Origin of the sequence: Agrobacterium sp. Ap1 (assembly GCF_017313375.1) — a bacterium.
GTDB lineage: Bacteria > Pseudomonadota > Alphaproteobacteria > Rhizobiales > Rhizobiaceae > Neorhizobium > Neorhizobium cellulosilyticum.
The window spans coordinates 506,779-560,311 of sequence record NZ_JAFLMY010000002.1 but is presented as its reverse complement, the minus strand read 5'-3'; the positions used below and the strand labels follow the sequence as shown (position 1 = coordinate 560,311).

The 53,533-nt window shown below is 59.8% G+C and carries 63 protein-coding genes and 1 pseudogene (2 of these 64 running past the window's edge); 24 read left to right on the top strand and 40 right to left on the bottom strand.

Features of this window, described 5'->3' with window-relative positions; all coding sequences use genetic code 11:
- From JZX87_RS06120 to JZX87_RS06110, 3 genes are all read right to left on the bottom strand, one after another.
- On the bottom strand, positions 1 to 99 hold the beginning of the coding sequence (locus JZX87_RS06120) for a hypothetical protein (RefSeq protein WP_148145562.1). It extends 126 nt beyond the left edge of the window; only the first 99 of its 225 coding nucleotides appear in the window; the start codon lies at positions 97 to 99; the stop codon falls past the left edge of the window.
- A gap of 91 nt (positions 100 to 190) precedes the next feature.
- Positions 191 to 1,354: a vWA domain-containing protein gene (locus JZX87_RS06115; protein ID WP_246435914.1), complete on the bottom strand. Its 1,164-nt coding sequence runs from the start codon at positions 1,352 to 1,354 to the stop codon at positions 191 to 193.
- Between the two features lie 179 nt (positions 1,355 to 1,533).
- Positions 1,534 to 1,722 (bottom strand): hypothetical protein, encoded by a 189-nt coding sequence (locus JZX87_RS06110; RefSeq protein WP_206824533.1) that lies wholly within the window; start codon positions 1,720 to 1,722, stop codon positions 1,534 to 1,536.
- Positions 1,723 to 1,883: 161 nt separating this feature from the next.
- Here JZX87_RS06110 and JZX87_RS06105 point away from each other — a divergent pair, with 161 nt between their 5' ends.
- Positions 1,884 to 2,915 (top strand): acyltransferase family protein, encoded by a 1,032-nt coding sequence (locus tag JZX87_RS06105; RefSeq protein ID WP_206824531.1) that lies wholly within the window; start codon positions 1,884 to 1,886, stop codon positions 2,913 to 2,915.
- Positions 2,916 to 3,145: 230 nt separating this feature from the next.
- On the opposite strand, the gene JZX87_RS06100 is transcribed toward JZX87_RS06105, so the two are convergent.
- Positions 3,146 to 4,474 carry an aspartate aminotransferase family protein gene (locus JZX87_RS06100; protein WP_148145566.1) on the bottom strand — a complete coding sequence of 443 codons (1,329 nt, stop codon included), beginning with the start codon at positions 4,472 to 4,474 and terminating at the stop codon, positions 3,146 to 3,148.
- Positions 4,475 to 4,578: 104 nt separating this feature from the next.
- Here JZX87_RS06100 and JZX87_RS06095 point away from each other — a divergent pair, with 104 nt between their 5' ends.
- On the top strand, positions 4,579 to 5,451 hold the full coding sequence (locus JZX87_RS06095) for a LysR family transcriptional regulator (protein WP_206824530.1): 873 nt from the start codon (positions 4,579 to 4,581) through the stop codon (positions 5,449 to 5,451).
- Between the two features lie 4 nt (positions 5,452 to 5,455).
- On the opposite strand, the gene JZX87_RS06090 is transcribed toward JZX87_RS06095, so the two are convergent.
- Together JZX87_RS06090 and JZX87_RS06085 are read right to left on the bottom strand one after the other, a co-directional pair.
- Positions 5,456 to 6,439: a GGDEF domain-containing protein gene (locus JZX87_RS06090; protein WP_502711297.1), complete on the bottom strand. Its 984-nt coding sequence runs from the start codon at positions 6,437 to 6,439 to the stop codon at positions 5,456 to 5,458.
- A gap of 246 nt (positions 6,440 to 6,685) precedes the next feature.
- Complete coding sequence (locus JZX87_RS06085; protein WP_206824529.1) at positions 6,686 to 7,588, bottom strand: LysR family transcriptional regulator; 903 nt, start codon at positions 7,586 to 7,588, stop codon at positions 6,686 to 6,688.
- A 133-nt stretch (positions 7,589 to 7,721) separates the two neighbouring features.
- On the opposite strand from JZX87_RS06085, the gene JZX87_RS06080 reads away from it, so the two are divergent.
- From JZX87_RS06080 to JZX87_RS06070, 3 genes are all read left to right on the top strand, one after another.
- Complete coding sequence (locus JZX87_RS06080; protein ID WP_206824528.1) at positions 7,722 to 8,519, top strand: type 1 glutamine amidotransferase domain-containing protein; 798 nt, start codon at positions 7,722 to 7,724, stop codon at positions 8,517 to 8,519.
- A gap of 169 nt (positions 8,520 to 8,688) precedes the next feature.
- On the top strand, positions 8,689 to 8,994 hold the full coding sequence (locus tag JZX87_RS06075) for a putative quinol monooxygenase (protein ID WP_206824527.1): 306 nt from the start codon (positions 8,689 to 8,691) through the stop codon (positions 8,992 to 8,994).
- A gap of 26 nt (positions 8,995 to 9,020) precedes the next feature.
- A complete protein-coding gene (locus tag JZX87_RS06070; protein WP_206824526.1) occupies positions 9,021 to 10,028 on the top strand; it encodes an aldo/keto reductase in 1,008 nt (335 codons plus the stop codon).
- Positions 10,029 to 10,085: 57 nt separating this feature from the next.
- On the opposite strand, the gene JZX87_RS06065 is transcribed toward JZX87_RS06070, so the two are convergent.
- From JZX87_RS06065 to JZX87_RS06020, 10 genes are all read right to left on the bottom strand, one after another.
- Positions 10,086 to 10,904 carry an ABC transporter permease gene (locus JZX87_RS06065; RefSeq protein WP_206824525.1) on the bottom strand — a complete coding sequence of 273 codons (819 nt, stop codon included), beginning with the start codon at positions 10,902 to 10,904 and terminating at the stop codon, positions 10,086 to 10,088.
- Positions 10,901 to 11,689, bottom strand: a complete 789-nt coding sequence (locus JZX87_RS06060; RefSeq protein ID WP_206824524.1) for an ABC transporter ATP-binding protein — start codon at positions 11,687 to 11,689, stop codon at positions 10,901 to 10,903. Before JZX87_RS06060 ends, JZX87_RS06065 begins: the two co-directional genes overlap by 4 nt.
- A 184-nt stretch (positions 11,690 to 11,873) precedes the next feature.
- On the bottom strand, positions 11,874 to 12,908 hold the full coding sequence (locus JZX87_RS06055; protein WP_206824523.1) for an ABC transporter substrate-binding protein: 1,035 nt from the start codon (positions 12,906 to 12,908) through the stop codon (positions 11,874 to 11,876).
- 375 nt (positions 12,909 to 13,283) lie between these two features.
- Positions 13,284 to 13,493: a hypothetical protein gene (locus tag JZX87_RS06050; RefSeq protein ID WP_183822656.1), complete on the bottom strand. Its 210-nt coding sequence runs from the start codon at positions 13,491 to 13,493 to the stop codon at positions 13,284 to 13,286.
- Positions 13,494 to 13,793: 300 nt separating this feature from the next.
- Positions 13,794 to 14,306, bottom strand: coding sequence for a GNAT family N-acetyltransferase (locus JZX87_RS06045; RefSeq protein ID WP_286194175.1), 513 nt, complete (start codon positions 14,304 to 14,306; stop codon positions 13,794 to 13,796).
- A gap of 286 nt (positions 14,307 to 14,592) precedes the next feature.
- Entirely contained in the window at positions 14,593 to 14,970 is a 378-nt protein-coding gene (locus tag JZX87_RS06040) for a YkgJ family cysteine cluster protein (protein WP_206824517.1), read from the bottom strand.
- Complete coding sequence (locus tag JZX87_RS06035; RefSeq protein WP_148143883.1) at positions 14,967 to 15,281, bottom strand: hypothetical protein; 315 nt, start codon at positions 15,279 to 15,281, stop codon at positions 14,967 to 14,969. Before JZX87_RS06035 ends, JZX87_RS06040 begins: the two co-directional genes overlap by 4 nt.
- 76 nt (positions 15,282 to 15,357) lie before the next feature.
- A complete protein-coding gene (locus JZX87_RS06030; protein ID WP_148143884.1) occupies positions 15,358 to 15,561 on the bottom strand; it encodes a hypothetical protein in 204 nt (67 codons plus the stop codon).
- Positions 15,562 to 15,786: 225 nt separating this feature from the next.
- Positions 15,787 to 15,996, bottom strand: coding sequence for a cold-shock protein (locus JZX87_RS06025; RefSeq protein ID WP_148143885.1), 210 nt, complete (start codon positions 15,994 to 15,996; stop codon positions 15,787 to 15,789).
- Positions 15,997 to 16,494: 498 nt separating this feature from the next.
- Positions 16,495 to 17,154, bottom strand: a complete 660-nt coding sequence (locus JZX87_RS06020; RefSeq protein WP_206824516.1) for a GntR family transcriptional regulator — start codon at positions 17,152 to 17,154, stop codon at positions 16,495 to 16,497.
- A 92-nt stretch (positions 17,155 to 17,246) separates the two neighbouring features.
- On the opposite strand from JZX87_RS06020, the gene JZX87_RS06015 reads away from it, so the two are divergent.
- From JZX87_RS06015 to JZX87_RS06005, 3 genes are read left to right on the top strand one after another with little or no spacing between them, the layout of a single operon-like run.
- Positions 17,247 to 17,876: a TRAP transporter small permease gene (locus JZX87_RS06015; protein ID WP_206824515.1), complete on the top strand. Its 630-nt coding sequence runs from the start codon at positions 17,247 to 17,249 to the stop codon at positions 17,874 to 17,876.
- Positions 17,876 to 19,144 (top strand): TRAP transporter large permease, encoded by a 1,269-nt coding sequence (locus JZX87_RS06010; RefSeq protein ID WP_206824510.1) that lies wholly within the window; start codon positions 17,876 to 17,878, stop codon positions 19,142 to 19,144. The genes JZX87_RS06015 and JZX87_RS06010 overlap by 1 nt, the downstream gene beginning before the upstream one ends.
- A gap of 37 nt (positions 19,145 to 19,181) precedes the next feature.
- On the top strand, positions 19,182 to 20,189 hold the full coding sequence (locus JZX87_RS06005) for a TRAP transporter substrate-binding protein (protein WP_148143889.1): 1,008 nt from the start codon (positions 19,182 to 19,184) through the stop codon (positions 20,187 to 20,189).
- 152 nt (positions 20,190 to 20,341) lie between these two features.
- On the opposite strand, the gene JZX87_RS06000 is transcribed toward JZX87_RS06005, so the two are convergent.
- Positions 20,342 to 21,217 (bottom strand): DMT family transporter, encoded by an 876-nt coding sequence (locus JZX87_RS06000; RefSeq protein ID WP_206824507.1) that lies wholly within the window; start codon positions 21,215 to 21,217, stop codon positions 20,342 to 20,344.
- 206 nt (positions 21,218 to 21,423) lie between these two features.
- On the opposite strand from JZX87_RS06000, the gene JZX87_RS05995 reads away from it, so the two are divergent.
- Positions 21,424 to 22,818 (top strand): aminotransferase-like domain-containing protein, encoded by a 1,395-nt coding sequence (locus tag JZX87_RS05995; protein ID WP_206824505.1) that lies wholly within the window; start codon positions 21,424 to 21,426, stop codon positions 22,816 to 22,818.
- A 3-nt stretch (positions 22,819 to 22,821) separates the two neighbouring features.
- On the opposite strand, the gene JZX87_RS05990 is transcribed toward JZX87_RS05995, so the two are convergent.
- Positions 22,822 to 24,270, bottom strand: a complete 1,449-nt coding sequence (locus JZX87_RS05990; protein ID WP_206824503.1) for an MFS transporter — start codon at positions 24,268 to 24,270, stop codon at positions 22,822 to 22,824.
- Between the two features lie 99 nt (positions 24,271 to 24,369).
- On the opposite strand from JZX87_RS05990, the gene soxR reads away from it, so the two are divergent.
- The 4 genes from soxR to JZX87_RS05970 all read left to right on the top strand — a co-directional run bounded on the left by soxR (position 24,370) and on the right by JZX87_RS05970 (position 27,132).
- Positions 24,370 to 24,840 (top strand): redox-sensitive transcriptional activator SoxR, encoded by a 471-nt coding sequence (gene soxR, locus JZX87_RS05985; protein ID WP_206824500.1) that lies wholly within the window; start codon positions 24,370 to 24,372, stop codon positions 24,838 to 24,840.
- A gap of 170 nt (positions 24,841 to 25,010) precedes the next feature.
- Complete coding sequence (locus JZX87_RS05980; protein ID WP_148143896.1) at positions 25,011 to 25,646, top strand: outer membrane protein; 636 nt, start codon at positions 25,011 to 25,013, stop codon at positions 25,644 to 25,646.
- A 274-nt stretch (positions 25,647 to 25,920) separates the two neighbouring features.
- Entirely contained in the window at positions 25,921 to 26,490 is a 570-nt protein-coding gene (locus JZX87_RS05975; RefSeq protein WP_206824498.1) for a GNAT family N-acetyltransferase, read from the top strand.
- Between the two features lie 30 nt (positions 26,491 to 26,520).
- The gene (locus JZX87_RS05970) at positions 26,521 to 27,132 is read left to right on the top strand and encodes a hypothetical protein (RefSeq protein WP_206824495.1); all 612 of its coding nucleotides are present in this window, start codon (positions 26,521 to 26,523) and stop codon (positions 27,130 to 27,132) included.
- A 53-nt stretch (positions 27,133 to 27,185) separates the two neighbouring features.
- Here JZX87_RS05970 and JZX87_RS05965 read toward each other — a convergent pair whose 3' ends face one another.
- Positions 27,186 to 28,103 (bottom strand): DMT family transporter, encoded by a 918-nt coding sequence (locus JZX87_RS05965; RefSeq protein WP_183824052.1) that lies wholly within the window; start codon positions 28,101 to 28,103, stop codon positions 27,186 to 27,188.
- A gap of 203 nt (positions 28,104 to 28,306) precedes the next feature.
- The gene (locus JZX87_RS05960; protein ID WP_206824493.1) at positions 28,307 to 28,780 is read right to left on the bottom strand and encodes a VOC family protein; all 474 of its coding nucleotides are present in this window, start codon (positions 28,778 to 28,780) and stop codon (positions 28,307 to 28,309) included.
- 193 nt (positions 28,781 to 28,973) lie between these two features.
- On the opposite strand from JZX87_RS05960, the gene JZX87_RS05955 reads away from it, so the two are divergent.
- On the top strand, positions 28,974 to 29,309 hold the full coding sequence (locus tag JZX87_RS05955; RefSeq protein ID WP_206824491.1) for a hypothetical protein: 336 nt from the start codon (positions 28,974 to 28,976) through the stop codon (positions 29,307 to 29,309).
- 23 nt (positions 29,310 to 29,332) lie between these two features.
- On the opposite strand, the gene JZX87_RS05950 is transcribed toward JZX87_RS05955, so the two are convergent.
- From JZX87_RS05950 to JZX87_RS05910, 9 genes are all read right to left on the bottom strand, one after another.
- Positions 29,333 to 29,686 carry a hypothetical protein gene (locus JZX87_RS05950; protein ID WP_206824489.1) on the bottom strand — a complete coding sequence of 118 codons (354 nt, stop codon included), beginning with the start codon at positions 29,684 to 29,686 and terminating at the stop codon, positions 29,333 to 29,335.
- A gap of 92 nt (positions 29,687 to 29,778) precedes the next feature.
- Positions 29,779 to 30,318 carry a GNAT family N-acetyltransferase gene (locus JZX87_RS05945; protein ID WP_206824488.1) on the bottom strand — a complete coding sequence of 180 codons (540 nt, stop codon included), beginning with the start codon at positions 30,316 to 30,318 and terminating at the stop codon, positions 29,779 to 29,781.
- A 72-nt stretch (positions 30,319 to 30,390) separates the two neighbouring features.
- A complete protein-coding gene (locus JZX87_RS05940) occupies positions 30,391 to 30,849 on the bottom strand; it encodes a GNAT family N-acetyltransferase (RefSeq protein WP_206824485.1) in 459 nt (152 codons plus the stop codon).
- 31 nt (positions 30,850 to 30,880) lie between these two features.
- Positions 30,881 to 31,306 carry a nucleoside triphosphatase NudI gene (gene nudI / locus JZX87_RS05935; RefSeq protein WP_206824484.1) on the bottom strand — a complete coding sequence of 142 codons (426 nt, stop codon included), beginning with the start codon at positions 31,304 to 31,306 and terminating at the stop codon, positions 30,881 to 30,883.
- Positions 31,307 to 31,331: 25 nt separating this feature from the next.
- A complete protein-coding gene (locus JZX87_RS05930) occupies positions 31,332 to 31,532 on the bottom strand; it encodes a heavy-metal-associated domain-containing protein (protein WP_206824482.1) in 201 nt (66 codons plus the stop codon).
- 75 nt (positions 31,533 to 31,607) lie between these two features.
- Positions 31,608 to 32,039, bottom strand: a complete 432-nt coding sequence (gene cueR / locus JZX87_RS05925) for a Cu(I)-responsive transcriptional regulator (RefSeq protein ID WP_206824480.1) — start codon at positions 32,037 to 32,039, stop codon at positions 31,608 to 31,610.
- Positions 32,036 to 34,546, bottom strand: coding sequence for a heavy metal translocating P-type ATPase (locus tag JZX87_RS05920; protein ID WP_206824472.1), 2,511 nt, complete (start codon positions 34,544 to 34,546; stop codon positions 32,036 to 32,038). Before JZX87_RS05920 ends, cueR begins: the two co-directional genes overlap by 4 nt.
- Before the next feature lie 106 nt (positions 34,547 to 34,652).
- A complete protein-coding gene (locus JZX87_RS05915; protein ID WP_206824471.1) occupies positions 34,653 to 35,759 on the bottom strand; it encodes a helix-turn-helix transcriptional regulator in 1,107 nt (368 codons plus the stop codon).
- A gap of 158 nt (positions 35,760 to 35,917) precedes the next feature.
- A complete protein-coding gene (locus tag JZX87_RS05910) occupies positions 35,918 to 36,379 on the bottom strand; it encodes a YcgN family cysteine cluster protein (RefSeq protein ID WP_206824468.1) in 462 nt (153 codons plus the stop codon).
- Between the two features lie 193 nt (positions 36,380 to 36,572).
- Here JZX87_RS05910 and JZX87_RS05905 point away from each other — a divergent pair, with 193 nt between their 5' ends.
- The 3 genes from JZX87_RS05905 to JZX87_RS05895 all read left to right on the top strand — a co-directional run bounded on the left by JZX87_RS05905 (position 36,573) and on the right by JZX87_RS05895 (position 40,120).
- The gene (locus JZX87_RS05905) at positions 36,573 to 38,825 is read left to right on the top strand and encodes a transglycosylase domain-containing protein (RefSeq protein ID WP_206824466.1); all 2,253 of its coding nucleotides are present in this window, start codon (positions 36,573 to 36,575) and stop codon (positions 38,823 to 38,825) included.
- Positions 38,826 to 38,928: 103 nt separating this feature from the next.
- Positions 38,929 to 39,516: a DUF1214 domain-containing protein gene (locus JZX87_RS05900; RefSeq protein ID WP_148143911.1), complete on the top strand. Its 588-nt coding sequence runs from the start codon at positions 38,929 to 38,931 to the stop codon at positions 39,514 to 39,516.
- The gene (locus JZX87_RS05895; RefSeq protein WP_183822706.1) at positions 39,509 to 40,120 is read left to right on the top strand and encodes a DUF1254 domain-containing protein; all 612 of its coding nucleotides are present in this window, start codon (positions 39,509 to 39,511) and stop codon (positions 40,118 to 40,120) included. The genes JZX87_RS05900 and JZX87_RS05895 overlap by 8 nt, the downstream gene beginning before the upstream one ends.
- A 129-nt stretch (positions 40,121 to 40,249) precedes the next feature.
- Here the strand turns inward: JZX87_RS05895 and JZX87_RS05890 are convergent, their stop codons facing one another.
- On the bottom strand, positions 40,250 to 40,438 hold the full coding sequence (locus JZX87_RS05890) for a hypothetical protein (RefSeq protein ID WP_206824464.1): 189 nt from the start codon (positions 40,436 to 40,438) through the stop codon (positions 40,250 to 40,252).
- Positions 40,439 to 40,467: 29 nt separating this feature from the next.
- On the opposite strand from JZX87_RS05890, the gene JZX87_RS05885 reads away from it, so the two are divergent.
- Together JZX87_RS05885 and JZX87_RS05880 are read left to right on the top strand one after the other, a co-directional pair.
- On the top strand, positions 40,468 to 40,686 hold the full coding sequence (locus JZX87_RS05885; RefSeq protein WP_206824463.1) for a hypothetical protein: 219 nt from the start codon (positions 40,468 to 40,470) through the stop codon (positions 40,684 to 40,686).
- 420 nt (positions 40,687 to 41,106) lie between these two features.
- Complete coding sequence (locus tag JZX87_RS05880) at positions 41,107 to 42,177, top strand: DUF2336 domain-containing protein (RefSeq protein ID WP_206824461.1); 1,071 nt, start codon at positions 41,107 to 41,109, stop codon at positions 42,175 to 42,177.
- Between the two features lie 3 nt (positions 42,178 to 42,180).
- Here JZX87_RS05880 and JZX87_RS05875 read toward each other — a convergent pair whose 3' ends face one another.
- The gene (locus tag JZX87_RS05875) at positions 42,181 to 42,528 is read right to left on the bottom strand and encodes a DUF1491 family protein (RefSeq protein WP_206824459.1); all 348 of its coding nucleotides are present in this window, start codon (positions 42,526 to 42,528) and stop codon (positions 42,181 to 42,183) included.
- A 91-nt stretch (positions 42,529 to 42,619) separates the two neighbouring features.
- Here JZX87_RS05875 and JZX87_RS32000 point away from each other — a divergent pair.
- A pseudogene (locus tag JZX87_RS32000) lies at positions 42,620 to 42,928 on the top strand (ArsR/SmtB family transcription factor); the annotation flags it as partial.
- 6 nt (positions 42,929 to 42,934) lie between these two features.
- Positions 42,935 to 43,399, top strand: coding sequence for an SRPBCC family protein (locus tag JZX87_RS31995; protein WP_502711301.1), 465 nt, complete (start codon positions 42,935 to 42,937; stop codon positions 43,397 to 43,399).
- A gap of 123 nt (positions 43,400 to 43,522) precedes the next feature.
- Here JZX87_RS31995 and JZX87_RS05865 read toward each other — a convergent pair whose 3' ends face one another.
- Positions 43,523 to 44,746: a peptidoglycan-binding domain-containing protein gene (locus tag JZX87_RS05865; protein WP_206824455.1), complete on the bottom strand. Its 1,224-nt coding sequence runs from the start codon at positions 44,744 to 44,746 to the stop codon at positions 43,523 to 43,525.
- On the bottom strand, positions 44,718 to 46,283 hold the full coding sequence (locus JZX87_RS05860; RefSeq protein ID WP_206824445.1) for a sensor histidine kinase: 1,566 nt from the start codon (positions 46,281 to 46,283) through the stop codon (positions 44,718 to 44,720). Before JZX87_RS05860 ends, JZX87_RS05865 begins: the two co-directional genes overlap by 29 nt.
- A gap of 506 nt (positions 46,284 to 46,789) precedes the next feature.
- Here JZX87_RS05860 and JZX87_RS05855 point away from each other — a divergent pair.
- From JZX87_RS05855 to JZX87_RS05845, 3 genes are all read left to right on the top strand, one after another.
- On the top strand, positions 46,790 to 47,221 hold the full coding sequence (locus JZX87_RS05855) for a DUF5330 domain-containing protein (RefSeq protein WP_148143920.1): 432 nt from the start codon (positions 46,790 to 46,792) through the stop codon (positions 47,219 to 47,221).
- Between the two features lie 260 nt (positions 47,222 to 47,481).
- A complete protein-coding gene (locus JZX87_RS05850; RefSeq protein WP_206824443.1) occupies positions 47,482 to 47,916 on the top strand; it encodes an Imm50 family immunity protein in 435 nt (144 codons plus the stop codon).
- Between the two features lie 163 nt (positions 47,917 to 48,079).
- Complete coding sequence (locus tag JZX87_RS05845) at positions 48,080 to 48,502, top strand: SufE family protein (RefSeq protein WP_148143922.1); 423 nt, start codon at positions 48,080 to 48,082, stop codon at positions 48,500 to 48,502.
- A 5-nt stretch (positions 48,503 to 48,507) separates the two neighbouring features.
- On the opposite strand, the gene JZX87_RS05840 is transcribed toward JZX87_RS05845, so the two are convergent.
- The 7 genes from JZX87_RS05840 to JZX87_RS05805 form a co-directional block, all read right to left on the bottom strand.
- Positions 48,508 to 49,401, bottom strand: a complete 894-nt coding sequence (locus tag JZX87_RS05840; protein WP_286194173.1) for a DUF6456 domain-containing protein — start codon at positions 49,399 to 49,401, stop codon at positions 48,508 to 48,510.
- On the bottom strand, positions 49,394 to 49,855 hold the full coding sequence (locus tag JZX87_RS05835; protein WP_343062385.1) for a helix-turn-helix domain-containing protein: 462 nt from the start codon (positions 49,853 to 49,855) through the stop codon (positions 49,394 to 49,396). The genes JZX87_RS05840 and JZX87_RS05835 overlap by 8 nt, the downstream gene beginning before the upstream one ends.
- A gap of 429 nt (positions 49,856 to 50,284) precedes the next feature.
- Entirely contained in the window at positions 50,285 to 50,716 is a 432-nt protein-coding gene (locus tag JZX87_RS05825; RefSeq protein WP_148143923.1) for a Ros/MucR family transcriptional regulator, read from the bottom strand.
- Between the two features lie 437 nt (positions 50,717 to 51,153).
- Positions 51,154 to 51,495: a monovalent cation/H(+) antiporter subunit G gene (gene mnhG / locus JZX87_RS05820; protein ID WP_148143924.1), complete on the bottom strand. Its 342-nt coding sequence runs from the start codon at positions 51,493 to 51,495 to the stop codon at positions 51,154 to 51,156.
- A complete protein-coding gene (locus JZX87_RS31245; RefSeq protein ID WP_286194194.1) occupies positions 51,492 to 51,974 on the bottom strand; it encodes a cation:proton antiporter in 483 nt (160 codons plus the stop codon). Before JZX87_RS31245 ends, mnhG begins: the two co-directional genes overlap by 4 nt.
- Positions 51,975 to 51,985: 11 nt before the next feature.
- Positions 51,986 to 52,459, bottom strand: a complete 474-nt coding sequence (locus tag JZX87_RS05810) for a Na+/H+ antiporter subunit E (protein ID WP_148143925.1) — start codon at positions 52,457 to 52,459, stop codon at positions 51,986 to 51,988.
- Positions 52,456 to 53,533 carry the 3' portion of a Na+/H+ antiporter subunit D gene (locus tag JZX87_RS05805; RefSeq protein ID WP_206824434.1) on the bottom strand. It continues 494 nt past the right edge of the window, so only the last 1,078 of its 1,572 coding nucleotides appear in the window; its start codon lies off the right edge, out of view — the gene reads right to left on this strand; the stop codon is at positions 52,456 to 52,458. The genes JZX87_RS05810 and JZX87_RS05805 overlap by 4 nt, the downstream gene beginning before the upstream one ends.

Below are 53,533 nucleotides of genomic sequence, written 5' to 3'. Positions count from 1 at the left end.
GAAATTATCGTCGAGCTTGGCAAGCCGCGTTCCGCCGAGCCTGCGATATTCCTCGGCCAGTTCCAGAGCCTGCGTCTTTTCTCCATGTGCCTCAACCATATGCATCCCTTTCCTTTGTGCCTCTGAAGGTTAGAACAGGAAGGTCGCCGTCCGGTTCCCGCGTGACGCGGGAGGAAATGCTAAAGGCAGGCTAGTTGGTCAGTCGGTTCACCGGCTTGATCGCGTTGTCGGCAATCGACTTGAACGATGCAACCAGGGCTTCCATCGTGTTGGGTTCGTAATAGTTGCCAGCGGCAGAGGCGCAGTATTTCAACAGTTCCTGCCCTTTGGGCGGCGCCATGAAGGCGACGGTGTAGATCTTTATTCCGGCCGTCTTTGCGGCCGCGCATCCGTCACGTACGTTCTGGTCCAGCCTCTGGCTCCAGTCCACGCTATTGCCGGTCATATCACCATCGGTCATCAGGATCATGATGCGATCCGATGTCTTGTTGCCTTTCTTGGCCTGCTCGACGCTCTCGGTATCGGTGCCGTAGATGTTGCTCTTGATGTTGGAGGTCGCGGTGGTCACCGCCGCCGTCGCGTCCGTTCCACCAACCGGGTTAAGCGTCATGGCATTGACGTAGTTCCTTGCAGCCGTCGTTCCCCAGGCGACCGCCGACTGGCCCTTGATGCCGTTGGTATAGGAGATCGTGCCGGTGCGGACAAAGCGGGTCTTGGGATCAGATTTGTCGAGGGCGTCAAACATCGTGGCTGCAGCCTGTTTCAGCGCTTCCACCTTGGTCACATAAACAGTCTGCTGGCCGATACAGATGCCGAGCAGGTTGATGACGCATTTCGTGCCCTTCACCGTCGTCGTGTTCTCCGCCATCGAAGCCGATTCATCGAGCAGGATTTCCATCGATATGCCATTGCTTGCCGCAGCCGCTCCGTCAGCACCAGTACCGCTTCCGGTGCCCGATATCGTGTTGCTCGAGGCATTTACGGGATAGGTTCGCCCGGCGAAAAAACTGGTAAGCGGCGTCAGCGGAATATCGGCAGAGGAGGTTACCGAGACCGAATAGCTCTTGGCCCCCGTCGATGCATCCGTGTTGGTGACGATTGCCACCGTCGTCGCGTTCTTGATCGTCGCGGTGTCGGTGGTGTTCATATAATTGGCTAACTGGCCCGCCAGAAAGTCCTTGCCGAGCTTCTGGCCGGCCGCGGTATCGGAACCGTTGGCCATGGCACCTGAAACGGCAAGGGCTGCGGCATCCGTCGCCTCCTGCAACTGGCGTTTCGAAACCATCAGATTGGCGGTGTCGACCGCCAGCCCGGCGCCTCCCAGCAACATGGGCAGGATGAGCGCAGTCATCATCCCGAAGTTGCCAGCCGGGTCGGAAACGATGCTGTGATTGGCTCTATCGAATATTAGCATGACGGCATTTAACGCAAAGAAGCGTTATTCGTGTCGCCATACATTCAAACTTGCTTAATTAAAGATAATCGGAACTCAAGACGTTGTTCTGCAATGGGAATACCGGGCTCCCGGCCACCTCAGGTGAGATAGGGCGCAAGCTCAAGCAGTTGCTTTTCCTGCGTCACGCCGATCCTGTAAAGATAGATGAGATTGGCTGCCAGACGCCGGGGCTCTCCGCCGTCCTCCCAGCCCTCTGCCCGCAACTGGCAATAGACACGCCGGATCATCAGGATATCTCCCGCAGCAATGACGCTTTCGGCCATCATGGCCGCCCTCCTCGAAAGCATGCTGAAACCGGCCCAGCTCACAAGCTGACGCAGCTCAGGGCACCGGCATTAATGCTATAAAAAGGATTTTGTATACTGAACTTGACACTTTCAGCCCGCAAAACAATAAGAATTTATATTATTAATGAAGCGGGTATATTATGCAACAGACACTGCATGCCAACAACATTGGTTTTCTTCGACTGCTGTTTGCTTCTCTCGTAATAGTCTCTCACGCGTCAGAGATCATCGACGGCAATAGATCCCGAGAAATATTGTCTGGCGCGCTTGGAGCGCGGACATTCGCGGAGCTTGCTGTGGACGGGTTCTTTCTTCTTAGCGGTTATCTGATCACTCAGAGTTACGACCGCTCCAGCAACCCAATTTCATTTCTGAAAAAACGCGCTTTCCGTATCTATCCGGGTTATCTGGTCGCGGTCTTTATTTGCCTGGCGCTTGCACCTTTGACAGGCGCTGCAATCGGTTATTACGGGATGGGTGACCTGCTTCGTCTCACCCTGGAAATCGTAACGCTTCACGGCCCCTCGCAACCCGGTTTCATAGGATTACCCTATGAAATCCTGAACGGTTCGCTTTGGACGATCTCTTACGAATTCCGTTGCTACATATTCGCCTTGCTCGTCGGCCTCGTCGGTCTGAGCCGAAAACGCTTTGCCTTTGCTGCGATATCGGCGGCACTGCTCCTCATGACGATGATGCCTTTGGATATCCAGATCCCGAACAGGATCGCATTTTTCACCGGTTATTATTCCGAAAGCGTTCGTCTGTTTGCAAACTTCTCTGTCGGCGCGTGCTTCTATCTGTTCCGCCGGGAAATTCCGTTCACCAATACCCTTGCCATTGCCAGCACCACCGCTCTGGTCGTGATGATGTTCCTTGAGTACTTCGAAATCGCAGCCTTCGCCGTCTTTGGCGGCTATCTGATCTTCTGGTTCTCCTTTGCAGTAAAATCAGAAGCGATATCGCGGATAAACGCTGACGACGACGTTTCCTACGGAGTGTATCTATATGGCTGGCCGATTTCAGGCACCCTTCTCTATTTCGTTGGTATCCAATCGCCAGCGATGATGATCGCGCTGAGCCTGCCCTTGGCCTATATGGCTGGTTATCTCAGCTGGATCCTCGTGGAACAGCCATTCCTCCGCAGGTCACCGAAAACGATAAACACGTGATCGCCTCATCCATCCAGAAGCACGATGGTTGCACTGGGAGGATGCTCAGAACCAAGTAATGGCGAGGGTGGCACTTTGTGTGAAACGCCCCCTTGAGGATGCCGAATAGATTGGGCCCGCGGCTCATCAGCCCTCATGCCGTATCCTGCCGCATGGGCAGGATACGGTCGATATTCGTCATCTGGAGGTTTGCGCCCGGCTGTGTCTCCGAGCGGTCTTCCGTCTATCGGCTATCCTTGAGCCGCCACGATCGCGTCGGCCATGATCTCGACGCCGCGGTCGATCTCGGCGTCCGAAACGGTTAGCGCCGGAGCGATGCGGAAGACGCCGCCCATGCCGGGCAGCTTGACGATGTTCATAGAAAGGCCACGAACCATCGCTTCTTCCATGATCTTCGCGCCAAGCTCGAAACCGGGCGCCTTGGTGTGGCGGTCGGTCACCACTTCCAGCCCGAGCAGAAGACCGCGGCCGCGGACGTCGCCGATGCATTCGAAACGCTGCTGCAGCGCCAACAGCCCGTCCTTCAGGCGTTTGCCGCGCGTTATCGCCTGCTGGACCAGATTGTCACGCGCCATCACATCCAGCACGGTCACACCGACAGCAGCCGGCAGCGGGTCCGATACGTGGGTCGTGTAGAAGAGGAACCCCTTCTCGAATGCTTTCTGCTCCACTTCCGCGCTTGTCATGACAGCGGCAAGCGGAAGGCCGGCGCCGAGCGTCTTCGACAGCGTCATGATATCGGGCGTCACGCCGTCACGCTGGAAGGCGAACATGTTGCCGGTGCGGCCGACGCCGGTCTGTGCCTCGTCGAGGATGAGCAGCATGCCGCGCTCCTCGCACTTCTTCTTCAAGGCCGCGAGATAACCGAGCGGCAGTTCGAGAATGCCGCCGGAAGACAGGATCGGTTCGGCGATGAAGGCGGCGAGATTGCCGGTCGACTGATTGTCGATCAGATGGAACGCATCGTCTAGCTCGGCCTGCCAGTCGTTCGATCCGTCCGGGTTCCTGAAGCGCGGGCGATAGGCATTCGGTGCCGGGATGACGAAGGAGCCGGCCGAGACCGGACCATATCCCTTGCGACCTGCACTGTAGGTGGCGGAAGCCGCAGCTCCGGTCATGCCGTGCCAGCTCTGGGCGAAGGCAACGATTTCGTGCCCGCCGGTCACGAGCTTCGCCATGCGGATGGCCGCCTCGTTGGATTCGGCACCCGTTGTCAGCAACTGGACACGGTCGAGGCCTGGGGCGAGCGCGGCGAGCCTTGCAGCCAGCTCCACCACCGGACGTGACAGCATGCCGGAGAACAGATGCGCGACCGAGGCCATCTGGCGGTTTACCGTCGCCACGATATCCGGGTGGGTGTGGCCGAGCACGGCGCTCATCTGGCCGGAGGTGAAGTCGAGAATTGCGCGGCCATCGGCATCGTAGACGAAGCTACCCTCAGCGCGTTCGATGATGACGTCCTCGAAGGCCGGCCCGTAACGGGTCAGGTGCTTGTCGGCATCGGCCCAGAAGGCCGGATCGTCATTGCGCGACGTGAGGTTTCTGGCGGCGTTTTCCATGACGGTTCCCCATTGTGATTGATTGGCTGGGAGGGTAACAAGCCACTGGCACCTCAGTCCAATTGATAGTATTTTAATCCGATATCCATTTTTCTGATATTGCCATGCTTGATCTCGCGCTTCTGAAAAACTTCGTCGTCGTTGCCCGCACGGGTTCGATCAGCCTTGCCTCCACCCAGGTCGGGCGCACCCAATCCGCACTCAGCATGCAGATGCAGCGGTTGGAGGCCGAGGTCGGTCAGCCGCTTCTGCAGCGCACCGGCGCCGGCATGCGGTTGACTGCGGCAGGCGAGAGACTGCTGGCCCATGCCGAACAGCTGATCTCGCGGCATGACGAGATCCTGGCAGATATGGGCGGACTGGCGCTGAAGGGGGCGGTCAGCCTCGGATGTCCGGAGGACTATTCGATCGCTTTCCTGCCGGAGCTGCTGAAACGCTTTTGCGCTGCCAATCCGCAAGTGGAGCTGAGGCTTGTCTGCGCTCCGACGATCGGGCTTCGGCCTCTCATCCAGCGCCGGCAGATCGACATGGCGCTGGTATCGCTGCCCGATGCGGATGATGCCGCGGTGATCCGGCAGGAGCGCTTCGTCTGGGTGGCGGACAGGCCGGATACGCAGCTGCTGTCCAACGAGATCCTGCCGCTGGCGCTATCGGCACCGACAACACTCGATTACCGCGCCGCCTGTGACGCGATGGAGGCCGTCAACCGCCGTTATCGAGTAGCGTTTGCCAGCGACAGTCTTGCTGGGCTGATCGCGATCACTCGCGCAGGCCATGCGGTCAGTGTACTGACAAAAACGGCGGTGCCGCCTGACCTTCACATCATCGAGCATGGGCTGCCGCGTCTGCCGACGATCGGTATAGCGCTTGAGTTTTCCGAAAGCCGCCCGTCCTCCGCTGCCGCGATGCTGGGAGAGCATATCCGCCGTCACCTGCCATCGCTCAGGGATCCTGCGGCGACGGTGCGGGGTCTTTGATCTTTCACCCCACTCGCGCCGCCGTATCGAGGCTGATCTGGTTGCGACCGCGCATCTTGGCGGCGTAGAGCGCGAGGTCGGCACGGCGATAGAGGTCGTCAGCCTTCTCGTTTCTTTCGGCGCAGGCGATGCCGGCGGAGAACGTGTAGCGAAAACTGACCTGATCCGGCAGAGGCCGAGACAGCCTGACTGCCTCAAGCATGCGCCCGACGATCACCTCGGCATTTTCCGCAGTGGTATTGGGAAGGATGAGAACGAACTCCTCTCCGCCGACACGGCCGAGGACATCCGTCTTGCGGACGTAGCTCTGCAAGGTGGCGGCGAAATCCTTCAGCACCGCATCCCCGACCGAATGGCCGAAACGGTCGTTGATATATTTGAAATTGTCGATGTCGAGCACGGCGATACAGCCTACGGGCCCCCAATGCAGCCCGTTGACGTTACCCTCGTCACGCATAGCGAGAAGATCGTTGAGCTTTGCCATGACGAAACGGCGGCTCGGAATACCGGTCAGTTCGTCGGTATGGGAAGCCTTGATCGCGTCGTCGCGGTCCTGCCACAAGGCACGCTCGTCGGGGCGGATTGAGGTGATGTCGCTCGCCACGCAGAGCATCCAGCCATCATCCTGCGTCGTCTCCGTCATCCACAACCAGCGGCCATCGTGGAGGTCCGTTTCGAAGGCGCGAAAACCTGCCTTGCCGCGCCGGGAGATGGTGGACGCCAGCCATGCCTCGAAATTTTCGACCTTGATGACGGTGCCGCGCCTTGCGTGGAAATTTCGACGCATCAACTCCGACCAGAGCGGATGTTCACCTTCTTCGATGAACCATGCCGCACGAAACGCACGGTTGGCATAACGCAGCCGATCCTGGTCGTCATAGAGCGCCACGCAGACGTCAGCGGCTTCCATCAGCCGGACGGCCTGCAACATCGTTTTGTCGTCGTCCAAGGCCTTCATGCCCTCAGGAATAGTGTAACTGGTCGGCATCGGTATATCCGATACCTATGAAAGATCGGTTATGGCGGGTTCAGCCCCTCATCTCTGCAATCTTTTGGATTATCGTCAGTTTCTGCGGGTCTGCCTAGGGCAGGATATGGCCATATTGCTTTCGCCAAATAACCATTCCGATAGGCAGCCCGGACAGTCACACAGCGACCCTTTCGGACATATGTCGCTTCTCGTTGATATAGATATCCGCAGTGTTCAGAATTCGAATGAAGGCATAGCTGATATTCAGCGCGCCAACTCCCTGGCAACGTCACCGATCAACCCACGCAGCCAGCGATGCGCCGGGTCGTTGCGGTGGCGGACATGCCAGGCCATCTGGACGGGAAAGGTGCCGAGATCGACTGGCGGAGAAAGCACCTTCAGCCGCGGATCGAGCGCAATACGCCGACAGATCAATGCCGGAAGCGTGGTGCAGTAATCAGTGACGGCGACAAGTTCCGGAATGGAGAAGAAATGCGTGACGGACACCGCCACCTCACGCTTCAACCCCTGCCGCTCCAGCGACTGGAACAGGCCGGCACGCAACCGGCCGGGCGGCAGCATGTTGACATGTTTCAGCCGCTCATATTGCTCCTTGGAGATGCTGTCGCCGATATCGGGATGATCGGCACGGACAACGCAGGCAAGTCCATCCTCCATCAGATGCTGGACGACGAGATTATCCGGAGGATCGGTGAGCCTTCCCAGCACCATTGCCGTCGTGCCGGACATCACGCCCGTCTCGGCGATATCGCTGCCGAAGGGAGTGAGCCGCAGCCGGATGCCAGGCGCCACCTGGCGCAGCCGCTCGACGATGGCCGGCACCAGCACGAATTCCACATAATCGTTGGGTGCGATGGTGAACAGCCGCTCGGCAGTCAGCGGGTCAAAGTCCTGCTGGCCGAGTATGACATCATCCAGCTTCGCCAGCGCCTCCACAATCGCAGGGGCGATCTCTTCTGCGAGTTCGGTCGGCCGGATGCCATATCGCTCGCGTACGAAAAGCGGATCGCGAAAGGTCTCGCGCAACCGGTTGAGCGTGTTGGACAGCGCCGGCTGGGTGATGCCGAGGCGTTCAGCGGCGCGGGTTACATTGCGCTCCTCCATCAGCACAACGAAGACCGGCAGCAGGTTGAGGTCGTATCTCATTCAAACACAACGCCTATTCAGTTATAACGCCTTGATTATGTCTGGAATAGATTAAATAAATTTCCGAAATGTGTCGAGATGGCGCATCGTCAGGCTGTCCAAAGCGGACAACACAACTCGAAGGAGAGAGACGATGAGCAAGGGCAAGGTACTGGTCATCGGGTCCAATGCGACCCGGATCGAAACCAAAGACGGCCGCACGGGTGCGACCGGTCAATATCTCAACGAAACCGTGGTGCCGATGCTGGCATTGATCAATGCCGGTTACGAGGTCGTGCTGGCGACGCCGAACGGAGCGAAGCCGCATATGGACGAGGCATCCGACAGTGCAGAGCATTTCGGTGGCGATGTCGCGGCTTACGAAAAGGCCAAGGCCTTCTGGGCAAACGACACGTCGATGAACAGCGGCCTGACGCTGCGCGGCGCAATAGAACAGGGGCTCGACAATTTTGCGGCTATCTTCGTTCCCGGCGGCCAGGGCCCGGTCGTCGACCTGATGATCGATCCCGACATGGGCGAAATCGCAAGGCATTTCCACGAAAAGGGCAAGCCTTCCGCCTATCTGTGCCACGGCCCGATAGCGACTGTCGCCGCTATGCAGCATGCCCGCGAATTCCGCTCGGCACTGGTGGCCGGCGATGAGGCCAAGGCGCGCGAATGGGCCAAGGGCTGGCAATATGCGGGCTACAAGATGACAGTCTTTTCCGACACGGAAGAAAAGGTCGTCGAGGACTATGTTCTGCACGCCAAACTCTATTTCAACATGATCGAGGCGCTGACGGCGGCAGGTGGTGATGTAAGCAAGACCAAGATCGATTTCGAACCGAATGTCGTCATCGACCGCGAACTGATCACCGGCCAGAACCCACGTTCGGATCACCCGATCGCCGCAGCACTGATCGAGGCACTGGATCGCAGGCTGGCTGCGTGACAGTAAACATACTTGGCAGAAATACCCCTCTGGCCTGCCGGCTTTCCTGGGGCGAGCCGCCTGTCCCAATTAAGCCACGACAGGTCGACCGGGTTAAGCCCTCCCCCTTGTGGGGAGGGTTGGGAGGGGACTTTTTACACGCGCGACGGCTCACCCAAAGGAACACGCCATGAGCACCGAAACCAACAACGCCAAAATCGTCGCCATACTCACCGCCCTGCCCGGCAAGGCCGCTGAATTGCGGGCGCTGCTTGCCGACACCGCACCTTCCTGCCGTTCCGAGCCGGGCAATCTGCGCTGGGATGTGTGGCAGGACCGGGCCAACCCCGAACGCTTTATCCTCGATGAACTCTATATCGATGCGGATGCGGTTGAAGCGCATCGCGAGACGCCCCATTTCAAAAACTACGCTTCAAAGATCAACAGCCTGGCCGAGCGGTCCGCCTATGTGGTCACTCCCGTCAATCTCGGCTGACACCCCTGAAAAGAAGGATAGACCCCATGGCACTCAAGGATATTCTGCCGAGCAGGCTTGGTTTCGGCGCAGCCCCACTCGGCAACATGTTTCGCGATATTCCCGAGGATGAGGCGCGCGCCACTGTGGAAGCCGCCTGGACCGACGGCATCCGTTATTACGATAACGCCCCCTTCTACGGCGCAGGGCTGGCCGAGATCCGCATGGGCGAGGCGCTCAAGGGCAAGCCGCGCGACCAGTATGTGATCTCCACCAAAGTCGGCCGCTACATTCTCGACGAGATCGAGGATGTCAGCGCCCGCGAGCAGGGCGAAAAGGCCGGCGTGTTCAGCCACGGTCTGCCGAACAAGGTGGTCAACGACTACAGCCATGACGGCACGTTGCGCTCGATCGAGCAGAGCCTGGAAAGACTGAAGACCGACCATATCGAGATCGCCTTCGTGCACGACCTCGCCCAGGACTTTTGGGGCGATCGGTGGCTGGAAAAGTTCGAAGAGGCGCGAGGCGGCGCGTTCAAGGCACTCGACCGGCTGCGCGATGAAGGGGTGATCAAGGCCTGGGGTCTTGGCGTCAACAAGGTCGAGCCGATCGAACTGGTGCTCGAACTGGACGAACCGAAGCCCGATGCATTCCTGCTTGCCGGCCGATACACGCTGCTCGACCATGACAAGGCCTTGCAGCGGGTGATGCCGATGGTGGCAGAACGAGGCCTGGGTGTCGTCGTCGGCGGGCCTTACAGCTCGGGCGCTCTGGTTGGCGGACCGAATTTCGAATATGCGCCGATCAAGCCTGACATGGCTGCGAAGATCGCGAAGATCAAGGCGATTGCCGACCGCCATCAGGTGAGCATGAAGGCCGCCGGCCTGCAGTTCTCACTCGCCAACCCGGCCGTTGCCGCCGTCATCCCCGGCGCCAGCCAGCCCTCGCGCATCGCCGAGGACAGCGCCGCCCTGAAGGAGGCCATACCGGCCGATTTCTGGCGGGAGTTGAGGGCGGAAAAGCTGGTGAACCCCGCGGCACCGCTGCCGGTCTGAGCCGCATAGCCTTGAAGTTCATGCCCCGGCAGGTCTCCGTCGGGGCATTCCTTATTCTCAGTTGGCCATGGTCGAGCGATGCGCCCAGCCGGTCATGCGGCGTTCGATCCACGCCATCAGCGAATACATGGCGATGCCTTCGACGGCGAGTGCGAGCAGACCAGCAAAAACCAGCGGCACGTTGAACTGGCTCTGGGCCGAGGCCATCATGTTGCCGAGGCCGTAATTGGAGGCGACGGTTTCACTCAGGACCGAGCCGACGAAGGCAAGCGTGATGGCGATTTTCAGCGAGCCGAAGAAATAGGGCATCGACCGCGGAATACCGACCTTCAACATGATATCGAGCTTCTTTGCCCCCAACGCCCTGAGCACATCCTCCGTCTCCGGCTCGATCGTCGCCAGACCCGTCGCGACATTCACGACGATCGGGAAAAAGGAGATCAGGAAGGCGGTGATGACGGCAGGAATGGTGCCGATGCCGAACCAGATGACAAGGATCGGCACGACGGCGACCTTGGGGATGGCGTTGAAGCCGATCATGATCGGGTAAAGCCCGGCATAGATGGTCTTCGACCAGCCGATGAACAGACCGATCGCCAGTCCCCCGACCACCGCCAGGCCGAAACCGAGCGTGGTGGTGAACAGCGTCTGCGCCGAGTTTTTCAGAAGCGGCGACCAGTATTGCACCACGGCCTGAAAGATGCGGCTCGGGGCCGGCAGGATGGTGACCGGCGTGCCGAGGCCGCGCACCAACAGTTCCCAGAAGAGAAACAGCCCAAGCGTGAAAAGCCAGGGCGCGGCCTTCACCCAGTTGATGCGAGCGGGCTGTTTTGCGCCGATCGCTGGAGCGGTGGAATTCTCGGTCGTGGTGGTCATGCTACCGCCCTCGCCTGTGCGATCTCGCCGTGCAGCTGGTGCACGAGGTCGTTGAACCTCGTCTCATACATGATCTCGAGATCGCGCGGCCGCTCGAAGGGCACGTGATGCTCTTTCAGGATACGGCCAGGCCGCGCGCTCATGACAAAAATCTTGTCGGCGAGAAAGGCCGCTTCGCGCAGGTCATGGGTGACGAGCACGATGGTGACGCCCTGTGCCGCATGAAGATCGCGGATGACGCACCACAGCTCCTCGCGGGTAAAGGCATCGAGCGCGCCAAAGGGTTCGTCGAGCATCAGCAGTTCAGGTTCGTGGATCAGCGCCCGACACAGGTTGGCGCGCTGCTGCATGCCGCCGGAAAGCTGCCAGGGGAATTTTTCGCCAAACCCCTTGAGGCCAACGAGTTCAAGCAGATGATCGGCTTTCTCCACGTATTCCTTCTTGTTGGCGCGCAGACGGTGGCGGTGCCTTTCGACGATTTCGAGCGGCAGGAGGATGTTTTCCAGCGTCGTGCGCCAAGGCAGCATGGTGGGGTTCTGGAAGGCCATGCCGACGATCGAGACGGGCTGCGTGACATGCTGGCCGGCGACGATGACCGTGCCGACCTGCGGGATATGCAGGCCGGTGACGAGTTTCATCAGCGTGGACTTGCCGCAGCCGGACGGGCCGACAACGGCGGCGAAATCGCCTTTGTCGACGCGCATGGTGAGGCCGGAGACAGCAAGCGTGCCTTCCGCGCCGCCATAACGCATGTCGACATCATCGATGGAAACGAGGTGTGCCAATCAGAATTTCCTTGATCGAACAATCTTGTCGCGAAAACCCCTCCCGCCTGCCGGCCCCCCTCCCCACAAGAGGGAGGGTTGAACACGCAGCACCACGACTGGCAAAATCAAGCGTAGAGGGTGCAGCCGGGTTAAGCCCCTCCCCTTGTGGGGAGGGGCTTGGGGCGGGGACTTTCCTCTGTCCTTACGGCAGCATCCGCTCCGCCTTTGCTGGAAGGAAGCTAGCGTCGAAGACCTGCTCGGCCTTGACAGCGCCCTTGAGGCCCATCGAGATTTTGAGCGTGTCGATGGAAGCGGAGAGCCTTGCCATGTCGACGCCGCCGAAACCGTTTTCGACGACGTAAGGCGTCTTGATGTTCATGGCGTTGGCCATGTTCAGGCGCTGGATCTCGATATCCGGGTTAAGCGTCTCGTTGCGCTTCAACACGGCATCGACGCCTTCCTTCGGGTTGGCGACAGCAGCGGCAAAGCCCTTGGCCAGCGCCTTCATGAAGCCCTTCACCGCTTCCGGATTTTCCTTGGCAAAATCGGTATTTACCAGCACCGAGTTGCCATAGAGATTCAAGCCGTGTTCGGCCATCAGGATGGTAGCGATATCGTCATCGGCGATGCCCTGAGCCTTCAGGTTGAGGATGACCGAGAAGGCGAAACCGAAAACGGCATCGACATCGCCCTTGGCGAGCATCGGCTCGCGAACCGGGAAACCGATCGACTCGATGGTGATCTTGCTGTCGTCGATCTTGGCCACCTGCTTGAAAGCCTTCCACTGGGCGAATGCGCCATCCGGCGGCGGAGCGCCGAGCTTCTTGCCTTCCAGCGACTTCGGATCGGTGGTGATGCCGAGCGACTTGCGGCCGACGACCGCAAAGGTCGGGCGCTCGTAGATCATCATCGCCGCCTTGACTTTCTGCGACGGATCCTCGTCGAGGAACTTGATCAGCGAGTTGATGTCGCCGAAACCCATCTGGTAGGTGCCGGTCGCGACGCGCGGGATCGCCTCCACCGAGCCATTGCCGGTGTCGATCGTGACGTTCAGACCCTCTTGCTTGAAATATCCCTTGTCCACGGCAAGCAGGAAGCCGGCGGCCGGGCCTTCGAATTTCCAGTCGAGCGTGAACTTGATATTGGTTTCGGCAAAGGCCGCGCCGGAGAAGCCGGTGCCCAAGGCCACCGTGGCCAGGGCGGCCAATTTAGTCAGATATCTACGAGTCAGCATCATGTTCCCCTGCTGGTTGTTATTGACCCATAGAAAACGACAAATCGCCAACCGCGCAAGTATCTCTGCACATTTTATCATCAATATTTCGCGTGCTTATTTTCAAATCACAATTCTGGAGGCATTGGCTTTAAGCCAGCCGTTCCCGCGGCCCGGCGCGGAAAACACGCCCTATCATCAGCGGTCGATTAACTGTGACGGAAAAGAATAAAAGCGGATTCTAAAATAGATTTGCCGAGCCGGGCATTTGGCCTATTTTCTCCAACTGGAGGACGAAGAATGCGCATAAAGCTGTTTCTGGTCTGCGTCGCGGTTTTGACCATAGCTTGGCTTACAGGCCTGTTTGCACTCGTATGGTCTCTGTTTTGAAGCCGGAAATTATCTTCTACGGCTTTTTTCCGCGAAGGACAGGGCGACGACGGCACCGAAGTAGCCGACCTGCATGAAGACGAGAGAGGCGACACCAAAGCCGGCAGCCCACCACGCCCCATCGCCTGAAATCAGACTAGCGCAAGCAACAAAAGCAGACGCGAGCAGCATCTTCAGGAAACCGCAAGGCAGCTGAAGGTGACGAAAAAGCTTTTCCATGCGCCACTCCAAGAGTTAACCGGAAGTTAACCATACCTTATATTGCAGACAGGGCATACCCCATATGAGGGATATTGCTTCGAATCATCGAAGCACCGTTTATCCACCCGCACCGCCCGTTCGAGGCACAGCAACGCCCTATCGTTAAAGCCCGGATTAAGCGCATTCGGGCGATGGAGACGATCAACCCGCGCGAAGGAATACGCGAATGGCGGAATCGCCGCCTTGCAGGGGGAATATAGGTCAATGCGGGACGGGAAGCGGCTTGAGACCTGAAACCTCAGGCCCCGCCACGCGTTTTCAGGACGCCTCGTCGCCGAGCCTTGCCAGCGCCTCGCCATCCAGCCGGTAGAACAGTTTTTCCGGTTTTGCGACGCCGCCTATCTCATCATAAAATGCAAGAAGCCTGTCGTCCTGCGCGTCGGCGGTCCAGTCTATCCTCGACAACCCCCGCCGGCCGGCCAAGGCGGCGAGTTCCCGCATCAGGGAACGCCCGACGCCGAGACCGCGAGACGTTCTGCCGACATACAACTCCTTGAGGAAAATGCCTGGGTTCAAGCCCGGCCCCGGATAGATCGCACTAAATGCACATAAGGCAATCACGCTTTCTTCCTGCTCGGCAACGAGAATTTCTGCCCCTTGCGGCCTCGCCTGCAGCCCGGCAATGATTTCCGCGCGCGCAGGACACGGCACCTCATAGTGAGCCTGCATCTCCTCCATCAATACCGCCAGCCGCGGCAACGCTGCATCATGTTCCTGCAAGAGGCGGATGCGGGCCGCGGCCCTGTTCGGATCATCTTGCGAAATGGACATAGAACAGCCTCTGGACGATATTTCCCATACCATTGGCAGCTATCCGTTACGGGCGACTTAAGGCAAGACGCTCGATATCCGCGCCACGTTGAAGCGTCTTCGGACGCCCGTGTCATCGGGTCCGTGGCACTGTTCTTCTTCGGCGGATTTTTCAAGGTCAGCGACTGGCGGATCAAGAAACGCCTGAACCGGGTGGGCATATCGGGAAGCGTGAGGAGCGCGGCGCTCGTCAAGGCACTCGACCGCTGGCTCTCTGATCAACTGCCCCTGACCAACCAGACTGCGCCTATTTCAGACCGAAAGCCCAGCGGGCGGTCCTGCATTCGGGATCTCCGGGGGCGCAAGCGCGGCATACGTCGGGACGAACCTCGTAGACCAGACATGAGGTACTCTCACCGACACGGCCGGACAGCGCCGAACATCGCTGATCCTCACACCGCATGCCTCGCTGGTCCGCAGCAACGAACTGCGGCGGAACCAAGTCGAGAGCTTCATCGGTTTCCGTGGTGAAGCGCGGCCATTCGGACGAATAGGAACAGCAGGCACCACAGGCCTGGCAATCCGGAAGGTCAGCAGCGCCCTGATCGCCTGAAGACAGATCATCGCCAAGGGCGTGATCAAAATCCCACCCCACGCGCCCTGATGAGGCGCCGCCTGTCGTCATTTGTGCTTCAGCAGCCACATCTTGCCCGCCATGGTTATTCCATGTGGGGTTTCGCCGGCCTCGGCATCGGGGTCAAGCCCTTTGAGAAGGCCGTAGCCCGTAAGCTGTTCGAGAGTGGCGGTCGTCGCGAACTTCACCTTCAGCGGCCGCTCCTTGAAGCGATCGGATTTTGCGTAGGTCTCGGTGGCGCCAAGATGGGTCCAGCGGTTCCCGTCCTGGGGGTGGAGGTCGCCGAGTTTTGCGAGCTTCAATCCCCTGATCTGGGTTGGCGTCAATTCAATGGTCAGCGCAGCAGTTGTCGTGCTGTTCATGTCTTTGTTCTTTCTCTTCGCAACAGGCGTCAATGCCGCTCACTGCCGCTTTCAAGCAGGTCCGTTTCGAAATCGCTCAGGTTTTCCTGACGGACACATCGGCCGCGTTTTGCGCCTCCATGGCGAGACGCGCTTCGCGCAACCGGGACGTCTTTTCCTGACGCGCCTTAGTAACGGCATCGAGCTCATCGCGGGCACGGTCGCCGGCAGCACTTGAAGCCTGTGTCTTGTCGAATGCCTTTTCGGCAACCTGTCGCGCTTTGCTGTGTTGCTCGGTCATTGTCTTCCTCGGTTTGTGCGCGCCGGCGCTTCGATCAGAAGTCCGGACTTTCGCAAAGCAGGATGTGCAGACCTGAAACTGCTACAGCGCCATTTGAGCACCATCGACAGCGTGATCCGCTCTTCAACGGCAATAAAAAAAGGCCAGGCGGCTGCCTGACCTCCTGTGGTCCCATGCTTTCGACAGTGCCAGTACATCCGTGGTCACACGAAAGCGGATACCAATTCAGACAGCCTGAAGGTTGCAGGCCGACATCTTGCCAGACTTGCGGTCGCGCTCCAGATCGAAGGAGACCTTCTGGCCTTCTACGAGTTCACGCATACCCGAACGCTCGACAGCGGAGATATGGACGAATGCGTCAGCTTCGCCGTTGTCAGGCTGGATGAAGCCGAAGCCCTTGGTGGAATTGAACCATTTAACTGTGCCAGTGGTCATGATGAACCCTTTCATAGCAACATAGAGGGACCGCTGCGCAAAAGCGCCGCGGATGATGATAACGATGCTTTAAAGGGAGTGTCGTTCAATACGCGGTGCCACTCGCGCAGTAACCAAATCTCGGCAAGAAAAATATCGATATACCTCAGATAGTACACCGAACGCCCAAAGTCAAACTCCAGTCTTCGCGCAGCCGAAGTTGATGACCGTAACCGGGCGCAATCGGCTAGCCAGGCACGACCGATAGCTTTACGATTGGACTTATCGGTCCCGTTCTGCCACAAGCCCCACCGGACGCGACTGCCGTTAACTTTAGAACGGGGTCGGGCGATAGATTGACGTCACGTCGTTGCCGCGAGATCACGCTGGCCGTCCGCTAAAGCACTTCGCGATCGTTCAGACTCGCTTGCCGTACTTTCGCTTTTTGTTTTTGCGCATGTCTTCATCCCGAAACCGGTGACCACTTTCGGGAGACACGCTTTAAATTCCCGACTTTTCTTATCCCCTGCCCTCGACGACCTTGATCAGGTCTTCGCGGACGGAGCCGATATGGGTGGCGAGCAGATCACCGGCCTTTTCGAAACGGTGGGCGCGGATCAAGCCGATCAGTTCGGCATGTTCGAACATCGCCTTTTCCATTGCGGCCTCGTTGGACAGCTGCAGGCGGGTATAGCGGTCGCTGGTCTGCAGAAGCGAGGCAACGATCTGCTGACTTCTTGGCATGTCGGCGCGATGATACATGGCCATATGCAGGTCGGCGTTGAGCCTCCCGTAATCATCCCGCTCGCCCGAGGCGATCGCCTTGACGTAATTTGCCTGATGCTCATCGAGTTCGGCCAGATCCTTCTCGTTCAGCGCCGGAGCGGAAGCCAGAAGCAGGCGCGGCTCCAGCATGATCCTCAAGTCGAACACGTCGTCGATTTCGGCACGCGACAGTTCCGAGACGATAGCGCCCTTCTGCGGCAGGATTTTCACCAGCCCTTCCGCTTCCAGCTGGAACAATACCTCGCGCACGGGAATGCGGCTGACGCCATAGGTTTCCGCCAATGCATCCTGCCTGAGCTGCGTGCCGCCGGCATATTTTCCCGACAGGATCGCCTGGCGGATTTCGGTGATGAGGGCGCCCGAAAGCGTCTTGTGTTTCAGTTTTAAGGCCATGCAACCCCGCTACACCATTTCCGTCGAAAAGCCAGTTGACTCTCGAAATGTATAAAATCTACATTATACCCAACAAAGAGGGAACTGAAATAATGACGACTGCCTTGACGGAGAACGGGCTGCCGCCCGGTTCGCCTCCCCTTGCCGCACGCGCAATCATCGGACTGTCGGAAGGCGTGCTTGCCGTGGAAAAGCTCCTCGTCGGATTTTTCATGGCACTCGTGCTTTTCCTCATCCTGCTCAATGTCGTCACCCGTTATGGCGGCATGCCGCTCTATTGGGTGGATGAGGCGGCAGTTTACGCCATGGTCTGGCTCACCTTCATCGGCGGTTCGGCGCTTACTCGCCTGCGGCTCGATTTCGCCGTGACGCTGATCAGCGACAAGTTGCAGAAAAAGAATGCCGAGCGCCTGCAGGCCTTCGCGACCTTGCTTGCCATGCTGTTTTCCATCGGTCTCGGCGTGATGTGCTGGAACTGGATGGACCCGATCGGCATCGCCGCCGCAGGATTCGACGCCAAGGAATATGCCGGGGAGAGCTTCAACTTCCTCTATACCGAATACACCCAGACGCTGAACTGGCCGGTCTGGGCGATCAGCCTCGTCGTGCCGCTGTTTGCCGTCACCATGACGATCCATACCGCCGCCAATCTGCTTGAAGAGATGAAGTTCGCTCCCAAGAGACAGCGGCTTGCATTCGCCAATGCGGAAGGGGTCAACTGATGGTCACCACCGCTTTCTTCACCTTCTTCATGCTGGTCGGCGTGCCGATCGGACTTTGCCTGTGCATGGCGGCGGCCGTCTATATCTGGGCGACCGGCAATACGCTGCTGTTTGCCAGCTTTCCGGTGCAGCTTTTCGGCGGGGTCGACAATTACGGCCTGATCTCCATCCCCCTTTTTGTGCTGATAGGCGAGGTGATGAATGGCGGCGGCATTACCCGCCGCGTCATCAACATGACGATGGCCTTTGTCGGCTCGATGAAGGGCGGGCTCGCCTATGTGAACTTGCTCGCCAACATGTTCGTCTCCTCGATCCTCGGCTCGGCCACCGCGCAGGTCGCCATCATGGCGCAGATGATGGTGCCAGAGATGGAAAAGAAGGGCTATGACAAGACCTTTGCAGCCGGCCTCACCGCCTATGCCGGCATGCTCGGGCCGATCATTCCGCCATCGATCATGTTCGTCGTCTATTCGGTGCTGGCGCAGGTGCCGGTGAGCGACATGCTGACGGCCGGCATGCTGCCCGGTATTCTTCTGACAGCGATCTTCTGCGTCGTCATCGCCGGCATGGGCTGGTTCTGTTACGATTATCCCCGCGGCGACGTGATGACGTTGAAACAGCGTGTGCGCATTGTGCTCGGTGCGCTTCCTACCCTCTCGATCCCGATCATCATCGTCGGCTCGATCATGGCGGGCATTGCCAATGCGACGGAAGCGGCCGCCGTCGGCGTCGTCGCGGCGGTTCTCGTCGGGCGCTACTGGATCGGCGACCTGAAATTCTCCGACCTGCCGCTGATGCTCTTGAAGGCCGGCATCTATTCCGCCGTCGTGCTCCTCTTGGTCGCGGCCGCGGCCGTCTTCTCCTGGGTTCTGGTCTACGGCATGGTGCCGCAGAATGTCGCCGCCTGGGTGCAGACGATCGCGTCGGACCCGATCACCTTCATGCTTCTCGTCAACGTCATCCTGCTCGTCATCGGCACAGTCATCGATGGCGCGCCGGGGCTGATCATGACGGTACCGATCCTGCTTCCGATCGCGACCGAGGTCTATGGCATCGACCCGATCCATTTCGGCGTCGTCGTCACCGTCAACCTGGTGCTCGGCTTCCTGTCGCCGCCGGTGGGCCTGTGCTTCTTCGTCGCCTCGGCGGTGACGGGGGCGAAACCGGGCAAGATGTTCATCGTCACCCTGCCCTTCTTCTTCGCCTCCTGCGTGCTGCTCGTGCTGCTTTCGATCTTCCCGATCCTGTCGACCTTCTTCGTCAAGTAACCGCAACCACAACAATAAAACTCCAGAGGATTAGACCATGACAATTTCCCGCAGATCATTCCTCCGCAACTCGACGATGGCGGCAGCCGGCGCCGTTGCCGCCGGCACGCTCTCGATGCCGAACGTGCTCAGGGCACAGGAGGCCAAAACCTTCCGTCTCGGCATCACCACGCCGCCCGGCCACCCGTGGAACAATGCGGCGCTGAAGGTCGGCGAAATGCTGAAGGCCGAGACCAAGGGCCGTCTCGACCTCGCCGTCTTCCCGGCCAACCAGCTCGGCACCGAAGCCGTGATGATGCAGCAGATGCAGGCCGGTTCGCTCGATTTCGGCTGGATCATGACCGCCGAACTCGGCTCGCGCATTCCCTCGATCGCGGCAATCAACGCGCCTTACGTCGTCGATTCCACCGCAAAGGTGGCGAAGCTGGTGCGCGATCCGCTGGCGATGAAGATGCTCGACGTGCTGCCGAAGGAAACCGGCACGCTGGGTCTCGCCTGGGGCATCACCACGATGCGCGTCGTCTTCACCGCCAAGGAGATCGGTGGCATCAACGACCTGAACGGCATGAAGCTCCGCATCAACACGACGCCGGCCTATCGCGATTTCTACCAGTTGCTCGGCACCGCCCCGACCCCGATCCCGACGCCGCAGGTGTTCGATGCGATGTCGAACGGCCAGGTGGACGGGCTCGAGGCCGATCTCGACTTCTCGTGGAACCAGCGGTTCGACAAGGTTTCGAAGACGATGCTGAAGATGAACGCGATCTTCATGCCCTGCGTCGCGCTCGCCTCGGGCCGCGTCTGGAAGGATGTGCCGGCTGCCGACCGCGAGCTGATCACAAAGCTGACCAAGGAAGCGCTCGACGCCCAGATCGATGCGACCGTCGCCAACGAAGCAAAACTGCTCGACGAGTTCGGCAAGGTCATCGCGGTCAAGGATGTACAGGTCGCCGATGCGGGCAAGGTGATTGCCGAATACGACAAGATCTGGCTGCCGAAGGCCCCGATCCTGGCCGACCTGCGCAAGCTGGGCGCGACCCTGTAAGGACTGGTTTTCGAGGAAGCCTGCCAAGGGTTTTTATGCGGCGCGTCTCCGGTGGGGGCGCGCCGTTTTTCTTACTGTCGTCGGCGATTCCTCCCGGTGATTTCCCTCACAAGAGGAGATCAGCCAGACGCCACGCCCTCGCCCTCCCTTACCTACCGCGCAAACCTCTTCGCCGCGGCGACGCAGAGGATGACGCCGAGGGTGACGATGAACATGGAGGAGGTTACCGTTTCGCCGAGCAGGAGTGCTGCCAGTGCCAGACCGAAAAACGGCTGGATGAGCTGCAGCTGGCCGACTGTCGCGGTGCCGCCCTGCGAGAGGCCGCGATACCAGAAGATGAAGCCGATCAGCATCGAGAAGAGCGAGACATAGGCCAGACCCGCATAGGCCGGGCCACCGACGCCTGCGAATGTCTCCGGCATCAGCGCAAGCGCGCCGACCAACATGACCGGTAGAGAAATGACCAGCGCCCAGCAGATGACCTGCCAGCCGCCCAGCCGCTTCGACAAGGCTGCGCCTTCGGCATAACCGAGGCCGCAGACGATGATCGCCGCCAGCATCAGCCAGTCGCCGAAGGAGAGGCCGATCGAGGCTACCGTTCCGCCCTGCGCCAGAGCAAAACCGGTGACGAGAAGGCTGCCGAGGATGGCGAAAATCCAGAAGGCAGGCTTTGGCCGTTCACCGCCGCGGATGACCCCGAAGATCGCGGTTGCAAGCGGCAGGAGCCCGATGAAGACGACCGAATGGGCCGAGGAGATATGCTGCAACGCCAGTGCGGTGAGCAGCGGAAAACCGACGACGCAACCGAGTGCGACGATGACGAGCGAGACGATCTCGCTGCTTTGCGGCCGTTTTTGCCGGAAGGCGAGAAGCAGGAGAAGCGACAGGAGCCCGGCGATCGTGCCGCGGGCGACAGTCAGGAACAGCGGATCGAAACCGATCACAGCAAGCCTCGTGGCCGGCAGCGAGCCGGAAAAGATCAGCACGCCGATAAAACCGTTGATCCAACCCGACAGACCGCGATCCATGTCATTCTCCAGTATTTCGATCGACTGGGGTGCCGATATCTAGTTCATTGCGATGGTGCGGCATCCGTCCTACTCCCCGCATGCTGGGAGTAGGAGGCAAGACGCATCATCCTTATCCTCCCGAAACCATGGCTTCACCAGAAACAGTCTGATACAATTACCCAAAACTGTTATGGTTCAATCACCAGTACGGATGAGGCAAAAGCATGGATCTGACGACAGGATCGGCGGCAACCAAGGCCGAGATGGTGATGCGTTTCGTTCGCCAGAGAATAAGCGGACGGACACTGACGCCCGGGGCAAAGCTGCCGTCAGTGCGGTCGCTTTCGGGCACGCTTTCGGTTTCCACCTCTACGGTCGTCGATGCCTATGAGCGGCTGGTCGCGGAAGGCGCGATCGTTTCGCGGCCGGGATCGGGATTTTATGTCGCCAACCAGGCAGCACCCTTTTCACCTGCCGAGGCCGGGCCGAAACTGGATCGGGCGGTCGATCCGTTCTGGATTTCGCGGCAATCGCTGGAAAGCAGCGAAGACAGTCTGAAACCCGGCTGCGGCTGGCTGCCGCCGTCATGGCTTCCGGAAGAGGCGATGCGCAAGTCGCTCAGAACACTTTCCCGCGCGGAACCTTCATCGCTTGCGGATTACGGCACGCCCTTGGGGCTTTCTCCCCTGCGGCGGCTGATCTCGCGGCGGATGGGAGATCGCGGCATCGAGGCTTCGCCGGAGCAGATCATGCTGACGGAGTCCGGCACGCAGGCGATCGATCTTCTCTGCCGCTTCCTGATCGAACCGGGCGATACCGTACTGGTCGACGATCCCTGCTATTTCAATTTCCATGCCCTTCTGCGGGCGCACCGGGCAAAGATCGTCGGCGTGCCCTATACGGCAAACGGGCCGGACCTTGCGGCCTTCGCGGCGACGGTTTCGGAACATCGGCCGCGGCTCTACATCACCAATTCGGCGATCCACAACCCGACCGGGGCGGTACTTTCGCCGGTCACGGCGCATCGGGTGCTGAAGATCGCCGAGGAGTTCGATCTGACGATTGTGGAAGACGATATCTTTGCCGATTTCGAGACGGTTGCGGCACCGCGGCTTGCGGCATTCGACGGGCTGGAGCGGGTGATCCATATCGGCAGTTTTTCGAAAACGCTGTCGGCTGCGGCGCGCTGCGGCTTTATCGCGGCACGGCCGGACTGGATCGAGGGGCTGACGGACCTGAAGATCGCGACATCCTTTGCCGGTGGGCGGATGACGGAAGAAGTCGTTCATGCAGCGCTTTCGGATGGCGGATATCGCAAGCATCTCGATGTGCTGAGGGCACGGCTTTCCAAGGCGATGGCGGAGGTGACGGGAAGGCTCGCGGCAATCGGCATCGAGCCGGTGCTGCAGCCGCAATCCGGCATGTTTTTATGGTGCGGGCTTCCCGGAGAGACCGATGCCGCCGAGGTGGCGCGCGCCTGCCTGCAGAAGCAGATCGTGCTTGCGCCCGGCAATGCCTTCAGCCTGTCGCAATCGGCCAGAAACTGCATGCGTTTCAACGTCTCGCAGACGCTCGATCCGCGTATTTTCGAGACGCTGAAAGCAGCCTTGAAGACCTGACGATCAGCTCGCCTTGAGCTTCACGCCAAAGCCGAGGATGAAGCTCACCAGTGCGCCGAGGGCGGCTGTGCCATAAAGCCATGCGGCTGTGTCGCCGGCGGTTCCCGTTGCAAGGCTTGCCGTCAGGCCGGTTGCTGTGGCGATCGTGCCGGAGAGTGCGGCGCCGACTGCATAACCTGCCGTCGACATGGTGGGCAGAAGCGCACTGGCGCGATCACGCTCCGCTCCTTCGGCCGCAGACATCGCCGCTTCGTTGACATTGGCCCAGGCGAGGCCGAAGCCGATGCCGATCAGGATCTGGCCGAAGATTACCAGCGGCAGTGATTGCAGGCAGATGGCGATTGCCAGCGCGATAAAACCGGAGAGATGGAAGAGTGGCCCAAGCCACATGGTCGCATGCCGCCATGCGAAGGCCTCGTAACGGCTGGCGAACATCGCGACGACGCTCCAGACCAGCGCCATGGTGACGACGATATAACCGACGACTGCCGGGCCGAGATGGAAAACCTCGCTGACGAGAAGCGCCAGATAGGTGCTGCCGGCCGAATGCCCGGCCGACATCAGAAACAGCATCGCGAAGGCGCGGCCGAGCACCGAGCCGGAGCGGAAGGTGCCGACCGGGAAGAGCGGCGAACCGAAACGGCCATCAAGGGTGACGACCGAGAGCAGCGACAGAATACCGAAAACCAGTAGCGTGGCTTGCCAAATCGGCTGCCCACTGGCTGAGGAGAACGCAAAGATGAGCGCGGTGACAACGCAGAGCCCGACGGAGACGGGCGCGAAACTTGCCGCCCTGCCCTCACCGGTCTTCGGCTCGGTCAGAAAAGTGAACAGCGCCAGGGTGAGCAGAAAAGGTGTGACCGCGAGGAAGGAGAACCGCCAGGAGATCGCCTCGGTCATCAACCCGCCGATCAGCGGCCCGAGCAGTGCCGTTACCGCCCAGACGGTCGCTTCGACGGCAAAGACACGGGCGATCAGGGAGGATGAAAAATTCGCCGGGATGAGGCTGTAGCAGATCGCCACGATCAGGCCGTCGGAGACGCCCTGCAGCAAACGCCCGAAGACGATCCAGCCAAAGTCGGGCGCAACAAAGGCGTTCAACCCGCCGAGGGCAAAGAAGAGAGACGAGAGGGCAAGAGCCCGCCGCACGCCGAGCAGGTCGCGGATAGAGGCGGCCGCCGTGCCGCCGGCGATTGAGCCGATGAAATAGAGGCTGTAGACCCAACTGTACCAATCACGCCCGCCAAGTTCTGCCGCTGCAAGCGGCATGGCGGCGACGATGGCGAACTGGTTGAAGGCATGCAGGCCGATGCCGCTGGAGATCAGCGCCAGCATGCGGCCGCTTTCTCCGCTCAAAAGGCTTGCATAACCCAAGGCTTCGTCTTCCGCCGGCGCTCCATCCCGCCTGATATCCCCCATTGGGCCGTCCCGCTCCCCGATCAATTCCGTCATGCCACTTAAACCTTTTCATGCACGCCTGCTTCAGCCAGGCCTTTCCTCTTCAGGATCGGCACCGTAAAAGCTCAACCTTGGTTGAGGTCAACGGCAAAAATGACGAAATCGGAAAAGATCAAAGCACTTCAGGGTTTGAGTGTGGGAGAAGTCGCGGAACGCTCCGGCGTGGCGATCTCGACACTGCATTTCTACGAGGCGGAGGGGCTGATCGAAAGCTGGCGCAATGGCGGCAACCACCGGCGCTACAGCCGCGACGTTCTGCGACGCATCGCGGTGATCCGGGTGGCGCAACGGGCCGGCGTGCCGTTGAAGGAGATTGCCGAAGCGCTGAAAACCCTGCCGCAAAAGCGCACGCCGAACGCAAAGGACTGGGCACGGCTATCTGCCCGCTGGAAGTCCGAGCTGGATGCCCGGATCGAGGCGCTGACGCGGCTGCGCGACGAGTTGACCGGCTGTATCGGCTGCGGCTGCCTGTCGCTGAAGGCCTGCCCCTTGCGCAATCCTGGCGACCAGTTGGCTATCGGCGGAAGTGGCCCAATCCTGCTTTCGGGCAGGGTCGACTCCTGATTTGCATGCGGCCTCGAAAGAGATCAATCGACGCGCAAATAGAAGGCACAAAGACCAATCTATCGGCAGTCAATGATCGATTTTTCAGCATGTGACATTTTTGCTACTGCCTTTTCAGCAATCGCTCCTACATGCCATCTCATCACGCAATGCTTATGGAGGGAAAATCCATGAAGGGTCTTTTCATTCTCGCCGCTTCCGTCGCCGCTTTCAGCGCATCGACCGCAGCCTACGCAGCAGACGCCGTGGAGCAGATCCCGACCGCGCCGGTCGCCGTTGAAATGGCGCCGTCGTTTACCTGGGAAGGCTTCTATCTTGGCGCTCATACCGGTTACGGCTGGGGTGATGGCGATCTCGAAGGCGTCGGCTCGGACAATTTCGACGGCTGGCGTCTCGGCGCGTTTACCGGCTATAACTGGCAGTTCTCCAACGGTTTCGTTGCCGGTATCGAAGGTGACGTGAACTACGACTGGAACAATGAAGACATCGGCGCCGGCTTCGATGCCGAGAGCGGCTTCTCCGGTTCCGTTCGCGGCCGTGTCGGTTACGCCTTCGACCGCACGCTGGTTTATGCGGCTGGCGGCTGGACTGCGACAAATGTCGAGGTCAACGGACCTGCCGGCTTCAACGACGACGACACCCTGCATGGCTGGACGATCGGCGCGGGCGTCGACCACGCCTTTACCGACAACATCTTCGGCCGGCTGGAATATCGCTACAACGATTACGGCAACGGCGATATCGGCGGGCTGGATGTCGATTTCAACCAGCATGTCTTCCAGGTCGGCGTCGGTGTGAAGTTCTAGAAATACCGCATGCCAAGGCACGAGGAGAAGCCGTCCGCACGATCTGTGCGGGCGGTTTTTTTGTGCGCACCGGAGCCTATGCGGCGCTTCTATTACGGTGCTTGGTCAGACGGATATCGGCGCTGCCGATATCCTGTGCATTGCCCCAGCCAAGCGAGCGGTAGACGCCGGCCGCGCGGGGAAAGGTTGACTTGGCGGATGCGAGGCACGATAGCGACGACACGCCATAGATCGCAGGCCGGTCATCCGAAGCGTCAAAATTGCGGACAGCAAGATGCAACCGATAAGAACGGGACGAACGCTCATCACCCTCGTCCGCGCCGACGATGCGGATGATCTGTCCGCCTATTACCTGCGCAATGCCGCGCATCTCGGCCCTTGGGAACCGTTGCGCGAGGAGGGCTATCACTCGGCCGACGCATGGAAGGACCGGGCAAGGGATTTTGCCGGCGAAGCGCTCAAGGGATTTGCCTATCGATATGTCGTGAGGCTGGAGGCAGGCGGCAAGATTATCGCGGTAGCGAATTTCACCACCGTCATTCGGGGCGTATTTCTGGCGTGCCATCTCGGTTATTCGATCGACCGCGACATGCAGGGCAAAAACCTGATGTTCGAAGTGCTCGACAGGCTGATCCCGCATGTGTTCAACACCTATGGACTGCACCGGGTGATGGCGAATTACATTCCCGAGAATGAAAGAAGCGGCGCACTGCTCAAGCGCCTCGGCTTCGAGGTGGAAGGGCTCGCCCGGGACTATCTCAAGATCAACGGAGCATGGCGCGACCATGTGCTGACGGCGCGGATCAATGACGCAGATGACCGAGCGGGTTCGCCTGAAGGATAGCTGAACCGGAAAAGCACAAGGGAGGGCACAGTGATCATCGTCATAGAGGGCATCAGCGCCGCGGGAAAAACCACCTGGTGCCGGGAGCATGCACAACCCCATCTGATCCGCGAGAGTTATCCGGCAGATCGCAGGGAACAGCCCGAGACGGGACTGGCGACGGCACTTTACTGGACAAACTGGAATGCCAAGCGGTGGGGCGATGCGCTTGCCATGGAAGAGGCAACCGGCCATGCCATCTGCGACACCGACCCGCAGAAACTGCACTACAACTGGGGCATGTTTCAGCTCGGTGTTCTGCCGGAATCACAATGGCGGTTGCAACTCGAGACGAGCCGCGCGGCATTTGCCGAAAAGCGGCTCGGCTTCGCCGATGCCTATTTCGTCAAGGCCATCGATCCCGCCATAGCCCGGCAGCAGCGGGATGCCGATACCTCAAAAACGCGGGATCGCTTCGATCTCAACGTACAGCTCCAGCCCTCACTTCTGCGCTGGTACACGCGGATGGGCGAAATTCTGGTGGGTCGCGTGCGCTGGGGACTGCCGGAAACCGGGCTTTCGCTTGGCTCCATCACCACCAACCCGCTCCGCTACGATATCAGCGCATTCGATGCGTTTATCGCATCGCTGGATGATGGCTGACGTTCAAAAGACAGGAGATCGACCTCAAAAGCGGTCGATCTGCATCCCTTCCCTCACCCGTGGCTGGAATTGTTCGGCACGACGGGTTCGACCTTTTTCACCTTGGCGCGGTGGAAGATGAACATGCCGGCAATGACGATGATGGCGGCGCCGACAAGCGTCTGCGCATCGGGGAAATCACCGAAAAAGGCCCAGCCGAAAACGATCGCCCATAAAAGCAGCGTATACTGCAGCGGCGCGAGAACCGAGGCCGGCGCGAGCTTGAGCGAGCGGGTGATCAGCAGATGCGCCGAGCAGGAAACGACGCCGAGCAGCAGGAGCGCGAAAAGCTCTTGGCCGGTAAACGGGCTCCAGTTGCCGACGCTGAAGAAGATGCCTGCAACAAGGGCGCCGAGTGTCTGCCAGGTCACCAGCGTCACGTCGGGCGTCGAGCGCAGCACGCGGCCAAGCACAAGCGACAGAGCGAAGGAGAGGCTACCGACCAGGGCGAACATCGATGGCCACGAAAGCATGGCTTCCGACGGGCGAAGCGCGATGATGACACCGACAAAGCCGATCAGGACCGCCAGCCAGCGCCGCCAGCCGATCCGCTCTCCAAGGAAGAAATGCGAGATCGCCGCCACATAGATCGGTCCGGCCATATAGAAAGTCATCACGTCGGCGAGCGGCAGATAGACCACGGCGGCGTAGAACAGGCCGGTATCGGCAGTTGCCATGACCACACGGGCAAACTGCAGGCCCGGTTTTTCGACCTTGAAAAGCGAGGTTGTCGAACTGCGGGCCAAAAGCGGCCCCAGAACCAGAAAGGCACCGAGTGAACGCAGCAGCAGGACCTGCCCGACAGAAAAACTGGCGACCAGCCATTTGCCCATGGCATCGTTCAGGGCGAACATCAGGTCGCCGAGCAACATCAGAAGAATGCCGGCCAGAATGGCGTTGCCGCCGACGGCATAAGCCGTTGTTGCTTTCATGATCTTTCGGCGCTCCGCGACGCCATTTTCGATGGCGGCCGGGATTACGCCGGGGAAAAGACCCCGAGCCATACCGGGATCGTCTCGATACCTGTTGGAATGGGCGCTCCATACTCCTCGGGCCAACCTGATTGCAAGGGATATTAAAGCAGGACGTCATATTGTCCTGCGGCAATCAGGGCCAGAGCCGACAGAGACCTGCCTCAGCCCCGGCGCGCAGCATCGATTGCGGCAACGTCGATCTTCTTCATCGTCATCATCACATCGAAGGCGCGTTTCGCCTCGGCGCCGCCAACTTTAAGCGCCTCCATCAGCGTGCGCGGCGTGATCTGCCAGGAAATGCCCCAGCGATCCCGGCACCAACCGCATTCGCTTTCCTCGCCGCCATTTCCGACGATGGCATTCCAGTAGCGGTCCGTTTCCTCCTGATCCTCGGTGGAAATCTGGAAGGAAAAGGATTCATTGTGCTTGAAATGGGGGCCTCCATTCAGCCCGACGCAGGCGACACCGGCGACGGTGAATTCGACGACCAGAACATCGCCCTCGACGCCATCCGGATAGTCACCGGGAGCACGGATCACCGTACCGACTTCGCTGTCGGGAAACGTCTCGGCGTAGAACCGCGCCGCGTCCTCGGCATCCTTGTTGTACCAAAGGCAGATCGTGTTCTTGTTCATGGCAGGCCTCCCGTTGCTGTTGCGTCCGGCTCTCCCATTTTGGGCGGATCGCAGATCTATCTCGCATTGAAGACGTAGGGCTGATCGCCGATCCGACAGCAGGTTTGATTCTTTCCGATAAAATATTGATCGGCGATGTTGCGGCCGTTCGCTTGAAGGATTATCGCAAGATCCATGGAATAGAGGGATATAAATGAAATTTATCAATATCTTGACATCAATATCGCTAGTGGCTGCCTTGAGTGCTTGTGCGCCTACGCGCGCGCAATATGATGCGCTGCAGACGACGCTTGAAGGCAGCCCCAAGGTGCGTGCGCAGGCAATTGCCGATTGCACGAAGAGGCACTGGTCTTCGGAAAGAACCGGAAATCTGGCCAAGCTGATGAACGTGCAGGAAAAGCAGGCGAAATCGACATTCTGCAACAGGTTGCACGGCGGATTGGCGAACGGCCGCATCACCTATGAAGATGTGAAGTCTGTCTGGAGCACGCCCACTCCCAACATGATAAGGGTGATGCAGGGGCGTTGACATCCACCTGCGGCCAAGCTTCTTCAGGCAGGAGATTTATCTGCACCGGGTTCCACCTTTGCGCCGATAAAATAATGATCGACGATGTTCTGGCCGTTCTTCAGGATATGGGCGGCCAGTTCGGGATCGCCGCCCTGAAAGGTTTCGGGATGACCGCCGCAGAGGTGGACGAAGAGCTTCTGGTGGGCGACCGAAACGAAATATTCGTAGGCTGGCGGCGCGTCCGTCCACTCGGTCGATTTCAGTTCTTCGGCCGCCTGCGCTGCCGCATCCTCGATCGCCTTGTAGATCCTGGCCATCATGGCATGCCGGACCTTCTCGTCGATCTGCATATATTGCCTCTCTACCGGGCTCAGGACGGGACAGCTCTCGTTCATCGAATGGATCTCCCTGCATGGGTTTCGGTGGCGGGATGCCAATGGGGGCTGTTTCGCACCGGAATGCGTCGGTTATGGGCCGACGACATCACTCAAGCCGCAAGCTTATCCAGAAGGTCGTGCGCTGTGGGCCATTGATAGCGCACCAATTCCACGCCCGGATTGCCCGCCCGTGTGACCTCCCGCCTTTCGATCACCAAACCGCAAAGCCGGTCATAGACGGCAGTCGCCGGGATATTTTTCGCGAAGGCGACGAGATGGACCGGCAGGTCTTTTCGCGAATTCTCGAAGCTGGAGAGTGCCTCGCGGAGAAGCGTTTTCGCTACGCCCTTTCCCTGGAAAAACGGCGATACGTAGAGATTGTGCAGATAGGTGCCGAATTCGGTTTCCTCATTGAAGACGAAGCAGCAGAAACCGGCGATTTCCGCCCCGCTGCAGGCAATGATGACGAGGTGATCGGGAGATGGCAGCTCGGCGCAGCGCTTTTTCCAAAGCTCCTGCTTTTCAGCCGGAAGAACGTCCTTCAGATAGGCTTGCGGCAGGATATGCGCATAGACGCTCTGGCTCATCGACACGTGCAGGTCGATGATCATCTGAGCGTCGGACGGGACCGCCGGGCGGTAGGAGAGCATGATGGCGGGACTTTCCGGGGTGAGTTAGTCGGCATCATATCCGAGCTAGAGGACGGGCTGTTTGAAAGGCGGTTATTTCAACTTGAGTATCATATCCCAACGGTCCAGCCCCGGAGCGTAACCGTCCGGCGTGACACTCGTCGAAACGAAGCCGAACTTCTCGTAAAAGCCTCTGGTGTGCTGGCTTGTATTGAGCGTGACTGCCTCGACTTCTGGAATAGTCTTAGCGAGATCCAGGCGCGCTTCGGCAAGGAAGCGACCAACGCCCTTGCCGTGATATTTACATGCGACCATGCCCCACGACAGGAAAGCTGTTTTCTTTTCTGCAATCACTTTCAGCCCACCGCAACCGATGATCTCTTTGCCATCCTGGACGACGAGATACGGACGTTCCAGAACTTCGGAAGCCAGAAATTCGATGTAATCTGGACGCTCCTGCAGAGCGAAGAAATGGGGAACATTGCTATCGAAGACAGCGAGACAGGCAAGCCGATCCTCAATGCAGTAAGCGCGAGATCTCACTGAAAGCACTTAAATATCCTTCCTCAAGGACCGCCCGGACCTAAAGCAAACCCTTCGCCGCTAACGTCACCCGCGTCGCGGCATTCAGGTCATAGGCTTCGAACTTGCCGGGCTGCACCCAGGCGTAGTCTTCGAACTCGTCATTGATGGTTATGTCGCGACTAACCGCGCGGCAGTCGAAGATGAGGTAGATCATGTAAATCTCCTCGGTCGAGCCGTCCGGATAGGTTTTGGTCCTTATATCATCGCGAAAAGTCCAGGGAGTGACTTCCGCAATCGTCAGTCCCTCCCCCAATTCCTCGCGGATCTCACGCCGCAGCGCCTCCTCGATCTTTTCTCCGGCTTCCATCCCTCCGCCGGAAAGCGCCCATTGACCGGGAAACACGCCCCGGTCGGAGGGCATCTTGCAGAGCAGATAGGCGCCGTCATTTTCGATCAGCGGACATACGATGATGCGTTGCCTCATGGTCCCGTCCCCCAACTCGAGCTGCTCAGGCGGCTGCCGTTTCCGGCGTGTAGCCTGCTTCGCGAATTGCTTCTTCGGCTCTGGCGCTGTCGCCCTCTACCGTAACCTTGTGGGACGGCAGGTCTATGGTGACGGCAGCGCCCGGCAGGGCTTCGGAAAGGGCGGCGCGGACGGTCTTTTCGCAATGGCCGCAGGTCATGTCGGCTACAGTGAATATGGCGGTCATCTCAAAAAACTCCTTTGGTAGCTCGTGTGGTTATGCGTGTTCGATACGGTGTTTGGCTATGCGACGCTTTCGCCCTTAACAGGGCTCTCGCCCGGTGCGGCGCGCGCCCTTAACAGAGCTCTCGCCCGCTAGATCATCGAGGATAGGGCAGTCCGGCCGATGGTCGCCGCCGCAGCAATGGGAAAGGTGTTTCAGCGTCTTCACCATGCCCTGCATTTCGGCGATCCGGCGTTCGAGATCATCGATATGGCTCGTGGCGATTTCCTTGACGCTGGCGCTCGATCGGCTCTTGTCCTGCCAGAGCTTTAGAAGCGTCTCGGTCTCTTCCAGCGAAAAGCCGAGCGAACGGGCACGCTTGATGAAGCGCAGCACATGCACCTCTTCCTCGCCATAGACCCGGTAATTGCTTTCTGTTCGGCCTTTTGGCGCAATCAGGCCGATCTGCTCGTAATAGCGGATCATCTTGGCCGAGACGCCGGATGCGCCCGATGCTTGCCCGATATTCATGCCTGATCCTCCGCCTTGAAGGTTTTCAGTCGCAGCGCATTGCCGAGCACGAAGACGCTCGACAGCGCCATGGCGCCAGCGCCGATCATCGGCGACAATGTCAGGCCGAAGGCCGGATAGAGGGCACCGGCGGCAACCGGGATCAGCGCCACATTGTAACCGAAGGCCCAGAACAGGTTCTGGCGGATGTTTTTCATCGTTGCGCGGCTGACGGCGATTGCCGAGACGACGCCGGTAAGTTCACCGCCGACCAGAACGACATCGGCGCTTTCGATCGCCACATCCGTGCCGGTGCCGATGGCAATGCCGATATCGGCCTCGGCCAGTGCGGGGGCGTCGTTGATGCCGTCGCCGACAAAGGCGAGCTTGCGGCCGTCGGCCCGCAGATCATGGATCGCCTCGACCTTGCCCTCGGGCAGCACTTCGGCAACGACCTTGTGAATTCCGACTTGGGCGGCAATCGCCTCTGCAGTGCGGCGGTTGTCACCGGTGACCATGACGACATCGACGCCCATTGCCTTCAGGGCGTGGATGGCCTCGACGCTTGACGGCTTCATCGGGTCAGCGACGGCTATGATGGCGGCAAGTTTTCCATCGACGGCGGCGTAGAGTGGGGTCTTGCCTTCGTCGCCGAGGTGTTTCGCGACGTCGGCGAATGTGTCGACTGAAGCGCCGAGCTTTTGCATGTAACGGTCAGCGCCTACCGCCACCTCATGGCCACCGACACGCGCGCGGATGCCGTAACCGGTGACGGAAGAAAAGTCCTCGGCGCTCGCGGCTTCAAGCCCCCTCGCCCTTGCAGCCTTGACGATGGCATCGGCGATCGGGTGTTCGGAACGAGCCTCGACGGCTGCGACCATTTCCAGAACGTCCGCTTCACCAAAACCTTGAGCGACAATGAGATCGGTCAGTTCCGGCCGTCCCTTGGTGACCGTGCCGGTCTTGTCGACGACGACGGTCGCCACATCCTGCAGGCCCTGCAGTGCATCACCCTTGCGGAACAATACACCGAGTTCCGCCGCGCGGCCGCCGCCGACGACGATCGAGACCGGAACGGCAAGCCCCATGGCGCAGGGGCAGGCGATGATGAGAACAGCAACGGCCGCGATCAGCGCATGGGTGATCTTCGGGTCGGGTCCGACGATATACCAGACGGCAAAGGTGATGACGGCGAGCGCTATGACCGCCGGGACGAACCACGCGGTCACGCGGTCAACCAGCGCCTGGATCGGCAGTTTTGCCCCTTGGGCCTGCTCGACCATGCGGATGATGCTGGCGAGCATCGTATCGCGACCGACCTTTTCAGCCGTAAACCGCAACGTACCCGTCGTATTGACCGTGCCGCCGATGACGGTGGCGCCTGCGGACTTTGCAACCGGGATCGGTTCGCCCGAAATCATCGATTCATCGATATTGGACTGGCCATCGAGCACCGTGCCATCGACGGGTATGCGTTCGCCCGGACGGATGACAACGATATCACCCGGAACGACATCTGCCGCTGGCACATCGATCTCGCGGCCATCGCGTTCGACGCGGGCGGTCTTTGCCTGCAGGCCCGCAAGCTTCTCAATCGCGGCACCCGTGCGGCCGGTGGCGCGGGCCTCCATCAGCCGGCCGAACAGGATCAGCGTAATGATGACGGTGGCGGCTTCATAATAAACATAGCGGGCGGTTTCCGGCAGCAGGCCGGGGGCAAAGGTGGTGACAAGCGAATAACCGTAGGCCGCCGCCACGCCGACCGCCACCAGCGAGTTCATTTCCGGATGACCGCGGAACAGCGCCGGCAGGCCTTTTTTGAAGAAGCGCAGGCCGGGCCAGAAGATGACGGCCGTCGCGAGCACGAAGTAGAGATAATAGAGGTTCTGTGTTTCGATGACGCCCATCAGCCAGTGATGGAACGGTTCATAGGCATGGCCGGTCATTTCCAGCACGAATAGCGGCAGGGTGAGGATGAAGGCGATCGCCAGATCCCGCTTGAGCGCTGCCTCTTCGCCCTGGTGCATGTGGGCGTGGTCGTGGGTGGAGTGAGACTTGTGATGGTGGTGAGCGTGGTCTGCGGCGCTGCCCCTCATCCGGCTGCCGCCACCTTCTCCCCGTTCTGACGGGGAGAAGGGATATGCCGCACCGTCTTCATCCACCGCGCCCTTGCGTGGGCCACGTCCCCTCTCCCCGTTCACGGGGAGAGGGTTAGGGTGAGGGGCAGCCTCCGGCGGAGCGGTTGTCACCACCCTTCCCGCCTCGCGCAATGCATGTTCCATCGCACCCGCAGGTACTTCATAACCAAGCTTGTGGATCGCTTTTTCAAGTGCCTGCGGATCAAACCCCTCGCCCGTTTCGACGGTAAGCTTCTTCGTCGCGAAGTTGACGGCGCTCGTCTTGACACCCGGCAGCTTGGCAGCGCCGGTCTCAACCCGGCGCACACAAGAAGCGCAGGTCATGCCCTCTACGGGAATGGTCAAAGGTTCGGCGATACCGGAATGGGTATGTCCAGGGTGCTGGTTCATGAGATGCGATCCTTTCGCATCCGCATGTAAGGCTTCCCATGATGGGAAGGTCAAGGACAGGACGGAATAATTCGCAGCGACGAAAACGCACGGGCCGAACTTCTGCCTAACGCCCGCCTTGCCCCACGCCCGGCGCGTTGAGGCCGGAGAGAAGAAGGACGAGTTCAGCCTGCCGGGTCGTGCCGGTTTTCTGCATGATGCGCTTAAGGTGCGAGCGCGCTGTCTCAAGCGAGATGTTAAGGGATGCGGCGACCATTTCCGGCGTATGGGCCATAGCAATGCCGCGCGCCACTTTGGCTTCGGCGGGCGTCAGATCGAAGAGACCGCAGAGAACCCGCATATCCGGCGGCCCGACCTGCCCAACCTGGGTGACTGAAAGCACAGCCATGGAGCGCGAGAAGATATCGCGTGCCGCGCGGCGGATCGGCAGAAGGTGCAGGATAAGAGGCGGCAGCTCATCGCGAGAAATTACCGGCACCGACTGGACGGTCGGCACCGCCTGCGCCTTGTAGCGCTCGATCGCCTCGTCGAGCAGTGCGCGAGCCCCCGGGCTTTCGAGCAGGATCTTGTCGCCGGCGCCAGTGCGGATGCGCGGCGAAAGTGCTTCAAGTTCCGGATTGGAGGCGAGCATCTGACCACCATCACCGATCACGGCGGCCGGAAGGCCCAGCATGGACAAGGTCTCCGTCATCGAGCGCGCTTCATTGAAGGCAAGCCTCGAGGCCATATAGGCAGCGCGCGCCAGATCCGGCTTCAGGTGATTGAGCTTGGCGATCTGCGCGTGGGAGAAATTGTCGAGCCCGGCCTTGCGCATCAGGGTGATCACGATCACATGGCCTGTCGGCTCCTGGAAGGCCCAGCCGGCTTCCCAGTCGATACCATGCGGCTTCAAGAACTCGCGCGCAATGATATCACCCTGCATCTCTTCCGGCGTCAGGATGTCGGAGGTGCGTACGAAGGAAAAGGGCGAAGCCTGCATGGCGCGCGCCGGGCGCGGGTTCTGAAATCTCAGATCGCTGGCAACGAACTTGGCGAACAGGTCGGCGATATTGGGGGTAGTGACGTAACGATGATTGCCGCTGGCATCGACTGTGAAGATCGAAGCGGTAGAAGACCCCGCCTCAATCGCCAGCCGCTCGCAAGTCTCCGTCCAGAGTTCGGGGACAAGGGCTGCCTCGTAAAGGCGATCTGCCAGAGTGCTTTGAGCATTCATCGAGTGAAATCACGGCTTTCGACAGTTGCAACGATACATATCAGCAGTTCAATAGACTATATATGCGCCAAACAACATAGATGAATGGCGCCTTAGTCACGCGGAATGCTTTGTACGGTATCGTACACCCGTGTCGGAAACCTGTGGTTTGCCTCGATTTAACGCTCAGACCCCACATGCAGCGGCCAGCTGACGACATAGTCTTCGAAATCGTCCACGTCGACCTCGACCTCGCTGACCGTGCGTCCGCGCGCCGAAATTCCCGCCTGATGTACTGTCTCCGGATCGCCCGAGACAAGCGGATGCCACCAGTACAGATCCTCGCCATCGCGAACCAGGCGATAACCGCAGGTCGGCGGCAGCCAGTGTATCTCGCGTACTTCCTGCGGTGTCAGCTGGATGCAGTCGGGTACGGTTTTCTGACGGTTGGGATAGTCGCTGCAGCGACAGGTCGTGCCGTCCAGCAGGCGACAGGCGACCGAGGTGAAGACCACATCACCCGTGTCCCAATCTTCCAGCTTGTTGAGACAACAGAGGCCGCAGCCATCGCACAGGCTTTCCCATTCGCCCGGCGTCAGCTCGTCGAGGGACTTCAGTTTCCAGAAAGGTACGTCGTTCATCATCACTTTTGCGGCAGTCGGATACAATTCGTGTCGGCCGCCCTTTTCACGTTGCGATTTTACAATCGCGCATCAACCAATTGTCAGCTAATGCTGATTAACCGTGGCCAGCTTATGCTCTTGATCGTTGTCAGGGGCTACGTCAAGCCAAACGCAAAAGCTAAAATAATGGCATTGCGGACGGGAGGAAAGATTGCAGGACGAACCCAAAGCACCCGAGGGCCGGCCGCGCAAGAAGCGCCACATCCTGCTGCGTGTCGACAGCTGGATCGATTCCACCGTCTGGAACCTTGGCTTCAAACTCGCCGAAGCCTGGGAAGAGATCACCATATTCTTCCGTCGTTTTCGCGTGCGTGGCTGGAAAAAACTCGCCTTCGAGGTGGCCGGCGAGGCCATGACGCTCGGCACGGCAGGCTTCGTCGTGCTTCTGGCGCTGGCACTTCCCGCCTTCGAAGAGACCAAGGAAGACTGGAAGAACCGCGGCGATTTTGCCGTCACCTTTCTTGATCGTTACGGCAATGTGGTTGGCCATCGCGGCATTATCCATGAAGACTCGGTGCCGATCGACGAATTGCCGGATCACCTAATCAAGGCGGTTCTGGCAACCGAAGACCGACGTTTCTTCGACCATTACGGCATCGACTTCATCGGGCTTGGCCGGGCACTGACGGAAAATGCCAAGGCGGGCGGCGTCGTGCAGGGCGGCTCGACGCTGACCCAGCAGTTGGCGAAAAACCTGTTCCTGACCAACGAGCGTTCGATCGAGCGCAAGATCAAGGAAGCCTTTCTGGCCGTGTGGCTGGAAGCCAACCTGTCGAAGAAAGAGATCCTGTCGCTTTATCTCGACCGCGCCTATATGGGCGGCGGCACGTTCGGGGCGGCTGCGGCTTCGCAATTCTATTTCGGCAAGAAGATCACCGATGTCAGCCTGGCGGAAAGCGCCATGCTGGCCGGTCTGTTCAAGGCGCCGGCGAAATACGCGCCGCATGTCAACCTGCCGGCAGCGCGCGCCCGCGCAAACGACGTGTTGTCCAATCTGGTGCAGAGCGGGCTGATGTCGGAAGGCCAGGTGATCGGCGCGCGGCGCAACCCGGCAACCGCGATCGACCGGGCCGACGTGAAATCTCCCGACTATTTCCTCGACTGGGCCTTCGATGAGGTGCAGCGGCTGGCCAAGGAAGGCAAGATCAAGGAACATTCTGTCGTGGTTCGCACCACTGTCGATATGGGCCTGCAGCAGGCAGCCGACGCGGCCATGGAATCCAGCCTGCGCGAGTTCGGCGAGGGCTACAAGGTCAAGCAGGGCGCCATGGCGATGATCGAGAACGGCGGCGCCGTGCGCGCCATGGTCGGCGGCCGGGATTATGGCGAAAGCCAGTTCAACCGCGCCACCAAGGCGCTGCGCCAGCCGGGTTCGTCGTTCAAGCTGTTCACCTATTCGGCCGCGATGGAACACGGCATGACGCCGGAAACGATGATTTCCGACGCGCCGATCACCTGGCGCGGCTGGTCACCGCAGAACTATGCCCGATCCTACAAGGGCCGTGTTTCGCTTTTGACGGCGATGTCGCAATCGCTCAACACCGTGCCCGTGCGGCTTGCCAAGGATGTGCTCGGCACCAAGGTGATCGTCGAAACGGCGAAGGCGATGGGGGTCGAGACGCCGCTGCGCATGGATAAGACCATTCCGCTCGGCACCTCGGAAGTGACCGTACTCGACCAGGCGACGGCCTATGCCGTGATGCCGGCAGGCGGTATGCAATCGCGTCGCCACGGGATCGAACAGGTTTTGGGTTATGGCGGTGAGGTTCTCTACGATTTCAACCGTGACGAGATGCCTGCCAACCCCGTGCTTTCGGAAAAGGCAATGTCGTCGATGAACCGCATCCTGACGCAGATCCCGGTGATCGGCACGGCGCGGCGCGCAGCGCTTGACGGCGGCATCGTCACCGGCGGCAAGACCGGTACGTCGCAGAGCTATCGCGACGCCTGGTTCATCGGCTTTACCGGCAATTACACGACTGCCGTCTGGTTCGGCAATGACGACTTCACCTCGATGAACAACATGACCGGCGGCGCACTGCCGGCGATGACGTTCAAGAAGCTGATGGACTATGCACATCAGGGCATCGAACTCAGACCCATTCCCGGCATCGAAAATCCGCTCCCGACGGGGAACCACAAAAAGGGCGATACGCCGGCCGAGCAACGCCAAGAGGATCCGGCACTGATGGCGTTGACGCGCCCGCGTTCGCTCTCGGGCGAATCGACCCGCGTTCTGAAGCAACTGGCACAGGCGCTGAAGGCGGCACCGCCGCTGGTGGCGGGTGTCGAAAAGGTTGCCGAAGCCACGAGACCCGCAGCAGGCCTGCGACAGGGTTCCGCCAGCGATCTACGCAAGGGAACGGCGATCGTCAGCCCTGTGGTGACGAATTCGATACCGTGAGAGGATCTACGCTCCCCACAGCGGAATGGCATCTCGGCATTTCCCCACAAAAGAATCAATGCTAATCCTCCCTGCACCGTTCTGCCGAGGACCCAGACTGCTCGTGTTCCGTGTTCCCTTTCTCGTCGCAATCGCGCTTGCCATCGCCTTCGGAGGCGGGATCTGGTCGACCCGGCTGGCGCTCGATGCCACGATCGGTTTCGGCGCGATCAAGCTCGGCTCCTGGGAAGCCTTCCCGGAGGCGCAGACGGCGGATGCGGATCCTTATGCCAAGTCTCACCGCGCCAATGCAGGCAAGCTTCTTTATGCCACGGCGGAAGGTTTGAGCTTCACGGCCACGACCGATGACAGCGGCGCAAGACTTTCCGGAAGCTGCACCTATCAGTTGACCGGACAGACGCCGACCGCGCGCTTCTGGACGCTGTTTGCAACAGGACCGGACGGCCGTCCACCGGCTGCGGATGCGGACCTGCCCTCTTCGCTCAATTCCCGCATGGTGGGGCGACAACCGGATGGTTCTCTCGACATCACGATCGCCTCGCGCGCCCGCCCCGGCAACTGGCTGGCAAGCCCTCAGCAAGGCCAGTTTCGCCTGACACTGACCCTGCTCGATACGCCGGCGGCCGGAAGCTCCGGCCTGATCGACCTTTCCATGCCGGCCATCCGCAGGATCGGATGCGGCAATGTCTAGGCTGTTCAGTTTCCTTTCGCTGCGACGCGACTTCCTGTGGCTGAAGATCCTGTTTGCGATCTTCACCGGGCTTGTGGGTGCAGCCCTGCTGCACCTGATCATCGTCTTTTCGCTGCCGCAGTTTTCCCAGCGGGACGCCTATACGCGCATCATTGCCGAGGGAGAGAGCCACCGCTTCTATCGTCTCGGCGAGCAGCCGGACCGCGCCGGGCTTTCCAAAGAAGACCCGATGATGGAGATGTCGGTCTGTTCATTCGACATAAGCGAAACACCGGTGAGACTGACGGCTCCGAACAGCGGTGTTCCGTTCTGGTCGCTCGGCGTGTTCGATGCTTCGTCCGACGAGATATTCTCGATCAACGACCGCACATCGGCGGATCATGTTCTGGATGTAGTCGTGGGAACGCCGGCACAACTTGCCGCTCTTCGAAAGAGCCTGCCGAGAGGCTTTTCACAGACCGTGCTGGTCGAGGCGCAGCAGACGGAGGGGTATGCGGTCTTGAGAAGTTTCGTGACGCATAAAAGCGTCGTTCCGGTCATATCGAAATTTCTCGATCAGGCGACCTGTGCTCCATTCCAGTGGAGAACCAGGGTCCAGTTCTAAGCGCGTCTCGATCGTCCGGATCCGCTCGCGACGCCTGGGTTCACCATATTCTTGCTTGCCCTGAAACCAATGCCGCCGCGCGTCTTTGCGCAGCATTCCTCAGTATCTCACAAGATCGGGTTTTCGAATTCACTTCTGTTCGATACGGACAGCGTGATTTTCGGCCTTGCGGTCCATGCGATCGTCAAAGCGTTCGTAACGCACGCCGGTGAACATCACGATCTCACCCGCAATAGCAAGGTTGGAAGCATCCGTCGGGCTCGAAACCTTTCGGCCTTTCCGATCACGCCATAGATTCATTACCACTATCTCTGCCATGCTCGTCTCCAATCAAGGGATCGAGAGGGATGAAGGCGGCTCTATTTCATCCTGCCCAACTGGGCCGACGCGCCCGTGCCTGCCCCGAAGGGTTCACGGACATCCGCGTCTTTCTCGTCAAAGCGTCTTTTTGCCAGACGCTGCGACATTTCACCTGCCCGTTCCGCCTGAACCAGCAGCTGCAGCAACAATCAAGTATACTGCCCTTTCCGGCTTTATTGCCGGCCATTGCCGAAATTCAGCCATAAGAGGGTTAACGAGATATTAACGCTAAAGTAGCGCCCGCTGGAAATCCGCTTTCAAGATCGGATCATTAACGCGGTGTTGCAGATTTGGTTCATTATCCGGGCCACAGAATTCAGATTTCTCTATTTATCCGCGAACGGCGCAGCGACCGAGGCCAGCTGGCGGGATGCGGACCTGTCGCCGGCCAGCATATCGGCTGTGGACAGGATGTCCCAAAACGAGCCGTCTTCACCAGACATTAACCCTATTGAGCCTAGCATCAAATCGACCTTGAGCGGGTGACGAAACCGGCGGAAACGCCGGCTGATACTGCCCGCCCACCGGGAGTTTCCAAGGTAAGGTAGATGACGTGTCGGCTGCCCTGCGGCGGCCAAACGCGTTTGTCGGCACCTCTGTTTGTATTGCGTTCGAAGAGTTTGCCCGTGACGAGTGAGTTTCGAGACCTTGAGAGACCGCAGGCGCTGCGCAGGAAGGACGTCGTGCTGATGGCAACGGTGACGAGCTTTGAAGCGCTGTCCCATCCGACGCGTTCGGAGCTGCGGCAGTTCGCCGAACTCTTCATGCCGATCTTTTCCGCTTCATCCGACGAGGCGCGCCGGCAGGCGGTCGCCGCCCTTGCGCAATCTCCCAACGTTCCTGCCGCCGTCGCCTTCTTTCTCGGTAGCCAGCCGATCGCCGTCGCAGCTCCGTTCCTGATGACATCGACCTGCCTCTCCGACGAGGCGCTGGTCACCATCGCCCGCTGCCAGGGCACCGAGCATGCGCGCGCTATCGTGAGCCGTGCCGCGCTCTCTCCGACAGTCATCGATGCGCTGGTAGGCCTGCGTCCCGATATTTCCCGGCAGGCCAGAAGCGCCACAGCCGAGCCCTATCCCGGTTCGGCGCCCGTGGAGATGCCGAGGGCGGAAGTCGACACGTCCATCGATACCGACAAACGTGCGCGTGAAGAAGATCTTCGCCGCCGGATCAAGCTGCTTGCCGGCCATGTGGAACGGGTCGAAGGCGATCGTCTCGGCCTGCGCAGCCTTTCGGAAGTGCAGGAAGCGCTTCTGGTGCGGTTTGCTCGCAACCGTGAAGCGACCTTTCTCGTCACCGCGCTTTCGGACATCCTGACGACCAGCCGCTGGCTGGCCGAACGTGTCCTGCTCGATCTCTCCGGCCGCCAGCTTGCCACCGTGCTGAAGAGCCTCGGCATGCAATCGGCGGACGCGACCTATATCCTTACCCGCCTCTACGGCCATCTGGCGGAAGCGACGGATGGCGTGTCGGAGGCAGAAAGCCTGTGGCAGTCACTGGACGAAGAAGAGTGCAATGCGCGTGTGGAAGCCTGGCGCAGGGCCGATCGTTATACCTATGGTGCGGACCAGGCTGCTTCCAGACTGTTTTCCGGCGCGGATACCGACACAACGCAAGCCGAAGCCTTTATCGAGGAGAGGTCTGTGCGTACCTCGGCCACGCTGCGCAGAAGCGCTTCCGGTTTCAGTATCCGCTGAGGATCAGGGATCCGGCTTTATCACCGGGAAGAGATCGCCGATGTCGTCGATCTCCAGCTCGACCAGCCATAGATCGGGATCGAAACGCAGTTCCCTGTCGAGCGCCTCGCGCATGAGATCCAGCTCGGCACGCTCAAGCCGCATCTCGAATTTACGGCTGCCGTCATCCTCACTTGAAAAGAAGTTCTGCGGTGCCGGAGCATAGAGGCTCTCCAGCCCGTCGCGAAACCGCTGCCGGATAAAGATCGCCCCCGCCGCGTCCGCCCCCTTGTGCTCGACCGCCGCAAAACCGCCGAGACCAAAGACGCGGCGGATGAGAGCGGAGACATAGATATCGGAACGGAGACGCATGGAGAGTGAATAGGATGGATTGGCGGCGGAAGCAAACGATGTGAAATGGCCACATCTTGACGGGTGACCAATTGGTCACATATTCATCTGCATGGATGATATCTTCAATGCCTTGGCACACCCGCTCCGGCGCGAACTTCTAGACCATCTCCGTGAACGAGATGGCCAGACGTTAAACGAACTTGGGCGTAATCAGTCCATTACCCGCTTCGGGGTGATGAAACATCTCAACATACTCGAAGACGCCAATCTCATAGTGACCCGCAAGATCGGCCGGGAAAAGCTGCATTACCTCAATCCGCTTCCCGTCCAGGAGATCGCGGATCGCTGGATTTCGCGCTTTGCCGCACCGTTTGCTCAAACGATAAACGACATCAAAGCTGTCGCCGAGAAAAGGGACGCAACCATGGCATCAGCAATACCGAAGCACATCTGGGAAATGTTCATTCGCGCCACACCGCAAGAGGTGTGGGCCCTTCTCACGGATGATGAGAAAACGCCGCTCTGGCAACACTTCAACATGACCTCACGAACGGAATGGGTCGTGGGCGGCGCCATCACATTCTTTGTCGGAGATCGCGCAATGATTGTCGGCAAGGTTCTGGAGATCGATCCTCCGCACCGCTTCGTACATTCCTTCAGCGCCCAATGGTCGCCGGATGTCGCTGTTGATCCGGCGTCGCGCGTGACCTGGCTCATCGAGGCTGTCGGGGAAAATGCCTGCAAGCTGACACTGACACACGACGATTTCGGCGGCGACACCGCCACAAGCAAGGCGGTTGGCGGCGGATGGCCCGAAGCCCTGTCGCGGCTGAAGACGCTCGCAGAAACGGGCGAGCCTTTTTACATAGCTGCTCCCATGCACGGATGATGGGGGCAACGAAAGGGGATCGGCAGAATGGCGTTTGCCCAATTGGCTGTCTTTAATACTGCCTGCTCGACGGCGTCTTCATCTTCTTGACCGCCTGAGCGACCGTCGGGGGTTTCCCCTCCCCTACAGCGCGCCGATCGCCTTCAGCTTCTGCAGCACGACCTCGTCGGGCTCGCCGGTTTCTGGCAGGCGGTAGTGTTTCTGGAAACGGCGGATGGCAGCCTTGGTCTGAGTGCCGGCGACGCCGTCGATCTCGACATCGGTATAGGCAATGTTCGACAGGCCCTTCTGGATCTGCAGCACCATCTGCGAGGCGGGCAGTGGATCGGATCGTCTGGCGGCGGTCTGTACGGGCGCAGCAGCGGCCCGGCGCGCGCCCGGAATTTCGGCCGGCGGCATCATGCCCGGCTGACGCTCGGAGGAGCGGATTGCAGCCGTGACCGGATCTTCGTTGCGGGCCGGAGCCTTTATCTGCTGGACGACAGGCTGGGTCGCGGGTCGAGCCGCAGTTCTTTGCGCCTCAGCCTTCGGCGCCTCGGCTCTGGATGCATCCGCTCTTGGAGCCTGGCGCGGGATCGGCAGCGGCGCGGCCGTGGCCTGTGCTTGGCTCCGACTTCCGGACTGCGATTGAAGAACGACCAGAAGTTCCGGCGTGGCTTTGCCGCGCTGCGGAAGGCCGGAGGCTTCCTCGAAGAAGAGAATGGCGCTTTCGGTACGAGGCCCCATCAGGCCGTCATCGGTGCCCTGATAGATACCGCGGCGCGCGAGCTCGCGCTGGATGCCTGCAACCAGCACCGCATCCGTCGTCGTGCCGGGCGCGGACTGCGCCGCCGGCGTCTGGCCTGCGATGATCGAGCGGATGTCGTCAGCGGGTGCTTCCACGGGTGCCGCCGCGGGTGCCGTCGTCACGGGCTGTGTCGCGGGTGAGGCCACCGTCTGTAGGGAAGCAGGCGGGCGGGCGGCGGATCTTTCAGGCGCAGTCTGCCCGCCTGCCGGCGCACGCTCGATCCGGAAAGTGGTCACGTCCGCGGGATCGGCCTGGCGAAACTGTCGATAACCGGCAAGCGCGTTTGGATCGTGAGCATCACGCGTGGCAAGGAAAGGGGCCGGATGGCCACCCGGCTGATACCAGAGCGCATTGGCTGCAACGAAGGAGAAAGCAACGATGAAGGTCGTGGCGTAAAGAGTGGCCTTGGGATTGCGGACGATGGCGCCGCCGATACCGCGTGCGGAACCGGTCGCGCCGTAAAGCACGGCGGAGCCCGTGCCCGCAAGGATGCGGGACGGAAGGCTTTGCTCCTTCGCTGTCCGTCGCCCCTTAGGCGCTTTTCGCTTCCGCGTGGTCATTTACACATCCCAGCTGAATTTCGGACCGCTCCATCGCGGCCCCTTCCATCATGGCCTTTTCATCCGAATTCTTCAACTGCACGGTCCTCAGCCGCGGCGGGAATTCCACCGTTTCCGCCATCGGCTCGTCGGCATCGGCCGTATCGGGGCCGCCCATCGGCAAGGTGATCGTCACGACGGTGCCCTCGCCCGGCTTGCTGGCAATCGCGAACGTGCCGCGATGGAGCGCAACCAGTCCCTTTGTCAGCGCCAGGCCGAGGCCGGTGCCTTCGTAATTGCGGCTATAGCCATTTTCCACCTGGGTGAAAGGCTGGCCGAGCGTGCCGAGCTTCTCCGGCGCGATGCCGATGCCGGTATCGCTGACTGTGACGACGAGATCGCGACCACGGACCGCAGCATCCATCGACACCACGCCGCCGCGCTCGGTGAACTTGATGGCGTTGCCGGCGAGATTGATAAGGATCTGCTGCAGAGCGCGGCGATCGGCCTGCACTTCCGGCAGGGCGCGGGAGACGCGCGCCGTCAGCGTGATACCCTTGTCGCGGGCCTGCAGGTCCAGCATGGCGCGGCAGGTCTCGATCGCTTCCGATGCCGCGAAGGGCTCGATCAGCAGTTCGTAGCGGCCGGCCTCGATCTTCGACATGTCGAGCATGGTATTGACGACGGAAAGAAGATGACCGCCCGACTGGCGGATAAGCCCGACATATTCGCGCTGGCGGTCGTTTGCCAGTTTGCCGAAATATTCACCAGCCAGCACGTCGGAAAAACCAAGAATGGCATTAAGCGGCGTGCGCAGCTCATGGCTGACGGCCGCAAGGAAGCGCGACTTCGTCTCGTGGGCGGAACGGGCCTCTTCCTGGCGACGCTCGGCCTCGCGCTTCAGCGCATCGTATTCGGAGACATCGCGCGCCTGGGCGATTACCTGGACAAGGCTACCCTCGCCGTCGCGGATGGCGGTAAAATCGAAACGGACGAGAACGAACTGGCGTCCATCGGCAACCGAAAACGTCTTCTGCACCCGAACGTCCGTCTCGGCCCGCGATGCGCCCTGGCGCAGCATGTCGAAAGCCTGGAGTAGCGCGATCTGATCCGAAACATGAACGCGCTCGGCGAGCGTTACGCCTGCGCAATCACGGATCGTTGCGGGAAACGAATGGGCATCACGGCCGCCGACCCTGTGCACATGTCCCTGGGCATCCAGCGACAACATCAGGCCGGGGCATGCATCGAAAGAAAGATCTTCACTGGCTGCCGGCTGCGGCAGCGGGCGGGGACGCGAAAAGGCGATCGCAGCGGCGACAAGGAAAGCCGAGGCGGCGATCGCAACACCGACAGGCAGCGCCAGAACCGGACGCAGCAGAGCGGTCAAAGCCATCGGGATCGCGACGAGCGATACGGCGGCGGTCAGCACCATACGGCGCAGCAGCGTGATGTCGGTTCCCCGAACCACTTCGCCACCAAGGCGCGCCAGCCAGCGTTCGGCGGTCTTGTCGACTACCTCAACAGCCTTCCCAGCAATGTTACCCAATACGCGCACTCAATACCCTGACACGAACTCGTTTTACGCGGTCACATTAGGCTTCCGCGACTTAAAGAAAGGCTAAGGATGCGCGATTCGACACTCTGTCAGAAGCCGGGTCTTCCGGCTTTGGCACATAATCGGACACCCATCTGCAATCGTAGTTAACGACAGGTAAGCGATGGATTTATCTCGATTTTTCGCGTGCTGTTAATGATTGTGGCAGAACGGGCCGGGCAAAACGCCTTGCCTTTCGAACCGCCGCCCCATTTATGCTTAACGGCATTCGCTAAAGTTTGAGACAAATGCCGCGCTGGACGGCGAAAATGCGGGGCGTGTGTCGATTTAGATCAAATTTTAGATAAATCCGAGCGGTCGCGTCAAAGGGGTATTTGCTTCCCCCCGGTACGGTGGTGTTCAAGAGCGGCACAGACCGACGCCCGGCAGAAATACTCTGCTGTGGAAAAACAAGTGGCGAAGCCGGACCCGAGGGTGGGACAGGCCAGGTCGGACGGAATAGGGCAATGTGGTTTCTGATCAAGGGAAGTATCTTCTTCGCAGCCGTGCTGGTGGTGCTTTCATACTTCAGCAACAGGCCGCTTGAGGTCAGCGAGGGTGCCGGCGCCGTACAGATGGGCGACGCAATCTCGGCTGCGACAGGTGCCTACAGCTATATTTCTGGTCTATGCGCCGAAAAGCCGGATGTCTGTGCAAAAGGCGCGGAGACGCTTTCCGTTCTCGGCGTGCGCGCTGCCGAAGGCGCGCATGTCGCCTTTGAACTGCTCGACAGCCATTTCAACAACAAGCCTGCCGCCAATCCCGCCGATGTGGCGCTGAAACAGGATCCCGAGCCGACGCCTTTCCCGGGAGATGCGGTCAAGACCCAGTCGATCGCCCCTTCCGCCCCGGTCCATACCGGTTCCGTGCCGCTGCCGCTGAAACGCCCCGCTCAATAAAACGGACCATTCCTTGAATTTTACGACTTGCGCCCGGCCCCACAGCCAACGGTTCCCGGCGCCTGACTGCCCGCCCTGAATTCAGCAACTGCTGACGCCGCAAGGAAGAAACTCCTTGCGGCGATTTTTTTGCATGGGATCCCGGCTTTCAGGACACCGCCACCCTGCGCGGCACTCGACCGATGGGTTGACCGGGCACGTTGCAAGGCGCCTGCGGCCGGCTATTGTGAAATACAACCGGGTCGGGCGCGGGATGATCGATGATTTACGAAGATGTTGCGGGCGGAAAGGAATTGCTGGCATGGTTTGGAGAACTGCCAACATTCCACGATGCCGAGATTATCAGCCTGTCCCTCAACAGAAGCGGAGCCAGCGAGCTGAAGATACATGGCTGGATCATGACCGATGCAGTCGATCCTGACGGGTTCATCAAACTCGACAAACATGCCATCGTGACCTTCACTCTGGAAGGCATGATGGACCTGCAACTGGATGGCTTCAGCGGTCAAAATGTAATCGGCGGGCTTTTGCTCCAGCGCGCGACCGATCGAGGCCGATCCGATTATTACGCACTGCCTCAGGATGAGCTTGATATCGAGATCGAACTTTTGCCCTGCTACGGCCTGGACGGCTTCATCCGGGCAAAGACTGTGGCGATATCCCTCGTTCCATACGAACAAGAGAAACGGGTTTGACGCCTTGAGGGTTTCGGTTGCGAAAGCTTGCACGCCAGCCGTTCAGCCAATTCGGAATGATGCGGGACGCCGCCGCACCTCTTGCCTGCATCTATTCAGTTTTTTCTGTTATCGGCGCGCAAAATACCTATATGGAGAAAACAGAAAAACACCGGACGAGACCATGGCAGAGCTTTCCCAGATCATCGACGACTTCGCCTTCCTGGACGAGTGGGAAGATCGCTACCGGTATGTGATCGAACTCGGCAAGGCTTTGCCCGACCTGCCGGAGGCGCAGAAATCGGCTGAAAACAAGGTGCAGGGCTGCGCCAGCCAGGTGTGGCTTGTAAGCCATGTGAAGGATGCAAGCGCCGATCCGGTGATGACATTCGAAGGTGATTCCGATGCCCATATCGTGCGCGGGCTCGTCGCCATCGTACTGGCCACCTATTCTGGAAAGCACGCCTCGGAAATCGTGGCGACCGATGCGATCGACATCTTCAACCAGATCGGGCTTGTCGAACATCTTTCCTCGCAACGCGCCAACGGACTGCGCTCGATGGTCAAGCGCATCCGCGAAGAGGCGCGTTTGAAAGCTGCTGCCTGATAGATCTACGACGACCCGCTGCTGCCGTAAGACTCGGCGGCGGGGCGAAAATCCTGCGTGCCCCAATGATGGCTGTGGCGCCTCTGCGCATGACGCGGCGGCGGGGCATAATGACGGGCAAGGGCAAGAAGCGCCGTCCTCAACATAAGCTTGGCGGAGCGCACGGGCCATTGCCGTTCCCGCTCAACCAGTTCCAGCCCCTTGCCGAAACAGCAGACATCGGCTGCTACACCCGAAAGCTCCGGTCCTATCGCCTCCATCGCGCGGCCGAAACGCCGGCGCGCTTCCAGCGCGCTTGTCGCGATATCGGCAAGGCCGCCCGCCTCGCCTTTGCCGCGCGAAGACAGGCGCGGCTCCCAGGACGAGGTGATACGCGGCTGCAACTGACCGCGAGTGAAATCATCCAGCAGCTTTTCGCCGGCGCCAAGCGCCTCGGAGGGAAAGAAAGGGGTGCCGGCCTTGTCCTTCAAGCGCGCCAGGCTGGAAAGCGGCGTATCATCGAGATTGCGACTGACATTTTGGCGCGCACCGTCGATTTCCACCGCCGTCCTGACGATCTCGCCATGCTGCCCGGCAAATCCACCCTCACCTTCCATCCCCGCTGCAGCAAGCGCGCGGCGCAGGAAGTTGCGGGCTTCGGCTGATGCCTGCACGAGGCCGGCTGCGCGAGTGACAAGGCCGAGCGAAACGGCTTGTCTCAGCACCGTCTCGGGATAACAACGACGCTCCTCGCCAAGGTGAACGGTACCGGCAGAGCCGTTCGCGATCACCAGCCCGGCCTTTCCGGCACTGACGGCGTGACGCACCAGGCGCGTGAGACCTTTGACGGATACGGCCCGCCCCGATGTTGTGGACGACCCCGGCTGCACTGAACGGTCACGCCTCGATCCTTCAGTCATGACCACCCTCGCGTCCGAAAAGGTCCGAGGACTGGAAGACTGCCGTCGCCATGCGTTCGATCGCCGAGACGAATTCGTCAAAGGCCAGATCGTCTCGCCGGTCTTCGACGACATGGCAGGCATGGCCGACAGTGGTGCGGTCCCTGCCGAAAGCCGCGCCGATATCGCTGAACGACATTCGCAGCGCCACATGGCAGACATACATGGAAATCTGCCGCACATGGCAGGAAGGCCGGCGCCGCTCGTTGCGCACCATCACCCGGTCGCTCAGAAGCGAGATCGTTTCCGCCGTGATCTGGCTGACGATACGGCAGACGATACGCGCAGGAAGGCTTGCCGGGTAGACGGGCTTAGCGTCGGCAACCAGAGGAACCGCACCTATATTGCAAGCAAGCGTATCGGAGCGTCTCCCGTTCGTCGGCCCCTCTTGTTTGGTCGAAGTCTCAAAAGGCATGACAACTCCTTCTTGAATAGGAATTAATTCATACACCTTCAGCGCTAACGGGGAATGTAGGCAAGAGCAGCTTCTTATGGAAACATTGATAACGCTTATATTTTTTTGATTTCTCTGTGCGGAAATAGGATTTATTTCCTCAATCCATCCCCGTTTTCTGTCAAAAAGCAGATCAGGACCAGCATTCGGACATGGGCCGGATGCGCAAAAGCCGAGCGACAGCCCGGCTTTTCGTGGCGCCTCAGGGCGCGCATTTTACCAAAGCAGACTGGCTACGAGAGATCACAGCCATTGCTCAAGCTTTGGTTTCCGACCCAATTCCATGTGCAGAAGCGCGCGGCAGTGGCTCACCACAAGGCGGCTCTCGCCCGAAGTGGCTTCTGGCTGGATTTGCTTTTGGCCGGACGAAGCCCGGCCAGTCTCTACAAATCAGTTACGGGTGCGCTTGCGGCGCTGACCGAGGCCCATTTCCTTCGCCAGACGCGAACGAGCTTCGGCGTAGGCCGGAGCAACCATCGGATAATCAGCCGGCAGGCCCCACTTCTCGCGGTATTCATCCGGCGTCATGTTGTAATGGGTCATCAGGTGGCGCTTCAGCGACTTGAACTTTTGACCATCCTCGAGGCAGATCAGATAATCGTCCTCGATCGACTTCTTGATCGGCACCGGCGGCTTCGGCTTTTCAACCGCTGCGACGACCGGGGTCGGGGAAGATGTGCCGCTCAATGCGGTGTGTACGTCTGCAATCAGGTTGGAGAGATCGCCGACGGGAACTACGTGGTTACTCACATAGGCAGCCACGATATCTGCGGTGAGTTCCACCAGCAGCTCGGGACCCTTGCCCAGTGCCATATCTGTCATTTCCGGTCTCCTGTTCGACTTATATACGGAGCCAGCCGCGACCTCCGCGGCTTCTTCCGTAGTCGAGCGATGGCGACGAGAACCCAACCTTCGCACAGCGTCCAAGGACAGAAGCCTACCCCTAAGCTTCCTGCGAGAAAAACGGATCGTCACCAGATGCTGCATGTAGCCTCCGTAAACCGCATATTCGTCCAGTTTATCCGAAGCGGCCTTATCAAGGCCGATCTAATTCAGATAAATACGCGGTAAAACGTTAGTCTACAACAGCATCATTGCTCTACTTCTATTCAATTATCACTACAATCAGGAAAGTCCAATTGCGAAATCTAGTAATGCCGAGTGGTTTCTCAACGAATATCGCATATTTCTGACATTTATTGCTGGCAATAAGGCGATTTTACAATCATCGCGCGCTTATAAATACCGTCTGAAAAATATTATTCATTGTTGACCACTGGCATTTCGTTGCAGACAGACTGATTCGCCATTGAATATCCCGCCTTCAACGACGCCATAGCCAGCAAATGCGCAGATACCGGGGCTGTCAGCACGAAGAAAAAGAAGCCGGCGAGTGCCCGTGCAAGCACCGCGATATCGCCTGATTGGAGCCCAACGGCGAGCAGTAGCAGCCCCGAAGCGACCGTCCCGGCCTTGGATGCCGCATGCATCCTTGAGTAGATGTCGGGCAGCCGGTTGAGACCGATTGCCGCAACCAGGGCAAATGCCGCGCCGGCAAGGATCAAAGCAGAAGTCAGTATTGCCAGAACAAGCTGCATCACTTCCCCTTTCCCGGCTTGGGCGATTTGACGGATGGGGCCGATTTTTCCGGCTTTACTGGCCTTACGGGCTTGCCGGAGCGTTTCGAAGCCGACTTGCTGTCGCTATCGACGATCTTCTTCGTCGAAACGTTGCGCGCCTTGCCGCCGAGTTTGCTGACCTTTTCTCTAGGCCCGTCCGTCAAAGTGGCGCCGGCCTGCCCTGCTGCACCAGCGAGAATGAAGCGAGCGAAAGCGACAGTTGCCAGAAAGCCGACAAGGCCAAGTGCTATGGCGATATCAATGTAGAGTGTAAAGCCGGTCCGGATGGCGATCAGGGCGATGAAGCCTATGACGATGCCCACCAGCATATCGAGCGCCACGACACGATCGGGCAATGTCGGACCTTTGACCACCCGCCAGACCGTGAGCAGGAAGGCAACGGCGAGAACGGCAAGCGCAATCCAGATCGAGGCATGGAGGATCGCCTGCTCAAAGGTCATGCCCGACATGTTCATCGGAACGCCTCCATGATCTTGCGCTCGAAACCTTCGGCAATCTCGCGCTTCGTCGCTTCGACATCGGAGCAATCGATGGCATGGACGTAGAGGAACTTCCGGTCCTTCGACACGTCGACCGACATGGTGCCGGGGGTAAGCGTGATGAGATTGGCCAGAAGCGTGATCTCGAAATCCCTGTCCACGGTCAAGGGAAAGGCGAAGATGCCGGGTTTTACCTGCATCTTCCGCCGCGTGACGAGCACCGCCACCTTCCAGGCCGACAAAGCCAGCTCCTTGAAGAAGAGCAGCAGCAGCGACAGGATGCGGCCGAGACGCAGGAGATAACCGGTCGCGCTCATCTCGTCGCGAACGATCCACAGGGCCGCGGCCGACAGTAGGAAACCGAAGATCAGATTGTGGATCGTGGCACTGCCGGTAATCGCGGCCCAGATGATCGCCATCATCAATGACAGGACATAGATGATCATGGCGCGGCCCCTTCTGGAAACACCGAGCGGATATAGGCGGACGGATCGGCCAGGCCATCGGCGGCGGCCTGGCCGAGCGCCAGAAGCGGTTCGGGATAAACACCGAAAACCAGAACGAGGGCCGAGAGCAGGCCGATCGGCAGAACCGAACGCCAGTCCGTTTCAGGCAGGGATTGATCCATCCCGTCCGGCGCCGGCCGCCAGAAGGCGAGCAGGAAAACACGGGCGAGCGCCAGCGTGACGAGGAAGGCAGACACAAGAATGGCGATGGCCAGCCACCAGGCGCCGATATCCAGCGATGCCTTCAACAGCATGACCTTGGGCCAGAGGCCGGAAAGCGGCGGCAGACCGGCCGCGGCGAGCATCAGCGTAAGGGACGCAAAGGAGAACCAGGGCGCGCGGCTCCACAAGCCGCCGAGGCGCGACAGTTCGAACGTGCCGGCCAGCCGCCCCGCCTCGCCGGTGACCAGATAAAGCGCGGTCATGGTGACGATCGAATGCAGTGCATAAAGAATTGCGCCACTGACGGAGGTCGGCGAACCGATCGCCACACCCGCCAGCATGTTGCCGATGCCGACGATGACGACGTAACCGACCATGCGACGCAGGTCGTTCTGGGCAAGCGCTCCGAGCGCACCGAGGATCATGGTGAGAACGGCGGATGCGGCAATGACGAGGCTGATCGCTTCCCGCTCGACCGGCAGAAGCATGATCGTCACACGGATCAGCGCGTAGATGCCGACCTTGGTGAGCAGGCCGCCGAACAATGCCGATACGGTAATGCGCGGCGTGTGGTAGGAGGCAGGCAGCCAGAAATTCACGGGGAAGGCTGCCGCCTTCATGCAGAAGGCGAGCACGAACAGTGCCGTCAGCGTCATCAGCGGCGGCGCGTTTTCGGTCACGCCACGCAGCGCGCCAGCCTTTCGGGCGATATCGGCCATGTTGAGCGTGCCGAAGATCGCATAGAGATAACCGACAGTAATGAGGAACAGCGTCGTGCCGATGAGGTTGAGAATGGCGTATTTCAGCGCGCCTTCGATCTGCTTCGGCTCGGAGCCCAGAATGAGCAGGCCG

Coding starts and splice junctions, on each gene's coding strand:
- JZX87_RS05910 (WP_206824468.1), bottom strand. CDS start 36,379: ATGAACGACGTACCTTTCTGGAAACTGAAGTCCCTCGACGAGCTGACG.
- JZX87_RS05920 (WP_206824472.1), bottom strand. CDS start 34,546: ATGAACCAGCACCCTGGACATACCCATTCCGGTATCGCCGAACCTTTG.
- JZX87_RS05980 (WP_148143896.1), top strand. CDS start 25,011: ATGAAGGGTCTTTTCATTCTCGCCGCTTCCGTCGCCGCTTTCAGCGCA.
- JZX87_RS06045 (WP_286194175.1), bottom strand. CDS start 14,306: ATGTCCATTTCGCAAGATGATCCGAACAGGGCCGCGGCCCGCATCCGC.
- JZX87_RS05895 (WP_183822706.1), top strand. CDS start 39,509: ATGTCTAGGCTGTTCAGTTTCCTTTCGCTGCGACGCGACTTCCTGTGG.
- JZX87_RS05865 (WP_206824455.1), bottom strand. CDS start 44,746: ATGACCACGCGGAAGCGAAAAGCGCCTAAGGGGCGACGGACAGCGAAG.
- JZX87_RS05950 (WP_206824489.1), bottom strand. CDS start 29,686: ATGAACGAGAGCTGTCCCGTCCTGAGCCCGGTAGAGAGGCAATATATG.
- JZX87_RS05995 (WP_206824505.1), top strand. CDS start 21,424: ATGGATCTGACGACAGGATCGGCGGCAACCAAGGCCGAGATGGTGATG.
- cueR (WP_206824480.1), bottom strand. CDS start 32,039: ATGAATATCGGGCAAGCATCGGGCGCATCCGGCGTCTCGGCCAAGATG.
- JZX87_RS06090 (WP_502711297.1), bottom strand. CDS start 6,439: ATGCCGACCAGTTACACTATTCCTGAGGGCATGAAGGCCTTGGACGAC.
- JZX87_RS06065 (WP_206824525.1), bottom strand. CDS start 10,904: ATGACCACCACGACCGAGAATTCCACCGCTCCAGCGATCGGCGCAAAA.
- JZX87_RS06000 (WP_206824507.1), bottom strand. CDS start 21,217: ATGGATCGCGGTCTGTCGGGTTGGATCAACGGTTTTATCGGCGTGCTG.
- JZX87_RS06085 (WP_206824529.1), bottom strand. CDS start 7,588: ATGAGATACGACCTCAACCTGCTGCCGGTCTTCGTTGTGCTGATGGAG.
- JZX87_RS05990 (WP_206824503.1), bottom strand. CDS start 24,270: ATGACGGAATTGATCGGGGAGCGGGACGGCCCAATGGGGGATATCAGG.
- JZX87_RS05930 (WP_206824482.1), bottom strand. CDS start 31,532: ATGACCGCCATATTCACTGTAGCCGACATGACCTGCGGCCATTGCGAA.
- JZX87_RS06040 (WP_206824517.1), bottom strand. CDS start 14,970: ATGACGACAGGCGGCGCCTCATCAGGGCGCGTGGGGTGGGATTTTGAT.
- JZX87_RS05850 (WP_206824443.1), top strand. CDS start 47,482: ATGATTTACGAAGATGTTGCGGGCGGAAAGGAATTGCTGGCATGGTTT.
- JZX87_RS05955 (WP_206824491.1), top strand. CDS start 28,974: ATGAAATTTATCAATATCTTGACATCAATATCGCTAGTGGCTGCCTTG.
- JZX87_RS05975 (WP_206824498.1), top strand. CDS start 25,921: ATGCAACCGATAAGAACGGGACGAACGCTCATCACCCTCGTCCGCGCC.
- JZX87_RS06030 (WP_148143884.1), bottom strand. CDS start 15,561: ATGACCGAGCAACACAGCAAAGCGCGACAGGTTGCCGAAAAGGCATTC.
- nudI (WP_206824484.1), bottom strand. CDS start 31,306: ATGAGGCAACGCATCATCGTATGTCCGCTGATCGAAAATGACGGCGCC.
- JZX87_RS06010 (WP_206824510.1), top strand. CDS start 17,876: ATGGTCACCACCGCTTTCTTCACCTTCTTCATGCTGGTCGGCGTGCCG.
- JZX87_RS06055 (WP_206824523.1), bottom strand. CDS start 12,908: ATGATGCTGACTCGTAGATATCTGACTAAATTGGCCGCCCTGGCCACG.
- JZX87_RS05825 (WP_148143923.1), bottom strand. CDS start 50,716: ATGACAGATATGGCACTGGGCAAGGGTCCCGAGCTGCTGGTGGAACTC.
- JZX87_RS05915 (WP_206824471.1), bottom strand. CDS start 35,759: ATGAATGCTCAAAGCACTCTGGCAGATCGCCTTTACGAGGCAGCCCTT.
- JZX87_RS06095 (WP_206824530.1), top strand. CDS start 4,579: ATGCTTGATCTCGCGCTTCTGAAAAACTTCGTCGTCGTTGCCCGCACG.
- JZX87_RS05960 (WP_206824493.1), bottom strand. CDS start 28,780: ATGAACAAGAACACGATCTGCCTTTGGTACAACAAGGATGCCGAGGAC.
- JZX87_RS06050 (WP_183822656.1), bottom strand. CDS start 13,493: ATGGAAAAGCTTTTTCGTCACCTTCAGCTGCCTTGCGGTTTCCTGAAG.
- JZX87_RS05835 (WP_343062385.1), bottom strand. CDS start 49,855: ATGCCTTTTGAGACTTCGACCAAACAAGAGGGGCCGACGAACGGGAGA.
- JZX87_RS05885 (WP_206824463.1), top strand. CDS start 40,468: ATGAAGGCGGCTCTATTTCATCCTGCCCAACTGGGCCGACGCGCCCGT.
- JZX87_RS06070 (WP_206824526.1), top strand. CDS start 9,021: ATGGCACTCAAGGATATTCTGCCGAGCAGGCTTGGTTTCGGCGCAGCC.
- JZX87_RS05855 (WP_148143920.1), top strand. CDS start 46,790: ATGTGGTTTCTGATCAAGGGAAGTATCTTCTTCGCAGCCGTGCTGGTG.
- JZX87_RS05965 (WP_183824052.1), bottom strand. CDS start 28,103: ATGAAAGCAACAACGGCTTATGCCGTCGGCGGCAACGCCATTCTGGCC.
- JZX87_RS06025 (WP_148143885.1), bottom strand. CDS start 15,996: ATGACCACTGGCACAGTTAAATGGTTCAATTCCACCAAGGGCTTCGGC.
- JZX87_RS05840 (WP_286194173.1), bottom strand. CDS start 49,401: ATGACTGAAGGATCGAGGCGTGACCGTTCAGTGCAGCCGGGGTCGTCC.
- JZX87_RS06110 (WP_206824533.1), bottom strand. CDS start 1,722: ATGATGGCCGAAAGCGTCATTGCTGCGGGAGATATCCTGATGATCCGG.
- JZX87_RS06005 (WP_148143889.1), top strand. CDS start 19,182: ATGACAATTTCCCGCAGATCATTCCTCCGCAACTCGACGATGGCGGCA.
- JZX87_RS31245 (WP_286194194.1), bottom strand. CDS start 51,974: ATGACCTTTGAGCAGGCGATCCTCCATGCCTCGATCTGGATTGCGCTT.
- JZX87_RS05845 (WP_148143922.1), top strand. CDS start 48,080: ATGGCAGAGCTTTCCCAGATCATCGACGACTTCGCCTTCCTGGACGAG.
- JZX87_RS31995 (WP_502711301.1), top strand. CDS start 42,935: ATGGCATCAGCAATACCGAAGCACATCTGGGAAATGTTCATTCGCGCC.
- soxR (WP_206824500.1), top strand. CDS start 24,370: ATGACGAAATCGGAAAAGATCAAAGCACTTCAGGGTTTGAGTGTGGGA.
- JZX87_RS06115 (WP_246435914.1), bottom strand. CDS start 1,354: ATGATGACTGCGCTCATCCTGCCCATGTTGCTGGGAGGCGCCGGGCTG.
- JZX87_RS05890 (WP_206824464.1), bottom strand. CDS start 40,438: ATGGCAGAGATAGTGGTAATGAATCTATGGCGTGATCGGAAAGGCCGA.
- JZX87_RS05945 (WP_206824488.1), bottom strand. CDS start 30,318: ATGCTCTCCTACCGCCCGGCGGTCCCGTCCGACGCTCAGATGATCATC.
- JZX87_RS05875 (WP_206824459.1), bottom strand. CDS start 42,528: ATGCGTCTCCGTTCCGATATCTATGTCTCCGCTCTCATCCGCCGCGTC.
- JZX87_RS06075 (WP_206824527.1), top strand. CDS start 8,689: ATGAGCACCGAAACCAACAACGCCAAAATCGTCGCCATACTCACCGCC.
- JZX87_RS06105 (WP_206824531.1), top strand. CDS start 1,884: ATGCAACAGACACTGCATGCCAACAACATTGGTTTTCTTCGACTGCTG.
- JZX87_RS06015 (WP_206824515.1), top strand. CDS start 17,247: ATGACGACTGCCTTGACGGAGAACGGGCTGCCGCCCGGTTCGCCTCCC.
- JZX87_RS06020 (WP_206824516.1), bottom strand. CDS start 17,154: ATGGCCTTAAAACTGAAACACAAGACGCTTTCGGGCGCCCTCATCACC.
- JZX87_RS06035 (WP_148143883.1), bottom strand. CDS start 15,281: ATGAACAGCACGACAACTGCTGCGCTGACCATTGAATTGACGCCAACC.
- JZX87_RS06080 (WP_206824528.1), top strand. CDS start 7,722: ATGAGCAAGGGCAAGGTACTGGTCATCGGGTCCAATGCGACCCGGATC.
- JZX87_RS06100 (WP_148145566.1), bottom strand. CDS start 4,474: ATGGAAAACGCCGCCAGAAACCTCACGTCGCGCAATGACGATCCGGCC.
- JZX87_RS05810 (WP_148143925.1), bottom strand. CDS start 52,459: ATGATCATCTATGTCCTGTCATTGATGATGGCGATCATCTGGGCCGCG.